Annotated in this window: 43 protein-coding genes and 1 tRNA gene (2 of these 44 running past the window's edge); 19 read left to right on the top strand and 25 right to left on the bottom strand. The window is 62.4% G+C overall.

Annotated features, from left to right (window positions below; translation table 11 throughout):
- The 4 genes from ACILSQ_RS23095 to ACILSQ_RS23080 form a co-directional block, all read left to right on the top strand.
- On the top strand, positions 1–49 hold the final stretch of the coding sequence (locus ACILSQ_RS23095) for a hypothetical protein (RefSeq protein ID WP_395746034.1). It extends 107 nt beyond the left edge of the window; the window shows 49 of its 156 coding nt (coding positions 108–156); the start codon falls outside the window, past its left edge; it ends in the stop codon at positions 47–49.
- Positions 46–1,572, top strand: a complete 1,527-nt coding sequence (locus tag ACILSQ_RS23090) for an arylsulfatase (protein WP_395746033.1) — start codon at positions 46–48, stop codon at positions 1,570–1,572. Before ACILSQ_RS23095 ends, ACILSQ_RS23090 begins: the two co-directional genes overlap by 4 nt.
- A 389-nt stretch (positions 1,573–1,961) precedes the next feature.
- Positions 1,962–11,756 carry an autotransporter-associated beta strand repeat-containing protein gene (locus ACILSQ_RS23085; protein WP_395746032.1) on the top strand — a complete coding sequence of 3,265 codons (9,795 nt, stop codon included), beginning with the start codon at positions 1,962–1,964 and terminating at the stop codon, positions 11,754–11,756.
- Between the two features lie 177 nt (positions 11,757–11,933).
- Positions 11,934–12,404, top strand: coding sequence for a CpXC domain-containing protein (locus ACILSQ_RS23080; RefSeq protein ID WP_395746031.1), 471 nt, complete (start codon positions 11,934–11,936; stop codon positions 12,402–12,404).
- Between the two features lie 30 nt (positions 12,405–12,434).
- Here the strand turns inward: ACILSQ_RS23080 and ACILSQ_RS23075 are convergent, their stop codons facing one another.
- From ACILSQ_RS23075 to ACILSQ_RS23065, 3 genes are all read right to left on the bottom strand, one after another.
- Positions 12,435–13,409 (bottom strand): magnesium transporter CorA family protein, encoded by a 975-nt coding sequence (locus ACILSQ_RS23075; protein ID WP_395746030.1) that lies wholly within the window; start codon positions 13,407–13,409, stop codon positions 12,435–12,437.
- Between the two features lie 79 nt (positions 13,410–13,488).
- Entirely contained in the window at positions 13,489–13,833 is a 345-nt protein-coding gene (locus ACILSQ_RS23070) for a rhodanese-like domain-containing protein (RefSeq protein ID WP_395746029.1), read from the bottom strand.
- A 29-nt stretch (positions 13,834–13,862) separates the two neighbouring features.
- Positions 13,863–14,477: a L,D-transpeptidase family protein gene (locus tag ACILSQ_RS23065; RefSeq protein ID WP_395746028.1), complete on the bottom strand. Its 615-nt coding sequence runs from the start codon at positions 14,475–14,477 to the stop codon at positions 13,863–13,865.
- Between the two features lie 192 nt (positions 14,478–14,669).
- Here ACILSQ_RS23065 and ACILSQ_RS23060 point away from each other — a divergent pair, with 192 nt between their 5' ends.
- Entirely contained in the window at positions 14,670–15,680 is a 1,011-nt protein-coding gene (locus tag ACILSQ_RS23060; RefSeq protein ID WP_395746027.1) for a hypothetical protein, read from the top strand.
- Positions 15,681–15,772: 92 nt separating this feature from the next.
- Here the strand turns inward: ACILSQ_RS23060 and ACILSQ_RS23055 are convergent, their stop codons facing one another.
- On the bottom strand, positions 15,773–16,543 hold the full coding sequence (locus ACILSQ_RS23055; RefSeq protein ID WP_395746026.1) for a hypothetical protein: 771 nt from the start codon (positions 16,541–16,543) through the stop codon (positions 15,773–15,775).
- Positions 16,544–16,662: 119 nt separating this feature from the next.
- Positions 16,663–17,595 carry a thioredoxin-disulfide reductase gene (trxB, locus tag ACILSQ_RS23050; protein ID WP_395746025.1) on the bottom strand — a complete coding sequence of 311 codons (933 nt, stop codon included), beginning with the start codon at positions 17,593–17,595 and terminating at the stop codon, positions 16,663–16,665.
- A 136-nt stretch (positions 17,596–17,731) separates the two neighbouring features.
- Between trxB and ACILSQ_RS23045 the strand changes: the two genes are divergently transcribed.
- On the top strand, positions 17,732–18,934 hold the full coding sequence (locus ACILSQ_RS23045) for an MFS transporter (RefSeq protein ID WP_395746024.1): 1,203 nt from the start codon (positions 17,732–17,734) through the stop codon (positions 18,932–18,934).
- Positions 18,935–19,064: 130 nt separating this feature from the next.
- Here the strand turns inward: ACILSQ_RS23045 and ACILSQ_RS23040 are convergent, their stop codons facing one another.
- The gene (locus ACILSQ_RS23040) at positions 19,065–20,222 is read right to left on the bottom strand and encodes a Gfo/Idh/MocA family protein (protein ID WP_395746023.1); all 1,158 of its coding nucleotides are present in this window, start codon (positions 20,220–20,222) and stop codon (positions 19,065–19,067) included.
- 159 nt (positions 20,223–20,381) lie between these two features.
- Between ACILSQ_RS23040 and ACILSQ_RS23035 the strand changes: the two genes are divergently transcribed.
- The gene (locus tag ACILSQ_RS23035; RefSeq protein ID WP_395746022.1) at positions 20,382–21,401 is read left to right on the top strand and encodes a Gfo/Idh/MocA family protein; all 1,020 of its coding nucleotides are present in this window, start codon (positions 20,382–20,384) and stop codon (positions 21,399–21,401) included.
- Positions 21,402–21,623: 222 nt separating this feature from the next.
- Here ACILSQ_RS23035 and ACILSQ_RS23030 read toward each other — a convergent pair whose 3' ends face one another.
- Together ACILSQ_RS23030 and ACILSQ_RS23025 are read right to left on the bottom strand one after the other, a co-directional pair.
- On the bottom strand, positions 21,624–21,791 hold the full coding sequence (locus ACILSQ_RS23030) for a hypothetical protein (RefSeq protein ID WP_395746042.1): 168 nt from the start codon (positions 21,789–21,791) through the stop codon (positions 21,624–21,626).
- Between the two features lie 132 nt (positions 21,792–21,923).
- The gene (locus ACILSQ_RS23025) at positions 21,924–22,802 is read right to left on the bottom strand and encodes a YicC/YloC family endoribonuclease (RefSeq protein ID WP_395746021.1); all 879 of its coding nucleotides are present in this window, start codon (positions 22,800–22,802) and stop codon (positions 21,924–21,926) included.
- A gap of 113 nt (positions 22,803–22,915) precedes the next feature.
- Here ACILSQ_RS23025 and ACILSQ_RS23020 point away from each other — a divergent pair, with 113 nt between their 5' ends.
- The 3 genes from ACILSQ_RS23020 to ACILSQ_RS23010 all read left to right on the top strand — a co-directional run bounded on the left by ACILSQ_RS23020 (position 22,916) and on the right by ACILSQ_RS23010 (position 26,082).
- Positions 22,916–23,827: a ParB/RepB/Spo0J family partition protein gene (locus ACILSQ_RS23020; protein WP_395746020.1), complete on the top strand. Its 912-nt coding sequence runs from the start codon at positions 22,916–22,918 to the stop codon at positions 23,825–23,827.
- Between the two features lie 216 nt (positions 23,828–24,043).
- Complete coding sequence (locus ACILSQ_RS23015; RefSeq protein WP_395746019.1) at positions 24,044–24,469, top strand: nuclear transport factor 2 family protein; 426 nt, start codon at positions 24,044–24,046, stop codon at positions 24,467–24,469.
- A 14-nt stretch (positions 24,470–24,483) separates the two neighbouring features.
- Entirely contained in the window at positions 24,484–26,082 is a 1,599-nt protein-coding gene (locus ACILSQ_RS23010; RefSeq protein ID WP_395746018.1) for a fused MFS/spermidine synthase, read from the top strand.
- A 41-nt stretch (positions 26,083–26,123) separates the two neighbouring features.
- Here ACILSQ_RS23010 and ACILSQ_RS23005 read toward each other — a convergent pair whose 3' ends face one another.
- The 4 genes from ACILSQ_RS23005 to ACILSQ_RS22990 all read right to left on the bottom strand — a co-directional run bounded on the left by ACILSQ_RS23005 (position 26,124) and on the right by ACILSQ_RS22990 (position 32,640).
- Positions 26,124–27,551 carry a S41 family peptidase gene (locus ACILSQ_RS23005; RefSeq protein WP_395746017.1) on the bottom strand — a complete coding sequence of 476 codons (1,428 nt, stop codon included), beginning with the start codon at positions 27,549–27,551 and terminating at the stop codon, positions 26,124–26,126.
- A gap of 402 nt (positions 27,552–27,953) precedes the next feature.
- Positions 27,954–29,405: a DUF1501 domain-containing protein gene (locus tag ACILSQ_RS23000; protein WP_395746016.1), complete on the bottom strand. Its 1,452-nt coding sequence runs from the start codon at positions 29,403–29,405 to the stop codon at positions 27,954–27,956.
- Entirely contained in the window at positions 29,402–32,005 is a 2,604-nt protein-coding gene (locus ACILSQ_RS22995) for a PSD1 and planctomycete cytochrome C domain-containing protein (RefSeq protein WP_395746015.1), read from the bottom strand. The genes ACILSQ_RS23000 and ACILSQ_RS22995 overlap by 4 nt, the downstream gene beginning before the upstream one ends.
- Positions 32,006–32,121: 116 nt before the next feature.
- Positions 32,122–32,640, bottom strand: a complete 519-nt coding sequence (locus ACILSQ_RS22990) for a methylated-DNA--[protein]-cysteine S-methyltransferase (protein WP_395746014.1) — start codon at positions 32,638–32,640, stop codon at positions 32,122–32,124.
- Between the two features lie 129 nt (positions 32,641–32,769).
- On the opposite strand from ACILSQ_RS22990, the gene ACILSQ_RS22985 reads away from it, so the two are divergent.
- Complete coding sequence (locus ACILSQ_RS22985; RefSeq protein ID WP_395746013.1) at positions 32,770–34,224, top strand: AlkA N-terminal domain-containing protein; 1,455 nt, start codon at positions 32,770–32,772, stop codon at positions 34,222–34,224.
- 225 nt (positions 34,225–34,449) lie between these two features.
- Here ACILSQ_RS22985 and ACILSQ_RS22980 read toward each other — a convergent pair whose 3' ends face one another.
- The 3 genes from ACILSQ_RS22980 to ACILSQ_RS22970 all read right to left on the bottom strand — a co-directional run bounded on the left by ACILSQ_RS22980 (position 34,450) and on the right by ACILSQ_RS22970 (position 36,260).
- A complete protein-coding gene (locus ACILSQ_RS22980; protein WP_395746012.1) occupies positions 34,450–35,403 on the bottom strand; it encodes a glycosyl hydrolase in 954 nt (317 codons plus the stop codon).
- Between the two features lie 55 nt (positions 35,404–35,458).
- The gene (locus tag ACILSQ_RS22975; RefSeq protein ID WP_395746011.1) at positions 35,459–36,145 is read right to left on the bottom strand and encodes a hypothetical protein; all 687 of its coding nucleotides are present in this window, start codon (positions 36,143–36,145) and stop codon (positions 35,459–35,461) included.
- 28 nt (positions 36,146–36,173) lie between these two features.
- Positions 36,174–36,260 (bottom strand) — tRNA-Ser (locus ACILSQ_RS22970).
- A gap of 120 nt (positions 36,261–36,380) precedes the next feature.
- Here ACILSQ_RS22970 and lpxA point away from each other — a divergent pair.
- Positions 36,381–37,172 carry an acyl-ACP--UDP-N-acetylglucosamine O-acyltransferase gene (gene lpxA / locus ACILSQ_RS22965; protein ID WP_395746010.1) on the top strand — a complete coding sequence of 264 codons (792 nt, stop codon included), beginning with the start codon at positions 36,381–36,383 and terminating at the stop codon, positions 37,170–37,172.
- 114 nt (positions 37,173–37,286) lie between these two features.
- Positions 37,287–39,788 (top strand): LPS assembly protein LptD, encoded by a 2,502-nt coding sequence (gene lptD / locus ACILSQ_RS22960; protein ID WP_395746009.1) that lies wholly within the window; start codon positions 37,287–37,289, stop codon positions 39,786–39,788.
- Positions 39,789–40,241: 453 nt separating this feature from the next.
- Here lptD and ACILSQ_RS22955 read toward each other — a convergent pair whose 3' ends face one another.
- Entirely contained in the window at positions 40,242–41,294 is a 1,053-nt protein-coding gene (locus ACILSQ_RS22955) for a hypothetical protein (RefSeq protein WP_395746008.1), read from the bottom strand.
- Positions 41,295–41,459: 165 nt separating this feature from the next.
- Between ACILSQ_RS22955 and ACILSQ_RS22950 the strand changes: the two genes are divergently transcribed.
- Complete coding sequence (locus ACILSQ_RS22950; protein ID WP_395746007.1) at positions 41,460–42,431, top strand: SDR family NAD(P)-dependent oxidoreductase; 972 nt, start codon at positions 41,460–41,462, stop codon at positions 42,429–42,431.
- 2 nt (positions 42,432–42,433) lie between these two features.
- On the opposite strand, the gene ACILSQ_RS22945 is transcribed toward ACILSQ_RS22950, so the two are convergent.
- From ACILSQ_RS22945 to ACILSQ_RS22920, 6 genes are all read right to left on the bottom strand, one after another.
- Positions 42,434–43,312, bottom strand: a complete 879-nt coding sequence (locus ACILSQ_RS22945; RefSeq protein ID WP_395746006.1) for an HAD family hydrolase — start codon at positions 43,310–43,312, stop codon at positions 42,434–42,436.
- Positions 43,313–43,386: 74 nt separating this feature from the next.
- Positions 43,387–44,283 carry a TIGR01777 family oxidoreductase gene (locus ACILSQ_RS22940; protein ID WP_395746005.1) on the bottom strand — a complete coding sequence of 299 codons (897 nt, stop codon included), beginning with the start codon at positions 44,281–44,283 and terminating at the stop codon, positions 43,387–43,389.
- 61 nt (positions 44,284–44,344) lie between these two features.
- Positions 44,345–44,803 carry an FHA domain-containing protein gene (locus ACILSQ_RS22935; RefSeq protein WP_395746004.1) on the bottom strand — a complete coding sequence of 153 codons (459 nt, stop codon included), beginning with the start codon at positions 44,801–44,803 and terminating at the stop codon, positions 44,345–44,347.
- Between the two features lie 25 nt (positions 44,804–44,828).
- Positions 44,829–45,467, bottom strand: coding sequence for an RNA polymerase sigma factor (locus ACILSQ_RS22930; RefSeq protein WP_395746003.1), 639 nt, complete (start codon positions 45,465–45,467; stop codon positions 44,829–44,831).
- Between the two features lie 181 nt (positions 45,468–45,648).
- Positions 45,649–46,254: a hypothetical protein gene (locus ACILSQ_RS22925; protein WP_395746002.1), complete on the bottom strand. Its 606-nt coding sequence runs from the start codon at positions 46,252–46,254 to the stop codon at positions 45,649–45,651.
- 195 nt (positions 46,255–46,449) lie between these two features.
- A complete protein-coding gene (locus ACILSQ_RS22920; RefSeq protein WP_395746001.1) occupies positions 46,450–47,094 on the bottom strand; it encodes a hypothetical protein in 645 nt (214 codons plus the stop codon).
- 307 nt (positions 47,095–47,401) lie between these two features.
- On the opposite strand from ACILSQ_RS22920, the gene ACILSQ_RS22915 reads away from it, so the two are divergent.
- The gene (locus ACILSQ_RS22915; RefSeq protein WP_395746000.1) at positions 47,402–48,112 is read left to right on the top strand and encodes a hypothetical protein; all 711 of its coding nucleotides are present in this window, start codon (positions 47,402–47,404) and stop codon (positions 48,110–48,112) included.
- A 96-nt stretch (positions 48,113–48,208) separates the two neighbouring features.
- Positions 48,209–51,130: a protein kinase domain-containing protein gene (locus ACILSQ_RS22910; RefSeq protein WP_395745999.1), complete on the top strand. Its 2,922-nt coding sequence runs from the start codon at positions 48,209–48,211 to the stop codon at positions 51,128–51,130.
- A 95-nt stretch (positions 51,131–51,225) separates the two neighbouring features.
- On the opposite strand, the gene ACILSQ_RS22905 is transcribed toward ACILSQ_RS22910, so the two are convergent.
- The gene (locus ACILSQ_RS22905; RefSeq protein WP_395745998.1) at positions 51,226–51,393 is read right to left on the bottom strand and encodes a hypothetical protein; all 168 of its coding nucleotides are present in this window, start codon (positions 51,391–51,393) and stop codon (positions 51,226–51,228) included.
- A 381-nt stretch (positions 51,394–51,774) separates the two neighbouring features.
- The gene (locus tag ACILSQ_RS22900; RefSeq protein WP_395745997.1) at positions 51,775–52,827 is read right to left on the bottom strand and encodes a class I SAM-dependent methyltransferase; all 1,053 of its coding nucleotides are present in this window, start codon (positions 52,825–52,827) and stop codon (positions 51,775–51,777) included.
- A 74-nt stretch (positions 52,828–52,901) separates the two neighbouring features.
- On the opposite strand from ACILSQ_RS22900, the gene ACILSQ_RS22895 reads away from it, so the two are divergent.
- Both ACILSQ_RS22895 and ACILSQ_RS22890 read left to right on the top strand, forming a co-directional pair.
- Complete coding sequence (locus ACILSQ_RS22895) at positions 52,902–55,418, top strand: transglycosylase domain-containing protein (RefSeq protein WP_395745996.1); 2,517 nt, start codon at positions 52,902–52,904, stop codon at positions 55,416–55,418.
- An 81-nt stretch (positions 55,419–55,499) separates the two neighbouring features.
- Positions 55,500–55,781, top strand: a complete 282-nt coding sequence (locus ACILSQ_RS22890; protein ID WP_395745995.1) for a hypothetical protein — start codon at positions 55,500–55,502, stop codon at positions 55,779–55,781.
- A gap of 410 nt (positions 55,782–56,191) precedes the next feature.
- Here ACILSQ_RS22890 and ACILSQ_RS22885 read toward each other — a convergent pair whose 3' ends face one another.
- Complete coding sequence (locus ACILSQ_RS22885; RefSeq protein WP_395745994.1) at positions 56,192–57,448, bottom strand: dicarboxylate/amino acid:cation symporter; 1,257 nt, start codon at positions 57,446–57,448, stop codon at positions 56,192–56,194.
- A 174-nt stretch (positions 57,449–57,622) separates the two neighbouring features.
- Here ACILSQ_RS22885 and leuC point away from each other — a divergent pair, with 174 nt between their 5' ends.
- Positions 57,623–57,671, top strand: the 5' end (the start) of a protein-coding gene (gene leuC / locus ACILSQ_RS22880; RefSeq protein ID WP_395745993.1) for a 3-isopropylmalate dehydratase large subunit. The gene runs 1,367 nt beyond the window's last position; only the first 49 of its 1,416 coding nucleotides appear in the window; its start codon is at positions 57,623–57,625; the stop codon falls past the right edge of the window.

Raw genomic sequence — 57,671 nt, 5'->3', positions numbered from 1 at the left:
GAAAGTGAAACAAGAAACGGCTCCTGCCGCCGTTTCACATGCACCATGAAGCCTGCTTTTCTTCTGCTCTTTCTTGCCCTGGCCGTGATGGTGCAGGCACGCCAGCCCAATATTGTTTTCATTCTCGCGGATGACCTGGGGCCGGGGGACCTGGGGTGCTACGGGCAGAAGATCATCAAGACGCCGAACATTGACCGCATGGCGGCGGAGGGGATGAGGTTTACGCAGCACTACAGCGGCAATGCGGTGTGCGCGCCTTCACGCTGCGTGCTGATGAGCGGGCTGCACCCGGGGCATGCCTTCATCCGCGACAACCGGCAGGCGGATGATGCGAAGGGAATGCCGAAGATGGGGAAGCCGGAGCATGAGGGGCAGTTTCCGATTCCGGCGGAGACGGTGCTGATTCCGCAGGTGCTGAAGCCGCTGGGGTATGCGACGGGTGGTTTTGGCAAGTGGGGCCTGGGCGGACCGGGCTCCACGGGAGAGCCGCTGAAGCATGGGTTTGAGCGCTGGTTTGGCTACAACTGCCAGGGGGTGGCGCATAATTTTTACCCGACGTATCTGTGGGACAACGACCACACGATCGAGCTGAAGAACCCGGCGTTTCCCGCCGCGGACAAGCTGAAGCCGGATGAGGACCCGACGAAGCCGGAGAGCTATGCGCGCTTCAAGGGGAGCGAGTATTCGGCGGATCTCATCGCGGAGCAGGCGCTGAAGTTTGCGCGGGAGAACAAGGACAAGCCCTTCTTTCTTTACTGGCCCACCACGGTGCCGCATGTGGCGCTGCAGGTGCCGGATGACTCGCTGCAGGAATACGCGGGCAAGTTTGATGATCCGCCGTATCCGGGTGGGAACGGGTATCTGCCGCATTTCAAACCGAAGGCGGCGTATGCGGCGATGATCACGCGGATGGACCGGGAGATCGGCCGGATGCAGGCGCTGATCACGGAGCTGGGACTGGATGAGGAGACGATCTTTGTCTTTGTAAGCGACAACGGCCCTCTTTCCGGAACGCATCAGGGGCTGGCGGGGACGGACTGCGCCTTCTTCAACTCCAACGAGGGGCGGCGCGATGGGAAGGGCACGTTGTATGACGGGGGCTTCCGCTCGCCGTGCCTTGTGCGGTGGAAGGGGAAGATCAAGGCGGGGAGCGCGAGCGACCGCATCACCGGATTTGAAGACTGGATGCCGACGCTGCTGGAGCTGGTGGGGGCGAAGGACAAGACGCCGAGGACGGACGGCATCAGCTTTGCGCCGACGCTGCTGGGGGAAAAGCAGCCGGCGCGGGAGTTTTTGTATCGTGAGTTCGGAGGCTACGGCGGGCAGCAGATGCTGCGCATGGGTGACTGGAAGCTGGTGCGACGGAATCTGACGGGCAAAGGGAATGCGAAGGCGAAGGCCAAAGGGCCGGGAATTGGGGAGGAGCTTTTCAATATTGCGGCTGATCCCGCGGAGACGAAGGACGTGGCGGCGGAGCACCCGGATCTTGTGGCCAAGATGAAGGCGATCATGGCGGGGCAGCATGCGCCGAGCACGGACTTTCCGATGGCGGTGCTGGATCAGCCTAAGTGAGCTAGGGCCAAGGCCATTATGAGATGGGGAGGGGGCGTTGTGCTCACAGCGGCGGAGGGCCGTTTTCACGGTGGATAAATCTTTACCCGGCGGAATTTATTCTTGCCTAGGAATAAATTTATATCTTATTTTGATATAATAATAATGTAAAAAGGCGCCCGACCTTACTGACTATGCAAAACGAATGCCGCACGAGTTTTCCTGGCTCTAGATTAAGCCAATTGCTATCAATCGTGCGGCGGATGTCGGGGCGCGGGGCAGCTAGACTGCTGGGGCGCTGAGGGGCAGGGCCTTCCCAAGAGAAGAGCCCACAGAGGTGCCTGCGTGGCAATTGGCTGCTGTCGAAAACCCGTTTCTTAAGATTTTCACTCTACTATTCCGACCCGATTATGATGACTCGTTCTGACAGCCTTCCGGCGCTGCCCAGCGGCGCTCAATCCTTCCTGGGCGCGTTGCGGAAAAGCGCCTGGTTATTTGCAATGGCGGGCCTTTTGCAGGCGGGGGCGGTGGCCGATGGGGCGACATTGACGTGGGACACCGTGGCTGGAGACGGGGGAGTGATCACCGGCGGGACCGGCACCTGGACGGATGGCCTGGGCAACTGGAACACAGGCAGCGGGGACGCGACGTGGAACAGCAGCACGCCGGATGCCGCGATCTTTGGCGGGACGGCGGGCTCGGTGACGCTGGGGAGCGCGGTGACGGTGGGGAACATGGTGTTTAATTCCGCCTACAATGTCTTTGGCGGTGGAAAGACACTCACGCTTTCGAACTCCACGATCACCGCCAACAGTTCGATTTCGATCAACGCCGCGATCAGCGGGAGCACCGGGCTGACCAAGGACGGCACAGGTTCGCTGATGCTCGGAGGCACGAACACCTACACAGGAACGACGACGATCAGCGCGGGCACTTTGAGCACGGGGCCGTCCGGCACCCTGGGGTCAGGAGACATCGTTAACAATGGCACACTGGTTCTGGGCGCCTCTACCGGACCTACCCTGTCACAGACCATCAGTGGCACCGGGAAAGTCACCATCACCGCTGGCTCTGTCACGTTCAGCGGTACGAATACTTACACCGGGGTGACCGCCGTGGGCGGGGGAAATCTTCTGGTGTCAAACATCGGCGACGGCGGCGTCGCGGGCAACCTGGGGGCGGCGAGCAATGCGGCCAGCAACATTGTTCTCACCGGCAACGCCGGGCTCAATTATGTAGGCACCGGAGCAGTGACCAACACGGATCGTTTGTTCAGTGTGGGAGTCACGGGCGGTGTTCTTGCGTCCCAAGGCACGGGAGCCATTAATTTTACCAACACAGGCGCGATGGGCTTCAACAGCTTCTCCGGCGCGCGCTCTCTCACTCTCACGGGGACCAACACGGGGAACAACTCGCTCGCGGCGGCCATCGGCGACAACGGCGGAGCGACCGCGCTGATTAAATCGGGTGCGGGCAAATGGCTGCTCACCGGGACCAACAGCTACAGCGGCACGACGACGATCAGCGCAGGTGTGCTGCAGATCGGGAACGGGGGCACCACGGGGACCCTGGGGACAGGCGGGGTGACGAACAATGCGAGCCTCGTGATCAACCGGTCGGATGCCGTGACGGTGGGCAATGTCATTTCGGGCACGGGTACTCTGACGCAGGCGGGGACCGGCACGACCATCCTCACGGGGGCGAACACGTACACGGGGGCGACCTTCATCACCGCGGGCGTTTTGCAGATCGGCGATGGCGGGACGACGGGCTCCCTCGGAACGGGCACGGTGAACGACAATGCGACTCTGAGCTTCAACCGCTCCGACAACATCACGGTGTCCAACAGCATCAATGGCAGCGGCGGTGTTTTGCAGATGGGCACGGGGACCACGACGCTGAGCACCGTCAACAGCTACCTGGGGGTGACCACGGTCACGGGAGGGACGCTCAGCATCAGTGTTTTCAACAGCGGCGGTACGAGCAGCAACATCGGGGCGGCGAGCAATGCGGCGACGAACATCGTTCTCAATGGCGGCACGCTGCGATACACGGGCGGGAGCATCAGCACGGACCGGCTCTTCAGCGTGGGGACCAGCGGCGGGGCGGTGGATGCCTCCGGCAGCGGCGTGCTGACCCTGAGCAATACGGGGAGCATGGGATTCAACAGCCAGAGCGGCGCGCGCACGCTGACGCTGACCGGTACCAACACCGGGAGCAACACGCTTGCGGCGGTGATCGGTGACAATGGCGGAGCGACAGGGCTGACGAAGTCAGGCAGCGGGAGCTGGACGCTGACAGGATCCAACAGCTACACCGGCGCCACGACGATCAACGGCGGCGTGCTCAATGTGACGTCCCTGGCGAACGGCGGCACGAACAGCAACATCGGGGCCTCCAGCAATGCGGCATCGAATCTGGTGCTCAACGGGGGGACGCTCAAATATTCACCCGGAGCGGCGGGGGCGGTGAGCACCGACCGGCTTTTCAGCGTGGGGACGGACGGCGGGACCATCGACGCCTCCGGCGGCTACAACATCATCTTCAGCAACACGGGGGCGATGGGATTTAACGGGCAGAGCGGCGCGCGAACGCTGACGCTCACCGGCAACAACACGAATGACAACACGATCGCGGCGGTGATCGGTGACAATGGAGGGGCGACTTCGGTGACCAAGACGGGAGGCGGCATCTGGGTGCTGACCGGAGCGAGCACCTACACCGGGGTGACGACGGTGAGCGGGACGGCCGTGCTGAAGATCAACTCGCTGGCGAACGGGGGAAGTGCGAGCAGCATCGGGGCAGCCAGCAGTGATGCGTCCAATCTCGTGCTCAATGGCGGGACGCTGACTTATACGGGCGGCACGGCGAGCACGGACCGCCTGTTCAGTCTGGGGACGTCGGGCATTATTTTGAACATGTTTGGCACGGGCGGAGTGACCTTCACCAACACGGGCGCGATGGGATTCAACGGACAGACGGGAGCGCGCACGCTGACGCTGGCGAATTCCATGGGCGGGACGAGCACGATCGCGGCGGTGATCGGCGACAACGGCGGGGCGACGGCGGTGATGAGGATCAACACGGGAACGTGGGCGCTGACGGGGGCCAACACGTACACGGGGGCGACGACGATCAACGGAGGCGTGCTGAGTGTGAACACGCTGGCTGACGGCGGCAGTGCGAGCAGCATCGGAGCGGCGACGAATGCGGCGAGCAATCTCGTTCTCAATGGAGGCACGCTGCAGTACACGGGGAGCGGATCGAGCACGGACCGTTTGTTCAGCGTGGGAACGAGCGGGGGGACACTGGATGCCTCGGGCACTGGCGCGGTGAATTTTACCAACACTGGAGCGATGGGTTTTAACAGTCAGACAGGCACGCGCACGCTGACCCTCACCGGTACGAACACCGGCACGAACACGCTGGCGGCGGCGATTGGTGACAACAGCGGAGCCACGTCAGTGACCAAAACCGGCGCGGGGACGTGGGCGCTCACCGGGACCAACACCTACACTGGAGCGACAACGATCAGCGCGGGGGTGCTGCAGGTGGGGAATGGAGGTGCGAGCGGCACCTTGGGCACCGGCAGCGTGACGGACAACGCAGGTCTCACGTTCAACCGCTCTGATTCGATCACTGTTTCGAACGCCATCAGCGGCACGGGCACGCTCACGCAGGCCGGCACAGGCACGACGATTCTCACTGGAAGCAACAGCTATAGCGGCACCACCACCATCAGCGGTGGGACGCTGCAGATCGGCAATGGCGGCACCACCGGGTCTCTTGGGAGCGGTTCCATCACCAACAACGGCACTCTCATCATCAACCGCTCGAATGCGATCACGATCTCCGGAGTCATGAGCGGAACCGGCGCATTGATTCAGAACGGGACGGGGACGACCACGCTGAGCGGACTCAGCAACTCCTGGGGAAGCGCCACGGTGAACGCGGGGATTCTCTCCGCCGGGGTGGCGAGCGGACTGGGGAATGCCTCCGCCATGATCGTGAACAGCGGCGGCACACTGGCCACCAACGGGAATCCGGTGGGGGCCGCAGTCGGCTCGCTTTCCGGGTCAGGGATCGTGCAAAACGGGAGCAACAACAATTCGGGCTTGATCATCAGCGGGAACATGAGCACCACCTTTAGCGGCGTGCTGCAAAATGGCGGCACGGGCACGCTGTTCCTGACCAAGATGGGAGCAGCCACAACGCTGACGCTGTCTGGGGGCAGCAGCACTTACACGGGCGTAACGACCATCACGGGCGGCACGCTGAGCGTCTCAACCCTGGCCGATGGTGGCAGCGCCAGCAGCATCGGGGCCTCGAGCAGTGCGGCGACGAGTCTTGTGCTCAACGGAGGCACGCTGAAATACTCGGTGGGGGCAGGCGCCGCGGTGAGCACAGACCGGCTTTTCAGCGTGGGCACGAGCGGAGGCACCATCGATGCCTCCGGCGGCTTCAACATCAATTTCACCAGCACGGGCAGCATGGGATTCAACAGCCAGAGCGGCGCGCGTACGCTGACGCTGACCGGCAGCAACGCCAATGACAACACGCTGGCGGCGGTGATCGGCGACAACGGCGGCGCAACTGCGGTGACCAAATCCGGCACGGGAGTCTGGGTGCTGAGCGGGGCGAACACCTACACAGGGGTCACCACCTTGAACGGCACGGGGGCGCTGAAAGTCAGCTCCCTGGCCAATGGAGGCAGCGCCAGCAGCATCGGGGCATCCAGCAATGCCGCGAGCAATCTGGTGCTCAACGGCGGCACGTTTGTTTACACGGGCGGGGCGGTGAGCACGGACCGCTTGTTCAGCGTGGGCACCTCCGGCGCGACGGTGAGCGTGGTCGGCAGCGGCGGAGTGACTTTCACCAACACGGGGAGCCTGGGGTTCAATGGACAATCCGGAGCGCGCACTCTCACGCTGGCCAATGCGAGCGCCGGCACCAGCACCCTCGCGGCAGTCATTGGGGATAATGGCGGGCCGACATCGCTGACGCGGATCAACGCCGGCATCTGGGCGCTGACCGGGGCGAATACGTACACGGGTGCAACGACGATCAACGGGAGCATCGGGACCATCCTCAATGTGACGAGTCTTGCCAATGGGGGAGCGGCCAGCAACATTGGCGCCGCGACCAATGCGGCGAGCAACCTGGTGCTCAACGGAGGCACGCTGCAGTACACGGGGGCCGGGTCGAGCACCGACCGGTTGTTCAGCCTGGGAACCAATGGCATCTCGCTGGACGCCTCCGGGACGGGAGATTTGAACTTCACGAACACGGGCAGCATTGGGTTCAACAATCAGACGGGTGCGCGCACACTGACACTGATTGGCTCATCTCTGGGCTTCAACACCATTGCGGCGCTGATTGGTGACAATGGAGGGGCGACTTCAGTGACTAAACTTGGCTCGGGCAAATGGGTGCTGACCGGGAACAACACGTATTCAGGCACCACGACCATCAGCGGAGGGGTGCTGCAGATCGGCCACAACACCGCCAGCGGAAGCGTGGGGACGGGCAACATTGTGGACAATGGGATCCTGGTGTTGTACCGCTCAGACGCCTTCACCTTGTCCAATGTCATCAGCGGCACGGGAACGGTCAGCAATGCCCAGGGCATGTCCACACTTTCGGGCCTGAACACCTACACGGGGTTCACCGACATTGCAGCCGGCACCTTGATTACAGACACTCTTGCCAACGGTGGGAGCGCCAGCAGCATCGGGGCATCCACTTCCGTGGCCGCCAACCTCAAGATCAACGGAGGGACGCTCAAGTACATCGGCGCAGGTGCCAGCACGGACCGCCTTTTCTTTGTGGGTGTGACAGCCAGCATTGACTCATCGGGAACGGGAGCGCTGAACTTTACCAATACCGGAGCCATGGGGCTGTTTTTTACCACGGCGCGCACGCTCACGCTGACCGGAACGAACACGGACAACAACACGCTGGCGGCCCTGATCAGTGAGAACGCGGGTGCCACGGCGCTGGTGAAGAGCGGCGCGGGAACGTGGGTGCTGTCCGGAGCGAACACCTACACAGGAAAAACCACTGTCACGGGCGGAGTGCTTTCGATTTCAAGCCTGGGCAACGGCGGGAGCGCCAGCAACATCGGGGCAGGCACCAGTGCCGCGACCAGCCTGGTGCTCAATGGTGGTGCGCTGCAATACACGGGAGCCGCAGCCAGTACGGACCGGCTTTTCAGCGTGGGAACAAGCGGCGGCACGCTGGATGCCTCCGGCACAGGGGCGCTCAATTTCACCAACACGGGCAGCATGGGCTTCAACAGCCAGAGCGGCGCACGGACGCTGACTCTCACGGGCGCGAACACCGGCAGCAACACGCTGGCGGCGGTGATTGGTGACAACGGTGGTGCGACTGCGCTGGCGAAATCCGGGGGCGGCACGTGGGTGCTCACCGGAGCCAACACCTACTCCGGCACCACGACCATCAACGGCGGCGTGCTACAGGTGGGCAATGGCAGCACCAGCGGCACGCTGGGCAGCGGCGGGGTGACGAACAACGCCAGCCTGGTGGTCAACCGCTCTGACGCGGTCACCCTTTCCAACACGATCAGCGGCAGCGGTTCATTCACCCAGGCGGGCGCGGGAACGACGACGCTCAGCGGCAGCAATTCATACACCGGGGCGACGACGATCACCTCCGGGGTGCTGAATGTGACCAGCCTGGCCAATGGCGGGAGCAGCAGCAACATCGGTGCTTCGAGCAATGCCGCGGCCAACCTGGTGCTCAACGGCGGCACGCTGCAATATACGGGCAGCACCAATGTGAGCACGGACCGGCTGTTCAGCGTGGGGATCGGCGGTGGGGTGATCGATGTGTCCGGCACGGGCACGGTGAATTTCACCAACACGGGAAGCATGGGGTTCAACGGGCAGAGCGGAGAGCGAACTCTGGTGCTCACCGGGACGAACACGACGGGGATCAACATCATCGCCGCGGCCATCGGCGACTTTGGGGGAGCCACATCGGTGACGATTGATGGCGACGCCAAGTGGCAATTGACAGGAGCCAACACCTACACGGGAGCCACAACACTGAGCTCCGGGGTTTTGAAAATGGGAGGGAGCAACCTGGCTTCGGCGATCATCGTGGGATCGCATGCCATTTTGGAGCTGAACGGGCTGGACACGAAAATCGGCTCGCTGGCCGGGTCGGGAACCGTGCAGAACAACTCCAGCACGGCGGCCACGCTCACCACCAGCGGCAACGACACCAGCACCCACTTCAGCGGCATCATTCAAGACGGCGGCGCGGGGGCCTTGTCCCTGGTGAAGCTGGGAACCGGAACGTTCACACTCAGCGGCGGCAACACTTACACGGGAACCACGACGATCAGCGCGGGAGAACTTCAAATTGGCTCCGGTGGCACGACGGGGACGCTGGGAACAGGGGCGGTGACGAACAACGCGAGCCTGACGATCAACCGCTCCGACGCCATCACGCTTGCCAACAACATCAGTGGCAGCGGCAATTTCACCCAGGCGGGCATGGGTACGACCACGCTGACGGGTGACAGCAGCTACAGCGGGAGCACGACAATCAACTCAGGGGTGCTGAGTGTGGCGGTGCTGGCAGACGGAGGTGTGAACAGCAACCTGGGTGCGTCCAGCAACGCGGCTGGCAACCTGGTGCTCAATGGCGGCGCCTTGCAATACACGGGCGGTGCCACCAGCACCGACAGGCTGTTCAGCATCGGCAGCAACGGAGGCACGCTGGATGCCTCAGGCACGGGTGCAGTGAAATTCGGCAACACAGGCAGCCTTGATTTTAACGGGCAGAGCGGCATCCGCACGCTGACGCTGACGGGCTCCAACACAGACGGCAATACTCTGGCCGCGGTGATCGGAGACAATGGCGGGGCGACAGCGCTGACAAAATCCGGCACGGGGAGCTGGGTGCTGACGGCGACGAACGGCTACACCGGAGCCACGACAATCAGCGGAGGGACGCTGCAGATCGGTGATGGCGGAACGACGGGTTCGCTGTCTGCCAGCAGCGTGCTCAACAACAACGGCACGCTGGCTTTCAACCGCTCGGATGCGCTGACGCAGGGGACGGATTTTGCCAGTGTCATCAGCGGCAGCGGCGGAGTGACGCAGGCCGGAAGCGGAACGCTGACGCTGAACGGGGACAACACGTACACAGGAGGGACGAACATCAAGAGCGGGACGCTGGAGGTGACCGGCAACAACGCGCTGGGTACCGCGGACGCAGGCACCACGGTGGGAAGCGGAGGGACGCTGCTGCTCAACAACGTGAGCTACAGCACCGCCGAAGCGCTCAAGCTCAACGGCAGCGGTGCAGCAGGTGGCGGGGCGCTGCGCAACAGCGGCACGAGCAGCTATGCGGGGCAGATCACCGCCGAGACGAATGCCAGCATCAATGCGGGCGGCGGTGTTTTGAACCTCAGCGGGGGGCTGGTGAAGGACGGCACCGTTCTCACAATCACTGGCGGCGGGGTGGTGAATGTGAGCGGCACGGGCATCAGCGGAGCCAGCGCCAATTCCGACCTGGTGGTGGATGGAACGACGATGGTGGTCAGCGCCGACAGCGATTACAACGGCCCCACGACGGTGCAGAACCAGGCCGCATTTGTTGCCAACGCCGCGGTGACCACGACGCGGTTTGACCTGAGCCGCGACAGCACGCTGTCCGGGACGGGTGGTATCACCACGGGGGTGGACCAGTCCATCTTCATCAATGGCACGCTGACCGCCGGCGATCCGGCGGTGGCGCCGACGGCCACGGTCTTCTCACTGACGACTTCGGGGACGGGGGCCGTGGTGATGGGGACGGACAGCATGATCCGGCTGGACTTGTTCAGCGGCGCCGGGCAGGGCAGCAATCTGAGCAATGCGGCGGCGGCGGATTCCGTGAATCTGCATGGGAAGATCGATGCCACGGCAGGCGGCACTGTGGTGGTGGGGAATCCCAATGGCATGACGGGCTTCCATGGGGGCGACCAGTGGCAGCTTTTCCAGCTCAACAGCGCCGACGCCAATGCGGGCGGCTTTATCGGGGATCTGGCGCTGAATGACAGCAGCCTGCATCTGGCGAGCGGATTCGCCGGTCATCTGGACCAGAGCACGGGGGTCTTCAGCATCATCGACACGAACGGGGGGCTGGAGCTTGCCGCGGTGGAGGGGCAGGCGCTGGTTTCTGGCGGCAACACGGTGACGTCCGACCTGAACGGGCACCTTTTCAATCTCCGGAGCGGCGGCGGGGAGGAAGGCTCGGGGTCCATTGCCGCGTCGCTGGATGAAGGTGTGATTGTGGGAGAGGGGGATGGTGATCCCAGCAAGAAGGACTCACCCATCGCCAAGCGGGTGCCACGGTCCCGGCAGTGGGAGGTGTTTGCGACGGTGAACTATGGGAATGTGAAGCTCAACCCGATGCGCACCCAGTCAGGCGTGCAGGTGGACTCCTGGGCGTCAGGCGCGGGGATCGAGCGTCACTTCACGAAGGGGCTCACGGTGGGCTTTGCCGCGTCATTCCTGCAAAGCACGCAGGGGTACACTGGGAACACGGGCAGTCTGTACCTCGAAGGCCCGGCGCTCTCCGCCTACGTCTCGTATGTGCGCGGCGGGTTCTGGAACAGCCTGCTGTACAGCTTTGGCACCTACCAGATGGACACGACACGCAATCCGGGGGCACCCTTCCCGACGGCCTATGGCTCGACCCGCACCTACACGCATTCGGTGCAGTACAACACGGGCTGGAACTTCCGCTTTCAGAACAACACACTGGTGACCGGGCCGTTTGTGGGTGTGGACTACCTGCACGGCTCGGTGGATGCGTACAGTGAAACCGGCGGCGGGCTGGCGGCGCTGCGCTACAGCGCGCAGAGCTATCAGTCCCTGGTGAGCCGGGTGGGGTGGTCCGCGTCCAAGCAGATCAAGACGCGCTTTGCGACGGTCACGCCGCAGGTGCGGCTGAGCTATGAGCGGCAGAACATCCGGAGCAATAACGGCACCAGTGTATCTCTGATCAACGTGCCGTTCACGTCCGTGGGCGGCGGGCAGACTCCGGGCCAGGACTACCTGGTGGCCGGGCTGGGGGTGAGCCTGGCATTTACGGACCGCTTCAGCCTCATGCTGTCCTACCAGGGCCAGTTCTTCCGGCATGATCTGCAGGCGCACTTTGGCAGCGTGCGGTTCAGCTATCAGTTTTAGGCGGTGGTCGAAACGTGGTGCGAGGATGGTGAGGCAGAGCGCCTGGGGAGCGCGGACTTTCCGATCGCGGTGCTGGACCGGTGAAGTTTGCTGCTGAAACGCAGCGAGCACTATCATCCATCTGACAGCAGATATTTAGCATTGCTTGAAAGCGGTTTTTCGTGGCACAAATCGCACATGTCTATGCTGCAAACGGTGGAGGTCACTTGTCCCGAATGTTCCGTCACTCAGAAGATGAGCGTGTGGACTTCCGTCAACGTCAAGGCTGACCCGCACCTCAGGGATGAAGTTTTGGAGCAAAGACTCAACGTTTTCTCCTGCGGCCAGCAAGGCTGTGACTACCGCTGCCCGTTGGACATCTCGGTGCTATATCATGACATGGACGGCAAATTCTGTGTCCAGTACGTCGCCAAGGAGGACATGAAGAACCCGAATTACTACAGGCATCTGAGCAAGCAAGGCGTCGTCATGGTCCCGCATCTGGCGGCACAAATGATGGAGAAAACGGGAGGGCATTACATCAGGCGCCCGCATCATGTTTTCTCCATGAAAGAGATGCTGTTGTACATTCTCTTTCGCCAGTTTTGCGAGGCGTATGGCCGGGACGCGGGCGATGAACCAAGTGACGATGGGGCGGAAGGCGGCTGATCAACCGACCTCACCAGATGGCGGGCGGCGCTACAGCAGGCGCTTGCGCTTGAAGTAAACGATGGGGAGGATCGCGGAGAGGACGATCAGGATCATGACGAGGAGGAAGGCCCAGCCGTTGGAGGCGGCGGGGAGGCCGACGTTCATGCCGTAGATGCTGGCGATGAGGGTGGGGGGCATGAAGAGCACGCTGGCGACGGTGAAGATCTTGATGATCTGATTCTGCTGGATGTTGATGAGGCCGAGGGTGGACTCGAGCAGGAAGGTCATCTCCTGGGTCTGCTGGTTGGTGTAGTCGTCCATGCTCTTGATGTCGCGCATGACGCTGCGGAACTGGGCGGCGAGGTCTCCGCGCATCCAGGTGGCGGCGTTGTTGAGGAAGTACTGCAGCATGCGGCTGATGCTGAGGAGGCTTTCGCGCACATTGGCGACGAGGGCGCTGCGGCGGCCGAGGAGCTTGACGACATCGCTGAGGTCTTTTTCCACGCCGGCGTGAGCTTTGTGGGGGTCGAGGCTGAAGACGTCGCGGCAGATTTTTTTCATGTCGGCCTCGACGCCCTGGAGGGCATCGGCGATGCGGGCGACGATGAGCTCCAGCAGAAGGAGGAAGACGGCGTCGCTGGTCAGAGGGGTGGTGCACTGGCGCCTGACTTGGTCTGCGAGAATGCGGAAGGAGAGAGGGTCTGCATAGCGCACGGTGGTGAGGCAGTCCGGGGCGATGACGAAGGAGATGGAGGTGTTGTCAGGATCGGGGGTGTCGAGTCCGACGGGCATCCACGCGGTCATGTAGAGGGTGCCTTTTTCGGTGTAGAGACGGCTGGATTCCTCGATCTCCTGCATTTCTTCCCGGGTGGGGAGCTGGTATTCGAGCCATTTTTCGGCTTCGAGCTCCTCGGCGCGGCCGGGGTTCAGCAGATCGAGAAAGACGAGGTTGTCCGGGAACGGATGTGTTTTTTCGTCATTCCAGTCGATGAGCTGTCCTTGCTGAGTGAGAAGTCGAACCATGCGTGCGTCAGGCGGGGGGTGGCGGGGAGGGTAGCCGTGCAGCCATCATGTGCCACAGCAAACTGTCCTGAGAAACGTATCAGTAGCGCGGCGTGGCCGGGTCAACCATGTCGGACCAGGCATCAATACCGCCGCGCATGCTCTGCGCGTGGGCAAAGCCGTGCTGGCGGAGGAACTGCGCGGCGCGGAGGCTGCGCATGCCGTGGTGGCAGTAGATGATGAGGTTCTCCCGGGTGTCTGTGAAGAGCTGCTGGGCGAGCTCGCCAAACTGGGAGAGCGGTACGAGCTGCGCATCCGGCAGGCGGCAGATCTGCCACTCGCTTTCCTCACGGCAGTCGATGAGGCGGAAGGTGCGCGGGCCGGGGCGCTCGAGGAGGTAGCTGACGTCCGTGGGGCCGATCTCGAGCGGTGTTTCCGGAGTCATGAGGTCAGCGGGGGGCAGGGCGAGGCACGTCAGGGGCGCACGGTCACGGGGGTGCCGGTGGTGACGTTGTTGTAAAAGATGGCAGCCATGTGGCCGGGCATACGCACGCAGCCGTGGGAGGCGGGGTAGCCGGGGAGGAAGCCCTCGTGCATGCCGATGCCGCCGACGAAACGCATGAAGTGGTGCATCTTGGAGCCTTCAAAGCGGGTGCCGGGAGGGGCTTTGTCCTTGGTGACGTCGATGTTGGCCATGACGACATTGCCGGCGCTGTCCACATAGTCGCCGTAGAGGTTGGATTTGTGCCACTGGTCTTTCTGGATGACTTTGAAATTGCCGGTCTTGGTGGCGTGGCGCTCATCGCCAGTGGAAAGGGCGGAGACGCCGGCGAGGGTGCCGCCTTTGTAGAAGTAGGCCTTCTGGTCGCTGAGATCGATGGTGACGCTGGGGGTGCCGGACATGCCATCGCCGTCCCAGTAGGAGTCCTGGTCGGCATTGTACATGGCGGAATGGGGAACGCTGCCGGTGGAAAAAGCTTCCAGGTACTGGGTCTGGCCACGGGTGCTCGGACTCTGGCAGGAGGCCAGGAGGGCGAGGGAGGAGAGAAGGGCTAGGCGGAGGACGTGGGGGATCACCAATTGACTCATGCGCGGGTTTACGTGTGTGCGGCGGAAAAAGCCACAATCATATGCCGTGACACGGGGCGTCTGTCCAGTGTTCAATGATTGGGGCTGGGAGGGGTGAGAAACGGGCGGGACAGCCCGAAATGCGGGCAGTTTTAGAAATGATTTGGATAGCCGTGCGAGATCTGGTTCTGGTTATTCCAACCAATCGCCGTCATGATTTTTGCTTTCGCATGTTTCCTTGGGCTCTTTTCACTGCCTGCATGGGCGTTTTGGATGCTGGCCGCAGGGGGCGGGCTTTGCCTCGTGCTGCTGACCAAGGCCCTGGCCGGCCGGATACGAGCCGCCCAGGCGGAGGCGGAAATGCGGGAGTTTGCGGAAAAGAGGCTGCCGAGGCCCTACACCGAGGAAGAGATTCAGGTGAGAAGAAGGTTCCCACTGGAAGAGCGGGCGGTGGTGTACCATGTGGAATTTATTTATGGGCGGTTCCTGACCGAGGAGGAGATGCGGGAGAACATCGCCGAGCACCGCGCGCTGGAGGCGAGGGCGGCAGATGATGGCGCGGCAGAGGAGCGAAAAAACGACGAGGAGAAACAAGCCGAGGACAAGCTGCGGAGGGAGATGGAACTGCCAGAGAACCGAGGGAATGCGGCCGCATGGAAGACAGGTTTTGACGATCCCGCGGCGCTCAGGAGAAGTGATGGCACGGTGCTGAGCCTGCCAGACGGGCTCCATGAACTTTCAATACGCTGTCAGTTCGAGGCGCGGCAGGAACCGGATTATTATCCCAAGATTCCGGCTGAGCTGAGGATAGCGGGCCTGCCGGAAATGCAGGGAGTGATCGACCTGGTGACCCTGCTGGATCTGTTCGAGGTGGGACAGGTGTTTTGGTGGCGGGATCAGGGCAGAGATTGGCAGAAGGGCTTTCAGTCCCATGTGGTGCTGGGAAACGTGGGCTGCGTGGAGGACACCAAAGGAGTGCTCCGATTCAAAGCGGGCGCGGAGGAGGTTTCGGTCTATTTCCGGCGCAGCTCCTATTTCGCGTCTCTCGCCGTGGTCGAGGAGCAATTGTGGGCACGGGTGCATGCGCTTCAGTACCTGCCGCTTGACGACGACGGTGCTGAGTTTCAAACCCTGGCTCCGTTCTGCTTCCCCATCAAAGCAGCCAGTCTGCCGGAAGCGTGGAATCAAGAAGAGAATATCGTGATTGACGTGGACGGGAAATAGAGGGCGGGGTGGGAGATGGCGACGCGAATGCGCGGCGGGACGCGTTGCAGACGCACGAACGGAGGATCAATGTACGCCGTGGTCGGAGTGGCTCACTTCACCACGATCTGCTTGTCCAAATTTTCGGGGTTTGAGCCGAAGAATCCTTCCCTGCTTTTGAATTTAAAGTACAGAGTTGCCTTTCGATCGTCCATCCACCCTTCCACAGTGAGTAAATCATCCGGTCCAGGGGTCCATCTGAGCGGCCATTTTTTGCCAGCGGGGTTCGCCTGGGTGCCCGTGCCATCCGCCTTAAATGTGAAATGACTCCCGCTGGTGGTGGTCCATTTTTTTCCAACAAACGATTTGGACTGTCGGGAAGCAGGGGCTTCATCCCGGGCGATGGCGGAATTTTTGCCAACCTTTTCAAGTTCGTTCTTTGCGGCGAGCGCGTCTTCGAGCTGTCCTGCCTTGGCATAGGACTCCTGAAGTTTCTGAAGTTCGCGGGCATAAACCGCATCACTGGGCTGAACAGCTTTGTCGCGTGATTGAAGCCATGCCTTCCGGAGTGTTTCGAGCTGTGCCGGTCTTTTGACAGGAGTGGCAGCATTTGAAGCCGCCACGCCCGCGTTCCCAGCGACGCTCTGAATTTCATTTTTGACTGCAAGAGCCTCCTCCAATTGATTGCTCCGGGTGAAGGTGTCGAGAAGCTTCTGCAAGTCGGCAAGGTAGCCGGCATCAAGCGGCTGTGCGGCACGGTCCCGTGCCTGCTCCCATGATTTTCTCAGGCTGGTCAATTGCACGGGTTCCGCGGCGCGTCCGGATGAGAGGCTTGCAATCATCAAGCCGATGAAGACCAGAGTGCTGATAATTCGAGTGCTCATGCGAGAGTGGTTTCGCGTGGTTTTATAGCAGGCTGAAATGAAGATGGAAGACATTTTAGCCTGCCCGCGGCCACGCGCCTGAACAGCAAAGAACCCAGCGCCCGTAAGGGCCCTCAGTCTTAATGCACGCCGTGGTCGGCGAGGTAGCGTTCGGCTTCGAGGGCGGCGGCGCAGCCCTGGCCGGCGGCGGTGATGGCCTGGCGATAGACGTGGTCGGCGACGTCGCCGGCGGCGAAGAGGCCTTCGGTTTTGGTGCGGGTGCCTTCGGTCTGGAGGATGTAGCCGTTTTCGTCGGTGTCCACGAGGTCGCCGAGGAACTGGGCGTTGGGGACGTGGCCGATGGCGACGAAGACGCACTTGAGCTCGAGCTCGCTCTTTTCACCGGTGACGAGGTTTTCGAGGGTGACGGCGCGCATCTCGCCTTTTTCGTCGGTGAGGTATTCGGCGACGGTGGAGTTCCAGACGGGCTTGATCTTGGGATTGGCGAGGGCGCGGTCCGCCATGATCTTGGAGGCGCGGAGGGTGTCGCGGCGGTGGATCAAATAGACGGTGCTGGCGAATTTGGTGAGGAAGCCGGCTTCCTCGCAGGCGCTGTCGCCGCCGCCGATGACGCAGACGGGGACGTTGCGGTAGAAGGCGCCGTCGCAGGTGGCGCAGCTGGTGAGGCCGCGGCCGATGAGGCCTTTTTCGTTCGGGAGGCCGAGGTGTTTTGGAGAGGCGCCGGTGGCGACGATGACGGTGCGGGTCTCATAGACGGTGCCGCCTTCGGTGTGGACCTCGAAATGGCCCGCAGGGGTCTTGATGATGTTGCTGACGAGGGTGTACTCGATGCGGGCGCCGAATTTTTCGGCCTGGGTCTGCATGTTCATCATCAGCTCCGGACCCATGATGCCATTGGGGAAGCCGGGGAAGTTTTCCACCTCGGTGGTGGTGGTGAGCTGGCCGCCGGGCATGTTGCCGGAGAGGATGAGGGGCTTCAAGTTCGCGCGGCCGGTGTAGATGGCTGCGGTGTAGCCGGCGCAGCCGGTGCCGATGATGATGACGTTTTCCATGAAAAGTGGGTTGGGGAGGGGAGGGAGGATGAAAGGTCGCGGAAGATGGAAAGGCGGGGCGGAGGCGCAACCAACGCTTTTTGCAGACTGGTTGTTGGAGTTTGGCGGGTCCCGGCTTATTTCAAAATAACCAACGATGTCCACCCCCCCCACGGATGCCAAAGCCAGCCCCCGAGCGCTGGCGACGCTGTTCTTCTGCACGGCGATGCCGATGGGGATGTGGAGCGTGCCGCTTTCCAATGTGTTCAAGGCGCACGAGCGGGGACATCTGGTGCCGTGGGTGTTTGCGACGACGGCGGTGGCGGCCTTCATCTCCCCGCTGTTTGTGGGAGCGATGGCGGACCAGAAGCACTCCCCGGTGCTGCTGCTGCGCTGGCTGACGGCGGCGACGAGCCTGGCGCTGCTGCTGACCAGCGCCTCCCTGGCCTGCGCGTGGAGTGACGCGGCGGTTTTGATCTGCGCGCAGGTGCTGGCGCTGGTGGCGCTGCCGGCCTGGAGCGTGACGAGCAGCATTGTGTTTTCGCAGCTTCATGATGCGAAGGCGCAGTTTGGCCCGCTGCGGGCCTGGGCCACGGGCGGGTGGATGGTGGGCTGCTGGGTGGTGAGCTTTGTGCTGCGGGCGGACGCCTCCCTGCTGGCGGCGGTGACGGCGGCGGGGCTGTGGCTGGTGGTGATGGCGCTGACGTGGAAGCTGCCGATGATCCCGCCCGGGGAGGTGGTGCAGCACCGGACGTGGAAGCAGATTCTGGGGCTGGATGCGCTGGGGCTGCTGACGCACCGGGATCATCGCGTGCTCTTCATCACCTCCGCGCTGTACTGTGTGCCGCTGGCGGCTTTTTATCCCTACACCTCGGCGCAGCTGAGGGATCTGGGGGTGAAAAACATTTCGGCTGTGATTTCGCTGGGGCAGACGACGGAGGTGATGGCCATGCTGCTGCTCTCCGGCATGCTGGCGCGTTTCCGGCTGAAGTGGGTGTTTCTATCCGGCATCGTCATCTGTGTGGTGCGGTTCTCGCTGAACACGTTCAACACGCTGCCGTGGGTGATGGCGGGGACCTTTCTGCACGGGTTTGGGTACACGCTCTACTTCATCACCACACAAATCTACCTGGAGGAGCGAATCGACCCAAAATGGCGCGTGCGTGCGCAGGCGCTGCTGGCCATGCTGATGAGCGGCGTGGGCAATCTCATCGGATACCTGGGCGGCGGCTGGTGGTATGCGGCCACGACGGTGAACAAGGTGACGGACTGGCGCGTGTTCTGGTGGGGAGAAGCTGCGATCACCGCGGTGGTGTGCGCGTTCTTTGCGCTGGCGTACCGGGGACGGGTGAGGAGCTGAAACGGCAAAACACGCCAGGGCATGCCACGCCGCCTTCGGTGCTTCAAACACCGTCCAATGATGGGACTGCAAAAACGCCGCGCGGTTTCCCGTGCGGCGTTTTGTTTTGAATGGGAGCTGTCCGAAGGGATTAACGGAAGCTTTTGGCGAAGTCGTCGGAGGTGGCTTTGGCGACGACCTTGGTTTTTTGGAAGGTGGATTTCTCGCCCTTCTCGATGAGGATGCGCTCGTAGTCGGCGGAGGACATGGGGAGCTCGATGGTCTTGTCCTGCCAGGTGGAGAGGAGGATGGCGTTGGCGAGCTCGACGCTGCGGATGCCTTCTTCGGCGGGGGAGAGGAGCTTCTCCCCTTTGAGGATGGCGTTGGTGAAGTTTTGCAGGATCTCGATGTGCTGGCCGCCGGTCTGGTCCACATGGATGTCCATGTGCCAGCTTTCGGGCATGGCGAAGGCGGCCTCGGCCTCCATGCAGAACTTGCTCATCTGCTGGCGGTTGCGCTGGAAGTGGATGCGGGTGCCGTCGGTGACGGTGAGGCGGCCCTGCTCGGCGGAGATTTCGAGCTTGTTGATGCCGGGGGCTTCGCCAGTGCTGGTGACGAAGGTGGCGGTGGTGCCGTTGTCATACTGAAGGATGGCGGTGACGTCGTCCTCGACTTCGATCTCATGGAAGCGGCCGAACTGGCAGAAGCCGCGGACTTTCTGGGGCATGCCGAAGAGCCACTGGAAGAGGTCGAGATTGTGGGGGCACTGGTTCATGAGGACGCCGCCGCCCTCACCCTTCCAGGTGCCGCGCCAGCCGCCGGTGGCGTAGTAATAGTTGGTGCGGAACCAGTTGGTGACCTCCCAGTGGACACGGCGGACGGCGCCGATCTCGCCGCTTTCGATGAGGTCCTTGACCTTCTTGAAGCAGGCGTTGGTGCGCATGTTGAACATGGCGGCGAAGATTTTGTTCTTGTCCGTGTGGGCGGCGATGAGGCGCTCGCAGTCGGCCTTGTGGACGGAGATGGGCTTTTCCACGAGGACGTGGAGGCCGGCCTGAAGGGCGGCGATGCCGATGGTGGTGTGGCTGAAGTGGGGGGTGCAGATGAGGATGGCGTCGATGTGGCCGCTGCGGATCATCAGATTGACGTCCGTGAAGGCTTTTTCACCCTCGATGAGGTTTGGCAGGGTGCCGACGCTTTCGCACAAGGCGGTGACGCGCAGGCCGGGGATCTTGCCCGCGCGAATGTTTGCAAGGTGTGCCTTGCCCATGTTTCCAAGCCCAACGATGCCGATTCTGACGGTTTCCATGGGACGAGCGTAGCGGGGCGAGCGGGACGGTCAAGCGACTCAACAGTTGCGCTTTGCACCCCCAGCCTGCATTTTACGGGCATGCGACCACCACGCCGTCTCCGAAACCTGCTCGTCCCGCTTCTGGGGTGGGGGGCGGCGCTGCTCAGCACACCTCTCATGGCAGACGACCTTCGCATTGGCATCATCGGGCTGGACACGTCGCACTCGGAGCAGTTCACGCTGCGGCTGAATGATCCGGCGAACCCGAACCACATTCCCGGGGCGCGGGTGGTGGTGGCGTTTCCGGCGGGGAGCCCGGACATCGAGGAAAGCAAGACGAGGATCGAGGGCTTTACGGCGGCGGTGCGGGACAAGTTTGGCGTGCGGATCGTGGGCAGTGTGGCGGAGGCGTGCAAGGATGTGGATGCGGTGCTGCTGCTGAGCCTGGAAGGACGGCCGCGGCTGGAGCAGATGAAGGAGATCATCGCAGCGGGGAAGCCGGTCTTCATGGACAAGCCGGTGGCGGCCTCTTTGAAGGATGCGGTGGAGATCTACAAGCTGGCGGGGGCGGCGCAGGTGCCGGTCTTCAGCGCTTCGGCGATGCGGTGGTACCCGGGCGTGCTGGAGGTGGCGAATGCGGAACAGACGCCGGCACGGAGCGCCATCTCCTACGGCCCGGCGCACGTGCTGCCGCACCATCCGGATCTATTTTTCTACGGGGTGCACCCGACGGAGGCGCTGTTTACCGTGATGGGAACGGGGTGCCTTTCCGTGATGCGTACGACGACGGCCTCCGCCTCTGTGGTGACGGGGCTGTGGGCGGAGGGGCGGATGGGGACGCTGGAGGCGATCCATGAGGGGGCGATGGGGTACAAGCTGATCCGGTTTGGGGACAAGCAGATCACGGAGCAGAAGTCTGACGGGGACTACACGCCGATGCTGCGGGAGATCGTGAAGTTTTTCCAGACGAAGCAGCCGCCGGTGTCGCCCAAGCAGACGCTGGAGATTTATGCCTTCATGGCGGCGGCGGAGGAGAGCAAGGAACGCGATGGCGCGCGGGTGACGCTGCGGGAAGTGATGGTGAAGGCGGGGGCGCCGGAAGCGTGGCTGCCGGAGGACGGCAAGGAGAAGGACAAGGCGAAGGTGGAGGCGCCGAAGTCCGTGGAGAAGGGGCTGCCGAAGCCGGGGGGGAGCTAGAAAGGGGAAGTTTGCGGTTGTTGGCGATTGTTTGCAGTGGTTGGCGGTTGTTGACGGAATCCCGAATGCCGAATGCCGAATGCCGAATGCCGAATGCCGAATGCCGAATGTGGGGCGGCGACTGAAGAAAGGACAAAAAGGACGGAAGGGACCGAAAGGACGTAGTTGTGCGCGGGGCGAACCTTTTTGGAGGTGGCTTTTCGTGGCCTTACCAAAGCAGCTTTACGCCATAAGGTGGGCAAAGTCTGCCAGAGGTGCATCGAAGTCGTCTGCCAGGACGATGCCAGGCACGGAACCATATCCTCGACGCACAACCGGCTTAGTTGCAGAAGCCGTTTCAGCGGTCTTGGATTTTAGCTGCTTCAAGTAATCCCATAGCTCGTGCAACACAGGCTCAGGCTGGTGCGCGACCTCCGAAATGATGAGCTGCTGGATCGTCATGGCTACGTGAACTTGAAACTCAAAGGCAAATGAAGATAGCCTCTGCCGTTATGTGTGCAAAAGCGGGCAGAACTCAGGTCATCACTCCGCGTTCTGCACCTGCTCGCGGATTTTTTCGAGTTCGGTTTTGGCGGTGACGACGTGGTGGGCGATTTCGGCGTTGTTGCACTTGGAGCCCATGGTGTTGAACTCGCGGAAGAATTCCTGGAGGAGGAAGTCGAGGCTGCGGCCGGAGGGGGTGGCGCCGTCGAGGTAGGCGCGAAACTGCTGCACGTGGCTGGCGGCTCGGGTGAGCTCTTCGGAGATGTCCGTGCGGTCGGCAAAGAGGGCGATCTCTTTGACGAGGCGTTCGTCGTCCAGGGGGAGAGGGAGGCCGGCTTCTTCGAGGCGCTGGCGCAGGACTTTGCGCTGGTGCTCGGGTACGGTGGCGGCTTTGGCGCGGATGGAGGCGAGGAGGGACTCGATGGTGGCGAGGCGGGCCTCGATGTCTCCACGGAGGCTGGCACCTTCGGTGGCGCGCATGCTGTTCAATTGCTTCAGGGCGGCGGTGAGGGCCTCCTGGATGGGGGGCCAGACTTCCTCGGTGGCCAGCTCGGCCTGGGCCTGGGTGATGACCCCGGGCATGCGGGTGATGTCTGTGAGGGAGATCTCGGGGGAGATGTCCAGCTTCAGCGCCAGGGAGTGCATGGCGTGGAAGTACTGCTGCGCGAGGACCTGATCCACACGGAGGGCCTCGGAGGAGGCGGCGGCGCCTGACTCCCGGCGGACGGCAACATTGACGCGGCCGCGGGAAACGGCGGTGGAAACCTCGGTGCGGACGGCGCTTTCGAGCTCGGAGAGCTCGCGGGGGAGATTGACGGCGACTTCGAGCTGCTTGCGGTTCACGGAACTGCACTCGACGCTCCATGTGACGCCGGAGCGCTGGGCTTCGCCGCGACCAAATCCTGTCATGCTTTTCATGAGCATTTGATGGAACGAGAATTGACTTTGGCAAAGTCTTTGAATGAGGGGCCGCAGATTCGCCGCGATTCTGGATTGCAAGGTCCCGAGTGCTCCCTAGTCTCGCCCTCCCTATGGCAAAAGCGGCACTCGGCAAAGGACTCGGCGCACTCATCTCGGCATCCCCTGCGGTGTCGGGGGTGTCGCGTCTGCCTGCGCTGGCGCAGCCGGCCCCGGGAGACGTGGTGAACCGTGTGACGCTGGACCAGATCGTCCCGAGCCCGCTGCAGCCGCGCAAAGAATTCCAGTCCGAGATGCTGACGGAGCTCATGGAGTCGATCCGGGAGCACGGGATCATCCAGCCGCTGATCGTGCGGCGGGTGAACGGGAAGCTGGAGCTGATCGCGGGTGAGCGGCGCTTCCGTGCCTCGCGTGAGCTGGGGCTGAAGGAGATCCCGGTCATCGTGCGGGAAGCCAGCGACAAGGACGTGCTGGAGATGGCGCTGATCGAAAACCTGCAGCGCGAGGGGCTGAACCCCATTGAAGAGGCGCAGGCGTACTCGCGCCTGGCCAAGGATTTCCAGATGCGGCAGGAAGACATCGCGCAGCGGGTGGGCAAGAACCGCGCGACGGTGGCAAACACGATGCGCCTGCTGGAACTGCCGGGCGGCATCCGCGACATGCTGGTGGCGGCGAAGATTTCCACGGGCCATGCGAAGGTGCTGCTGATGCTGAAGCAGCACGAGGAGCAGGAGCGGCTGGCGCAGCAGATCGTGGCGAAGAGCCTGACGGTGCGCGCCACGGAAAAGGCGGTGGATGCGATCCTGCACCCGCCGCCGCCACCGAAACCAAAGCCGACGGAGACGGACCTGATCCGCGCGATCCAGGCGGTGGAGCAGAAGCTGATCCAGCACCTGACGACGAACGTGAGCATTCACCACGGCGAGAAGAAGGGGCGTGTGGAGATCGACTACTATGGGGTGGAAGATTTGAACCGCATCCTGAGCGTGATCGGCGTGCCGGAAGAGACGTTTGTGGAAGAATGACGGGCGCTGCGCGCCAATGACGAAACCCGAATGAGGAATGACGAATGAAGTTCGAATGACGAAACTCTGAGGCTGCTCTTCATGACTCTGCGATTCTCACTTCGTTTTCTTTTGTCCCTTTCCGCCATTCGGCACTTCGTCATTCATTCGTCATTCGTCATTGATTCGCTACGCTCACCCCTGCGGGGCAGCCGTTGGCTGTCTGTCTCGCTTTGCTTGGCTCTGGTTTCGTCATTCCTCCCCGGCTGCAGCCCGCAGACTTCCGCCGCTCATTCCAACGACGCCGACGTCCGCGAATTCCTCACCCACTACTTCTCCACGTGGTCTGCGAAGGACATGGACGGGTACGGGGCGTGCTTTCATGAGAGTGCGCGCATTGTTTTTGTGCACCAGGGCGTGCCGCAGAGCCAGGGGGTGACGGATTTTCTGCATGGGCAGAAGCTGAGCCATGCGACCACGAGCACGCCGATGACGGAGGTGCCGACGGACATGAAGATCCTGCGGGATGAGCGCACCGCGCAGGCGAGCGTGCGGTGGAAGCTGACGAAGGGGGCCGAAGTCACGCTGGGCACCGATTGCTTTACACTCATCAAAACCGCCACCGGGTGGAAGATCATGAGCCTGGTGTTTTACAACGACTGATTCCGCGAAAAAGTATGTCCCGCACTCCTGCCAAATCTCCTGCGCCTGCACCCCAGGCGGCAGAGCCTGCCACCAATGCCAATGCGGCCTCCCCGCGCGGCACGCGCTTCTTTCTGGGGTTGTCCTGCTTCCTGGCGGGAGCGGCGATGATGGTGATCGAAATCTGCGCGTACCGGCTGCTGGCGCCGTTTTTTGGCAACAGCGTCTATACCTGGACGGCGCTGATCGGGGTGATCCTGATCGCATTTAGCGCGGGCGGTTTCCTGGGCGGGCATCTGGCGGACCGGAAGATGGCGCTGGACCTGCTGGGCTGGCTGCTGGCGGGCTCCGCGGTGCTGACGTTTTTCATTCCGGCGCTGCACACGGCCTTTGCGCTGAGCCTGAGCGCACACGGGCTCATTGCAGGGCCGGTGATGATCTCGCTGCTGCTGTTTGCGATTCCGGGGATCTTGCTGGGCGCCGTTTCGCCCGCGGCGGTGAGGTTTTACAGCCTGACGCTGAAGGACACGCATGTGGGCGCGGCGGCGGGGACCATCAGCATGCTGGGCTCGCTGGGGAGCTTTGTGGGCACGTTTCTCTCGGGCTTCTTTCTGCTGTCCACCTTTGGAGTGAGGAGCATCTTTTTTGGCACGGCGGCGCTGCTGCTGGTGCTGGCGGTGGCGGCGTTTCTGCTGGCGAAGAACACGCTGAAGCAGCAGGCGCCGGTGATCCTGAGCGGCATCTTTGCCTTTGGCATGAGCTGGCTGACGGCGCCGACGCCGAAGCCGGGGGTGCTCTTTGAGCACGAGTCGTTTTATCACCACATCGAGGTGAGCGAACGGCAGGTGGACGGCATCATGCGCCGGGTGCTGCAACTGGACTCGACGGCGGAGGGCGGCATGGATGCGAAGACGGGGGATCTGATCATGCCGTACCAGCAGTACTGGAAGCTGGCGCTGCTGCGGAATCCGGCGAAGGTGAGCAGTGCGCTCTTCATCGGAGCGGGGGCTTTTGGCATGCCGGAGAATGTGTCGCGTGATTTTCCGGAGGCGGCGGTGGATGTGGTGGAGATCGACCCGCAGGTGATCGAGGTGGGGCGGAAGTATTTCAAACTGGACGAGCACCCGCGGGTGAAGGCGCATGCGGGAGATGCGCGGCGCTACCTGCTGGAAAACGGGGGGAAAAAGTGGGACCTGATTTTTGGGGATGCGTACAACGGCGTGCGGCAGATACCGCCGCACCTGGTGACGCAGGAGTTTTACCAGCAGATCGCGGATCATCTGGAGCCGAAGGGGGTCTTCATCATGAACCTGATCGCGGCCGTGGCCGGGCCGAGGTCTGAGCTCACCTCCGGCATGCTGGCCACCCTGAGGAAGGTGTTTCCGCATGTGGAAATTTTCGATGTGGAGGCGCTGGGTCATTATCCACCGGACCGGGTGCGCAATGTCATTCTGATGTGCTCGCGCGAGGATTTGAAGCCGCTGATCAAAGACCGCTATGCGGCCGACGGGTCGTGGGAGAAACGCCTCATAGACACCCATATTCCCGCAGGCACGGTGCCGCGCTCGGCCTATGTTTTCACCGATGATCACAACCCGGTGGATGCGATCATTGCGCGGGGGCTGCTGGAGTAGGCTGGATGCTGGATGCTGGATGCTAGATCCCGGGAGTGGACTTAGCGAGGTTCCAGGGGCCTGGCGGCGGGGGCGAGGGCGGGGGCGACGAAGGCGTCGAAGACGAGGACGCCTTTGAGGGAATCGACGGCGCGTTCGAGCTGTTTGTCGCCGAGGGAGGCGAGTTCGAGGGCGGCGGCTTCGCCGGTGCCGTGGGAGGCGCGCCATTTGGCGATGCGAAGCTCCTCGTCTGAGGTGAGGGCGGAGATGATGTTGGGCTCGACACCGTTCTCGTGGATGGTGCGGTGGCTGGGGGTGTAGTACTTCGCGGTGGTGAGGCGCATGGCGGCGCCGTTTTTCATGGGGAGGATGGTCTGCACGCTGCCTTTGCCGAAGCTGGTGGTGCCGACGATGATGGCGCGCTTGAGGTCCTGCAGGGCGCCGGCGGTGAGCTCGGAGGCGCTGGCGCTGCCCTGGTTGATGAGGATGGCGATGGGGTATTTGCGGGGCTCACGGCCATTGCGCGAGGGAGTGCGGAAGGGGGGGGGATTTTGCGAGGCGACGCGGCCCTCGGTGGTGACGACGACGGTGCCCTCGGGAAGGAACTCGCCGCAGACGGCCACGGCGCTGTCCACGAGGCCGCCGGGGTTGTTGCGGAGATCGAGGACGAAGGCCTTCATGCCCTGCTTTTCGAGATCATCGAGCGCCTTGCTGAGCTCGCGTGGAGTGGGCTGGTTGTACTGCGAGATGCGGGCGTAGCCGATTTTATAATCTCCCGCCATTTTTGAGGAGAGGAGCATGGGATCGTGCACGGAGGTCTCGGCGAGGGTCTCGTGCTTCACCTTGAACTCGAGGAACTGCTTGGTGCCGGGGCGGCGGACGGTGAGGCGGACTTCATCGCCGGCCTTGCCTTTGAGAAGCTGCATGGCCTCGGCGATGCCGACGGAGTCGGTGAGGACGTCATTGATGCGGACGAGCTGATCTCCGGAGAGGATGCCGGCGGCATTGGCGGGGCCGTCTTCGCGGACGGTGATGATGGTGAGGATGCCCTGGCGGAGAGCGATGGTGATGCCGATGCCTTCGGAGGTGTCGCTCTGCTCGCGCTGCATGTCTTCAAAGAGGGACCTGCCCATGTACTCGCAGTGGGGGTCCAGCTTGTGGAGCATGCCCTCGAGCGCGCCTTCGACGAGCTCGGCGTAGGTGATCTTGGACTCGTCCACGTAATTTTGGCGCACCATCTCCATGGCGCGGGTGAGCATTTCGATCTGAGTGTAGGCGTCCTCAGGCGGGGGCTTGACGGGAGGGGAGGCGGGAGACTTGGGCTCGGACTTGGGGGCCGGCTTTGGCTCAGCAGGTTTGACGGCGGGCTTGGACGCGGGTGCCGGTGCTGGAGTGGCTGCGGGAGGTGTGGCGGGCGCAGGAGCAGGGGGAGCCGCGTGAAGGCTCAGGCTGAGGGCCGGGAAGGAGAGGAGTGCGAGGGCGCGACGCATGGGGGCATCCTGCATGATTTCGGGCAGTGTGACAGGGGAAAGTGTGGGAGCAGGGCGGGTGTGCAGATGCTGAGCACCGGAACTCAAGGTGGCTGGAGTGTGGAACGGAGATTAAGTCTCGTGTCATTCGTTCCAGAAGAGTGCTGAAAGCGGGTGGCGTGCGGGGGGGGCTCGGAGTTCCGATCCCGAGGCGGGGCGGTCGCGGTATCAGAATACCGCGCTACATCCCCGCGCGATTGCTGGATCAACCGTCCATTCCTCCGCATCAAGCTAGTCAGAAGATCTGAGGGGAGGCAAGCACTGATCGAACACTAATAAAGAACCAATGGTCCGGAGGGATGAGGGGACAGGGGGGGCAAATGGGTGCGTTTATATTTCGAAAATAACGGCTGAACCTGCAGTTTACGCGAGAATGCTGCTGACGACGTTTCCGGTGGCGCTGCCGAGGATGGTTTCGGCGCGGCCGTTGCGCTTGTAGGAGAGCTTGGTGGCGTCGAGGCCGAAGAGGTGCATCACGGTGGCGAGGTAGTCGTGGTGATACATGACGTTTTCATTGGCAAAGAGGCCCCATTCATCGGTGGAGCCGTGGACGTGGCCCTGCTTGACGCCGCCGCCGGCCATCCAGATGCTGAAGCCGTCGGTGTTGTGATCGCGGCCGGGTTTGCCGGCTTTGCCGCGGGTTTGAATGACCGGGAGGCGGCCCATCTCGCCGCCCCAGAAGACGAGGGTGCTGTCGAGGAGGCCGCGTGATTTGAGATCTTTGACCAATGCGGCGCTGGGCTGGTCTGTGGCGGCGCAGCGGGTGACGAGGGCCTCATTGATGTTTTCGTGCATGTCCCAGGCGTAGTTCCAGATCTGCACGAAGCGGACGCCGCGCTCGACGAGGCGGCGTGCGATGATGCAGGCCTCGGCCATGGCCTTGGTGGCGTCGTTGTCAGCACCGTAGAGCTTGCGGGTGGCCTCTGTTTCTTTTTTGATGTCGAGGGCGTCGGTGGCGGCGGTCTGCATGCGGGCGGCGAGCTGATAGCTGGCGATGCGGGCCTGGAGATCGAGCTCGCCGGGATGCTGGGCGAGGTGGCGGCCATTGACGCGTTCCAAGAAGGCAAGCTGGCGATCCTGGGCGCTGCCTTTGAGGTAGTCGGGCGGATCGAGATTCATGATGCGCGGCTCCTGCTCACGCACATGGGTGCCTTGATAAATGGAGGGCAGCAGACCGCTGCTCCAGTAAGGGGAGCCGGGGGGATTTTTGCGGATGATGAGGGCGACGAAGGCGGGGAGGTCGCGGGACTCACTGCCGAGGCCGTAGGTGATCCAACTGCCGAGGGCGGGCTTGCCATTGAGGCCGGTGCCAGTGTCCATGGCCTTCATGCCGGCGACGTGGTTGCGGATGCCCTTGAGGTTCATGCTGCGGATGAGCGTCATCTCATCCGCGACGCTGCCGATGTGCGGGATGAGCTCGGACATCTCAATGCCGCTCTGGCCGTGCTTGGAAAACTTGAAGGGGCTGCCCATGACGGTGCGGGTGGCGCCGCCGGTGTTGTCGAATTTGATCTCGCCGCCGGGGAAGAGCTTGCCGTCCCATTTGTTGAGGAGGGGCTTGGGATCAAACATGTCCATGTGGCTGGGGCCGCCGCCCATGAAGAGGGAGATCATGGCCTTGGCCTTCGGCTGGAAGTGCGGCTGCTTGGGCAGCGTGTCGTAGATGATGGGCGCGAGCGGCGGCTTCTCGGGGCCGGCGGCTGCGGCGGCGAGGAGACCGTCCTCTGCCAGCAGTGTGGCCAGGCCCATGGCGCCAAGATTGAACGCATTGCTGCCGAGGAAGTGACGGCGAGACTGGCAGAAGTCGGGGCTCATTCGATGTAGAGGAAAGGGTTTGAACCGAGCAGGGCCTGGCAGAGGCTGGCGAGAGCTTTTTCGGAGGCATCGCTGCCGGCGGGCAGGGCCTTGGTTTGGGCGGTGAGGTAGGCGATGGCGTCCTGATGATCTTGTGAGGAAGGGGCGCGACCGAAGGCGAGGGTCCAGGCGTGGGTGGCTTGTTTGGAGGTGTCATCGCCGGCTTCTTTGATGACGCGTTTGGCGAAGGCCTGGGACTGCTCCACGACGAAGCTGCTGTTCATGAGCAGGAGGGACTGCGGGGCGACGGTGCTGATGTTTCGCGCTTCGCAGTTGGGCTCCATCTGCGGGGAGTCGAAGACGGCGAGCTGATAAGGCAGGGCGCTGCGGCGCTGCTGGACGTAGATGCTGCGGCGGAATTCGCGGCCGTCCGCGGCGGGCTCTTTCTCGCCGATGACGACCTGGGCATTGGCATCTTCCATGACGCCGACGGGTTCGCCAAAGTGCCGGGGATTGAGGCGGCCGGTGACGGCGAGCGTGGCATCGCGAATGGTTTCGGCCTCGAGGCGGCGGACGTTCATGCGCCAGAGGAGGACGTTGGCAGAGTCGAGTTGCTCGGCCTCGGGGCGGCGCTGGGACGACTGCCTGTAAGTGGAGGAAAGCAGCACGAGGCGGTGGAGGTGCTTGAGGCTCCAGCCGTTGCTCATGAAGTCGCTGGCGAGCCAGTCGAGGAGTTCGGGATGGGAGGGCTTTTCTCCTTGTGCGCCGAAGTCGCCGGCGCTGTTGACGATGCCGCGGCCGAAGTGGTGCATCCAGAAACGGTTCACCAAAACGCGGGCGAGAAGGGGATGATGGCCGCTGGTGAGATGCTTTGCGAAAGCCAAGCGGCGGCCGCTGGTGGGGAGGGTTTTGTCTTTGGGAGCGATGTCCACGGGGAGCACATCTCCGAGCACGGTGAGATCGCCGGGGCCGACCTCCGCACCGGGGGATTCGTGATTGCCGCGGAGGAAGACTTTCGTGACTGGCAGGGGGCGCTTGGGCACTTCACTGAGAGCGCGGACGGTGCCGATCTTGGGCATGCGTGCGTTCACGGCGGCGATGTCGGCCTTGTGTTTCGCGACGTCGGCCTCGAACTCCTTCACCTTCTCATCGTGGCGCTGCACGAAGAGGTTTAACTGCTGCTCGGTGGCGGCGACTTTGAGGAAGGGGTAATCGGAGAGGAATTGTTTTTCTTCGGGCGTGAGGCTCTTCTCGCGGTCCTTGCGCCATTTCAATGCGGCGGCTTTGCCGTAGGCACGATCCTTTTCGGTGATGGCTTCCAGCTCAGCATTGAGGGTCCATTCTTGATAAGCATCGAGCTTCTTCTGGTAGTCGGCTTCGATCTGTTTGATCTCGGCGGAGAGGGCGGTCTCCTTGGTTTTGTCGGCTGCGGTGCGGAGGGAGACTTCGCGCAGTTTGGGCTCGTACCATCCGGCGTAGTTGAGGCCGGGCTCGAGAATGGCACGGAGGCGGTAGAAGTCTTTTTGCAGGATGGGATCGAAGCGGTGATCGTGGCATTCGGCGCAGCCGACGGTCATGCCGAGGAGCGAGCTGGAGACGATCTTGACGGTCTCGGTGATGACGGCGTTTTTTGCGACAGCATCCTTGGTGCTGGCGGTGCCATCGGGGGCCATGCGGAGGAAGCCGGTGGCGGTGAGCTTGTCGATTTCGTCGGGTTTGAGTTCGCCGTCTTTGGGGTAGCCGATGAGTTCATCGCCGGCGAGCTGCTCGGTGATGAAGCGATCGAAAGGCATGTCTGCATTGAAGGCTCGGATGACGTAGTCGCGGTAGCGCCAGGCGGAGGAGCGTTCGGCATCGGCGTCGTCGTAGCCTTCGCTGTCGGCATAACCGACGACGTCCAGCCAGTGGCGGCCCCAGCGCTCGCCGTATTCAGGGCGGGCGAGCAGGCGCTCGATGAGGCGCTCGTAGGCGGTGGTCGAGTCGCGGGATTCTTGAATGAAGGCGGTGACTTCCGCGGCGGTGGGAGGCAGGCCGATGAGATCGAAGTAAACGCGGCGGATGAGGGTTGCGGGGTCGGCTTCCTTTGAGGGCGTGAGTTTGGACGCGGCCAGTTTTTGGCGGATGAAGGCGTCGAGGGGGGAGGAGTTTAAAGTTGTCGCTGCGCTCTCATGGGAAGGAGTGCTGGAGGAGCTTGGAACCTTGGGGTTTTGGATGGGGCGGAAGGCCCACCACTGGCGCTCTTCTTCGGTGATGAAGTGGCCTTCGATTTTTTCGGGCTCGGGGCGCAGGGTCTTGGCGCCGGTGGCGATCCATTGCTCGATTTTTGAGACTTCCTCGGGCTTCAGTTTTTTGTCGCCTTTGGGCATCTTGCCTTTTTTGAGGAGGTCGATGAGGAGGCTTTCGTGGGGCTTGCCGGCGACGATGGCGGGGCCGGATTCGCCGCCTTTTTCGAGGAAGCGTTTCAGGCGCACGTCGAGGTCGCCTTTGACTTCGCCCTCCTCGCCGTGGCACTGGAAGCAGTGGGCTTTGAGGATGGGGCGGACATCGCGCTCAAAGGAGAGCTCCGCCGCATGCAAAGGGAAGGCGGCAGAGAGAGCGATGGCGGCGGTGGCGAGCTTCATGAGGGACGCGAGATAACGTCCCTATGAAGGCGGGGCTTTCGAGGGAAGGGGGGAGACGGAGCGGTGGAGAAAAGGTGGAAAGACGAGGAGTGGAGAGATTTTAGATTCTCCAGGTCTCACTGCCGCAGGTCCAGCTCCCGCGCCTCCAGCTTCAGCAAAAAGGCCTTCGCCTCCATGCCTCCCGCAAAGCCCGTCAGCTTGCCGTTTGAGCCGATCACCCGGTGACAGGGCGCGATGATCGAGATCGGGTTCCTGCCGTTTGCCGCACCCACCGCGCGCACTGCCGCGGGGTTCCCGATCTGCTCCGCCACCTGCGCATAGCTGCGCGTCTCCCCAAAGGGGATCGTCAGCAGCGCCGCCCACACCTGCTTCTGAAACTCCGTGCCGGTGAAGTCCAGCTTCAGCGAAAACTTCTCCAGCCGGCCCTCGAAGTAATCCCGCAACTGCCGCTCCGTCTCCACCAGCACCGGGTGGGTTTTGTTTTCTTGAAGGTCACCGAGGCGCACCCGCTTCGGATCGTCATCCTCCCACAGCACCGCGGCCAGCCCGCGGTCATTCGCCACCAGCGTGAGCCTCCCCACCGGTGAGGGCATGGTTTTGTAATAGCAGCGGGGAGAGGCCGGATTCTTTTTCATGGGGCGATGATGACCTGCCTTCGCAGTGTCCGCTGGCCGTTTTCGGACATGAAGATAAAATAACTGCATGTCCGAAAACGGCCAGTCAACGTAGTCCTGTGACCCTAGCATACGCCATCCCCAGCCGCCATGAACCTCATTGATGACGATGCCGCCTACAGCGCCCTGAAGTCCCACGACCCGCGTTTTGACGGCGTGTTCTACGTCGGAGTCACCTCCACCGGCATCTATTGCAGGCCCGTCTGCCCCGCCCGCGTGCCCAGGCGTGAAAACTGCCGCTTCTTCGCCAGCGCCAGCGCGGCGGAGAAGGCCTCGTTCCGCCCCTGCCTGCGCTGCCGCCCGGAGCTTGCCCCCGGCCATGCGCCGATGGATCAGGCGCACCGCCTCGCAGACCGGATCGTTCAACGCATGGATGAAGGCCTCGCCGATGAAGGCGCGGGGTTGGAGGAAATCGCCGCGCAGTTCGGCCTCAGCTCACGCCAGCTCCGCCGCATCGTGCAGCAGGAGCTGGGCGTTTCCCCCATCGAGCTCATCCAGACGCGCCGGCTTCTGCTCGCCAAACAACTCCTCACCGAAACCAGGCTTCCCGTCATCGACATCGCCTTTGCGAGCGGCTTCTCCAGCCTGCGGCGTTTCAATGACGCCTTCAGCACGCACTACCGAATGCCGCCCACAAGCCTGCGCAGGGAAGCCGCCGCGCATCCGGCGAAACTCCACGCCGCCGACACCTCCACGCTACAGCTCGGCTACCGCCCGCCTTACGACTGGGAGTCCATGCTTCACTTCCTCGCCGGGCGCGCCATTCGGGAGGTGGAGCTCGTCTCTGACACCTCCTACTTCCGCACCGTCCGCCTCGGCAGCCATACCGGCTGGATCAAAGTCTCCCACGCCGCAGCCAGGAATGCCCTTCAGGTGGAGTTCAGCCACTCGCTGACCCCGGTTCTCCCCGCACTGCTCGGCCGCCTGCGCCATGTGTTCGATCTCACCGCCCGACCCGATGTCATCTCCGCCCACCTCATGCAGGACGCCACGCTCAAAAAAGCGGTCATGCAAAAGCCCGGTCTGCGCGTCCCCGGTGCCTTCGATGGCTTCGAGATGGCCGTGCGCGCCATCCTCGGCCAGCAGATCACCGTGCAGGCCGCCACCAAGATCGCCTGCCGCTACGCCGAGGCCTTTGGCGAAAAAATTGAAACGCCATTTCCCGAGCTCAGCCGCCTTTCACCACTGGCCACCCAGGTCACCCGCTCCACCGTCGATGAGATCGCCAGCCTCGGCATCATCCGCACTCGCGCTGCCTGCATCCTCGCCATGGCAGAGGCCACCCGCTCAGGTTCCCTCCACCTGGAGCCGGGAGCCGATCCGGAGGCGACCATCGCCAAGTTGGTGGCTCTCCCCGGCATCGGTCCCTGGACCGCCCACTACATCGCCATGCGCGCCCTCCGCTGGCCCGATGCCTTCCCCAAGGAAGACATCGCCGTCCGCAACAAGCTCGGCGGCGTCACCGCGAAGCAGGCCGAGGAGATGTCCCAAGCCTGGCGCCCCTGGCGCAGCTACGCGGTGCTGCATGTGTGGAACAGCCTGTGATGCCACGCACAACTGAAAACGGGTGCAGAGGTCCCGGCGCGAAGCGCCGAACCAGTACGATGGGCACTCTTGCCTGTCGATCAGCGCTCCCGAACGCATCAGCGTTTCCGAGTTTTCACACCGCAGTCCATCGGTGTAAAGCCCCGCCGAAGCGCTTTGGGTCGAACCGCAACCACTCTGCGATGCCTGCGAAGCGTCCCGGAACGACTGGAGTTCAGTCTGTGACTACGGTGCCTTCCCAAACGCCGCCTTGAACGCCTGCGTCGTCGCCGGCCACTCCTTCTCCCGCTGGTTCAGCTCTCCCGGATAACCCGAATTCGAATTCCAGTACGTGTGCGACCTTGCCCCGTTCGTTTTCAAAAAAGCCGCCATCGCCTCCACAAAAGGTGCTGCATCCGGGCCCCACACGCCCCATTCATCGATCTGAAACGGCTTCCCATGCGCCTTCGCAAAGGCCAGCATGCCGGCCACGTGCCACTCGTTGTAGCCGTACTGGCTCACGCGTTTGTCCCAGGCCTCTTTGGGGTCGTTGGTTTCCCAGCCTTCGCCGCCCATCGCCTTGGGCTTCCAGTACACATCCTGCGCCACGATGTCCACATACGCATCGCCCGGCCACATCGGCCGCGGGTCGCTGGCCCCTTCGGTGGTTGAAAAGCTGAAGCGAAACCGCTCTCCACCCGGCACGCCGCGAAACACCCCGTGAAACCGCTGCCATGACGCGATGAAGTCCGGAATCTGCGCCTGCTTCGCCCCGCCCACACCCCACGCGAACCACTCGCCGTTCATCTCATGACTTGGCCGGATCACGATTTCATATTCGCCCGGATTGTTTTCCAGAATCGATGCCGCCAGGCACTTCCAATGCTCGTCATAGGCTCCCGTCTTCGCCTCGGCATAGCTGGCCCCGTTGATGATGATCGGCACGTCATACACCAGCCGCCGGTCGCCGCGCTCGCCATACACCGTCTGGCTCAGCCAGTTCGCATAGCGGTAGTTCTCCCACTTCTGAAAATCCACCGTGCACAGGATCACATCCACCCGGCGGCCCAGCCACTTCTCAAAATCCAGCACCCGCTGCATGGAGTTTTCTCCAAACACGCCCATCAGCGGTTCTGAGGCGGGGGTGGAGAGTGGAAGGAGCAGGGCCAGAGCGGCGATGAGAGCGGAGCGGGGAATCATGGAGCTTTTTGTTTCGGCTGAAGATTCGTGTGGATAAAGAAGCCTTGCTGAAACTTCAAGGGGCGGTTTTGCCATTGAGAATGGCAGAAAGTTTTTCATCCACGAACATTCCATGCTTGAGCACCTTCAGGAGCTGATGCTCGGGGTCTTTTGATTTGTCCATTGGAGTCACGGTGATTTCCTCTCGTCTGACCAGCTGGGTGGAGTATTTTTGCCGGCCTGTGGGTCCATTGAGCTGAGGAGTCTTCACGATCTCATCATCCATGTTTTGTCGGGAGGTCACCGTCACCCATAAGCCTCCTCGTCCCAAGAGATCGGCATGCTTGTCTTTGAGTTTCCGCTTCAAAGCCGCATGCGCATCCCTGAGCTGCTGGCCGCGCACTTTCATGTCTTGCTCATACAAACGCAGTTCCCGATGGCTTGCCAGCTTGTACTCAACATCAAGCTGGAAGCTCCGGTCCAGGACATGTTCCTCCCTGTGGTGAACATATAAGTCCGAAGGCGGCTGGCCGTTCAAGGGCAGGCGGCCAAATAAACCCGGGGGACTGGCCCTGGGAACTTCCTTCGGCGGAAGCAGCGCGTAAAATTGCCGGCGCGTCATGCCGGGCTGAATCATGGCCACCAGCTTTTCGTAGCTCCTTTGGCGCATCGCCACGGGGTCTTTGGTTGAAACACAACTGCTGGTGGTGGTCACCACCCAAATCATTGCAGCAGTAAAAACGCGGAAACGGCTGTCTCTCATGGCTGCGGCGTGGGTGGCGGATCCAGCGCGGAGAGGGTGGGATTCGAACCCACGGTGGGGATAAACCCACGCCAGTTTTCAAGACTGGAGCCATAAACCACTCGACCACCTCTCCTGGTGCTGCGTTGCGGAACACTCACAGTAGGCAACCCGGAGCGGCCTGCCAAGGGGAAGTTTTGCACCGGGCACAAGTCACGATTGATCCCCGCCGGGGCGGCGTCCATGGTCGCCGCGCATGATTCACCCGACCGCCCTCATTGACTCCAGCGCTCAAATCGACCCCTCCGTTGAGATCGGCCCCTATGTGGTGATTGAAGGCCCGGCCGAGATCGCGGCGGGATGCAAAATCGAGGCTCACGCGCAGCTCGTCGGCCACGTCGTGGTGGGGGAGGGGACCAGGATCGGCCGCGGCGCCGTCATCGGCGGGGAGCCGCAGGATCTCAGCTTTGACCCCGCCACGCAGAGCAGCGTCATTTTGGGCAAAAAGAACGTGATCCGCGAGCATGTGACGATCCATCGCGGCAGCAAGCCGGGCTCCGTGACCCGGATCGGGGAGAGCAATTTCCTCATGGTGGGCAGCCACCTGGCCCATGACGTGGTTCTGGGAGACCGCAACATCCTGGCCAATGGGGTGCTGCTGGCCGGGCACATCCATGTGGGGAACAACACCTTCATGGGCGGAGGCGCCGTGTTTCACCAGTTCCTGCGCATTGGCGACTTCTGCGTCATCCAGGGGAATGGCAGCTTCAGCAAGGACATCCCGCACTTCTGCGCGGCCCAGCGCGTCAATCGCATCACGGGGCTGAATGTCATCGGCCTGCGGCGGCAGGGTTTTACCACGGAGGAGCGGGGCGCCATCAAGGAGCTTTTCCAGCTTCTGTTTTGCGGGGGGCTGAACCTGACCCAGGCGGTGGAGCAGGCAGCGGGCCGGGAATGGCCGGAAAAAGCACTGCGGCTGCTGGAGTTTGTGCAGGCACCGAGCAAGAAAGGGGTGTGCCCGGTGCGTCCGGGACGGGAGGACGAGTGAGTAGAAAAAAGTCCGGCTTTTTCTTGTCACCGGGACGCCGCTAGCCTATTTAGGGCGCTTCATCCCCCCTCTTTGAGGGATGTTTCTCGTGTTATGATTTTTTCAAGACTTTGCGTGACGGTTGTTGTTTGCGCCCTGGCAGCGGCCGGGGCGGCGAGCGGGCAATCCCTTCTCGACAGCCTCACGAGCGACCTGAACATCCGTGGCATCACCACGACGATGGATCCTGAAACCGGCGTGGCCACGGTGACGGGCGATGTTCACATTCAGTACGGCAACATCGAGATGCGCTGCGGCAGCGCCCAGTACAACCAGACCACCGGCGAAGTGATCGCGAAGGACGGGGTGACGGTCTGGCGGGACGGCACCCTCTACCACGGAGACTCGATCACCTACAACTCCATCACCGGCGAGATGTCAGGAAAGAACGTGATCTCGGGGATCGGGGCGGGCTCGCCGGGCATCCCGGGCACAGGCATCACCTCCACGGGCGGCTCCACAGGCGGCGGTTTCAGGAGGACGGCGGGCATGTTTTTCTTCAGGGCGGAGGATTTCCATTCCGGGAGCAAGCTGGAGAACCGGATCGATGCCTCCGGCATTTCCTTCACCTCCCATGATCTGCAGGTCCCGAACTACCATATCGGCGCCAAGGAACTGACCGTTTACCCGGAGGACAAGGCCATTCTCAAGGACGTGAAGATGTATGCCGGGAGGACGCCCTTTCTCTACCTGCCGAAGCTCACCAAATCGCTGGAGGAAGACAGCAGCCTGCGCCTCGGCCCCGGCTTTCAAAGCCGGTGGGGTGCGTTTTTGCTGACCCAGCTCGCGGTTGTCCATGGCGACCATACTTACGCGAAGTACAAATTTGACCTGCGCAGCAAGCGCGGCGTGGGCGCCGGCGTGGATTTCATCTCCCTGCGTCATAACGCCAACCGCCAGAACTTCGGAACCTTGAAGCTTTACGGGGTCAATGACACCGCTCCGAACACCAATGCCACCACCGCCACCCGCTACCCGGTGCCCACCAACAGGTATCGGGTGAATTTTCAGCACCGCATCTACCTTCCCGGCCCGGATGTGAGCACCTGGTATCTTGACTTCGACATCAACAAGATCAGTGACATCCACTTTTACGAAGACTTCTTCTTCAGCGACTACCGCACCAATCGCGAGCCCGACAATCTGATTTCGCTCATTCACACGAATGATGCCTACGTGGCCACTCTCCTGGCGAAGTTCAAGCTGAACAACTTCTACCGGACCACCACCCGTCTGCCGGAGCTTTCCGTGGATTTCACCCGCAGGCCCCTTTGGAACACCGGCATCTTCCATCAGGGCTCCATCTCCGCGGGCATCATTGGTGAAGTGCTTGGAAATCAGGAAAGGGCTGAGCTGGTCCGTCTTCAGACGCTCGGCGGCGGCGGTCTGCCCGGTGTGCTCGCTGACCCCCTGGGAACCGCCCCGGCCTCCTACCTCAGCCTCATCGGGGCTCCGCGAACGGCCACGCTGACTGCGGTGGATGTGGCCCAGGGTCTCGGAGCTATTTCCAGCCGGCTGGCGCAGCCTGGGTATGCCCGCTTTCACACCTACCACGAGCTGCTGTACCCCAAGACGTACATGGGCTGGCTGAATGTGACTCCCAGGATCGGCGCCGGCATGACGAGCTACGGCGGCATCGTGGGCAGCGTCACCGGGCTGAAAAACTTCACCCGCGGCATCTTCAGCGCGGGGCTGGATGTGTCCTTCAAGGTTTCCAAAAGCTGGAGTGATGTGCAGGTCCCGGTCCTCGGGCTTAATGGCATCCGGCACGTTTTCCAGCCCTACTTGAACTACTCCTACCTGGACGCCGCTCAAAATGCGGGTGTGCCCGCCATTGACAGGCTTTCCCCCACCACCCGGCCGCGCTCCATCGATGTTCCCTTGTTCACCGCTGTGGACAGCCTCCGCTCCTGGAACGTGGCGCGTATCGGCTTCCGCAACCTGTTCCAAACCAAACGTGATTACCTGGGCAGCAATGGATACGGCAATTTCTGGGAGACTCCGGAAGGCGGAGACAACCAGACCTACACCTGGGCCGGCATCAACACCTACGTGAACGTGTTTGGCAAGGACCCCGAGTACGGCCGCAGCCTCTCCAACGTGTACAACGAAATGTTCTGGGTCCCGGTGCCCTGGGCAACCCTGCGTTCGGACGTGCAGCTTCCCCTCGGGACAGGAGTCGGCAGTTTCACTGAGGCGAACAACAGCGTCACCTGGCTGCTCAATAAAAACGTCTCCCTCGAAATGGGGCATCAGTACATTTATGACCACCCGTTTTTCCGCAACAGCAGCCTGCTTTACACCCGCTTCTACGCCCGCCTGAACGAGGATTTCGGCTTCAACACCTACCACATTTACGAGGCGGCCAGCGGCATCCTGCAGTTCCAGAGCTACAGCTTTTCCAAGGACCTCAGCAGCTGGATCGCCTCCTTTGGCCTGATGTCGCGCAACAACGGCGCCGGCGTTTCAGATTTCGGCCTCCTGCTTTCCTTTACACTGAAGGACTTCCCCAAATTCAACTTCGACCTGGACATGGATCCGAACCCAGGCGGCCGTGGCAGCAACAGCAACAGGTAATGCTGCGGTGCTGAGACCGGTATGATGGGGCAATGGCTCGCGCGGCAAACTGCCTGCGAAGCTCTCTCGGTCTATCACTGAGCTTCGGGGCACCCTCAGCCTCCCCCGAACTTTGATTCAAATCAATCGGGCGCCTGTTTGGCCGGAGCCCAGCCGGGTGCATGACCGCATGCGATCACGCACGCCCCGTTCTGGGACCCGCGACTGCCCACGTGAACGTGAACCGAAATACCGGCGGGCCGGCGGGCACCACACAGTGAACAAGTTCTCCCGCCGACAAGGAGGGAGGGTGACCGGCACGAAGGCCGGAACTCACAACATCACATTCCGCCGCCGCCGCTTCTGGCGAGGAAATTGAGGGCCAGGGTGGCAACGGCGAGGATGAAAACTAACCAGGCAAGAGGCATAGGAGGAAAAGCGGTGAAAGTGATTCGATTCGCGCAGTCGATGGCTTCAAGGAATCGGTTTCAGGGTGCCTTTGAACTTTTCGTTGCTCCAGACACCCGTCACTGAATTGCGGGTTTCCCACTCCTGCTGGCCTTTTTCAGGCACCATGATGGGGGATTCAGCGCCACGATCGGCGGTCTTGACCGCATCCGCGCCGAACATCTGAACGACCATCAGAACGGCCGAAAGCACAAAGCAGATCACCGACAGCGGCACCAGGCCGGCTTCGGGGTCCTTCTCTTCATAAAACTGCTCCGCGTCAGCCGCGGCGCTGCGTTTCACAGGGGCGCTGGGAGGAGCGGAGATGGAGGGGCGCTGCATCGCCTGCGTGGGCTGCAGCTTCACCGTTGCTTTCGGAAGGGGGGCTGCAGGGCCGCTGCCACCGCCGGCCATGGGGCCGGTGCCTGCACCTGGGGCCGAGGGGGGGCGGGGGCCCGCCATTGGCTTTTGCAGGGGCACCGTCGGCGCGCCAGTCTCAGTGCGTGGCGGAGGAGCGGCGGGATTTTGGGCCAGCGGTCGGGTCGCTGCGGGCAGACCTGCCACCGGAGGGGCGGCGGGACGCGGAGCCATCGGCGCGGAGGGGGCCGCCGGAGCCACGGGTGCTCCCGGGGGCTTGGGCGCCGCGGGCGGGGCCAGCGGGCGGGCCACAGGCGGCGGCATCGCGCCAGAAGGGGCGGGTGCCGCCGGGGGCGGAGACGAGGCCACGGGCACGGCGGCGGTGGTCTTCCGCGAAGGAGGAGACATGGGCGGCGCCGGCAGTTTCACGGGCGCAGTGCTGGACTTGGGCGCGGGTGGCGGCAGCGGAGCCGAGGGAAGCTGAATGGGAGCCGTGGACTTTTTCGAGACCATGGGCACCACGGAGGTGGTGTTGAACGAGGCCGGAATCCCCCCAGTGGCAGGCGAAATGGGAGCGGTGGACTCACGCGGCTGGGTGACGCCCGCGCCCGGACGGCCACGCAGGGTGATGCGCACCGTTTCTTTCTTCAACGGCACGGCGGCAGTCTTCGGCGTCGAGCCTGACGGTGGTGCTGGCGGTGGCGTGTTTTCGGGTTCGCTCATGGTTTAGGGACGGAAAAAAAGATGATTCAGGGAATTCCCTCCTATTTAGCGAATTTCGCCCCCTTGCGTCAATCCCTTTCTCCTGACGCCTTGCAAATGTCCGGCCGCTGCCCGTAAGTTGTGCACCTGGCGGTCGCCAATCAAGACTTCCGGGCCCTTTCCAGCATGAAAATTCTTGTCACAGGCGGAGCCGGTTTCATCGGCTCCCACACCGTTGAACGCCTCATTCGTGAAAACGTGGGCCAGGTCACGATCATCGACAGCTTTAATGATTACTACAATCCGACGATCAAACGTGAAAATGTGCGCGCCCTCGGCCCTCAGGTGACTGTTTGTGAGGGAGACATTTCGAATCCCCAGTTCGTCGCCGAGACCTTTGACAAGGGTCGTTTTGACGCAGTCATCCACCTCGCCGCCCGGGCTGGAGTCCGCCCCTCCATCGAGCAGCCCGAGCTCTACATCGACACCAACATCAAGGGCACCTTTCATCTTCTGGAGGCGGCCCGCCGCACCCAGGTCCCTCACTTCGTCTTCGCCAGCAGCTCCTCCGTCTATGGCGTGAACAAGAAAGTGCCCTTTGCTGAAACCGATCCCATTTTGCAGACCATCAGCCCCTATGCCATGACCAAGATGGCAGGCGAGCAGATGTGCTCCAATTACAGCCACCTCTACGGCATGAAAACGGTCGCGCTGCGCTTCTTCACCGTCTATGGGCCCCGCCAGCGCCCCGACCTGGCCATCTCCAAATTCACCCGTCTCATCGAAGACGGCAAACCGATCGATAAATTCGGGACTGGTGGCACCGCGCGCGACTACACCTTCATCCACGACATCGTCGATGGCATCATCGGTGCGCTCAACTACCGCAGCGGCCCCATTTGTGACATCTTCAATCTCGGCGGTTCCCAGACGGTGACGCTCAATGACCTCATCGCCACCATCGAGCAGGCCGTCGGCAAAAAAGCGGTGATCAACCAGCTCCCCGAGCAGCCGGGGGACGTGCCGCTGACCTCGGCCGATGTGAGCAAGGCGAAGGCCCTGATTGGTTTCAAGCCCGGCACCACCATCGCCCAGGGCGTGCCCACTTACGTGGAATGGTTCCGTGACATGCGCGCCCGCGGCATTGCCGTGAACTAGCCTCAAAAATGCGGCGCTGACACCGTGCCCTCTTCGATTTCCTGGCGGCGTTTGCGCACGATGCCGTCGGCGATGTCCGCGATCATCTCCTCCAGCAGCAGCCGCAGGTGGCTGCCGGGGCGGTAGTCTGCCGGGGCGATGTGTTTCACCCGGTCCGCCAGCCCCGTGAGCTGGTAGCATTTGCGGAAGCTGCTGCGGCTGGCCTCATCCGGGTTGTAAACGGCCACCGCATGTCCGCCGTAGCGCTTCATCAGTGTGAAGCAGGGCACATCCGTGGGTCCGTCTCCCACATAGATCATGTGCTGGAACGGGATGGGGCGCAGATCATGCGCCATGTGGTCGTTCACATCCTCATGCGGCTCCAGCATGCCCTTGTTGATGCGGAAGATGTACTGCGTCTTCGTCGTGTGGCTGATCACCCGCTTGGGGAAGGTGATGCGGCCGTTTTTATCCTCGCCAAATTCGCAGCCAAAAATACGCCGCACAAACGGCGCCAGCGCGGAGCCGTCCAGCAGCGCCTTCAGCCCGCTGGAGATGATGTAATGCTCGATCTTCACCCCCAGCAGCCGGTGCTGTTCATTCAGCACCTGGTTCAGCTCGTTGAAGAGTTCCGGCACGCCTTTGAAAAAGTTCAGCTTGGCGCCCAGCTGCCGCAGTTCCTCGTTGGTCGGCCGGTCCATGTCCAGGTAGTCCAGCATGCACTTCAGGTAGGCCAGCTCGCCATCGTAGCCTTCCTGATTGACCAGCTCACGGCTGCGCTTCCAGAACTGCTCGGGGTTGATGCCGAAATGCGGAAAGAGCGTCTCGTCCTGCATGTACGTGGGGCTGAGCGTCTGGTCGTAGTCGTAAATGATGCCGATGGTGGTCTGCTGGGAAGCCATGCTGGAGTTTACAGTGGTTTACGGTTGCTGACAGTGGTTGACGATTGTTTTCCGATCCACCGTAAACTTGTCGCTCAGACAAGCCTCGTAAGCGCGCTGGAGAGGTCCGGGTGCTCAAACTCATGCCCCATTTCCATGGCCGCACGGGGAATCGCCCGCTGGCCGCCCAGCAGCATTTCGTCCGCCATGCCGCGCAGCAGCAGGCGCAGGGCAAAGGCTGGCGCATGGAAGAACGCCGGCCGTTTCAGCGCCGCCGCCAGCTTTTGCGTGAACTCCGCATTCGTCACCGCTTCTGGCGCACAGAGATTCACCGGCCCGCTCACGCTTTCGGTGGTGATGGCTTTCAGGATGATCCGCACCGCATCGTGAAGGTGAATCCAGGACATCCACTGCTGCCCTGAGCCGAGCCTGCCCCCCAGGCCCCAGCCAAAGACCCGCCGCAGCAGCGGAAACGCTCCGCCGTCCCGCCCCAGCACCATGCTCGTGCGCAGGGTGATCACACGCATGCCCAGGGCCTCCGCACGGTGCGCCGCCTTCTCCCAGCCTGCGCAGACGTCTGCCAGAAAGCCCTCGCCCCGCGGCGAACTTTCATCCACGGGAGCGGCCCCGCTGTTGCCATAAAATCCGGCGCCGGAGGCGCACACCAGCACCTTCGGCCGGTTCTTTTCCTCCCATGTCCCCAGGTGTGCCACCAGCGCCTCGGTGAAGTCCACCCGGCTTTTCCAGATGCGGTCCCGTTTCTCCGCTGTCCACAGGCCCATCAGCGACTCGCCCGCCAGATGCACGAGTGCGTCCAGCCTGGTCTGCGGCAGGGCATGCGGCGCCTGCTTCGGCTGCATCTGCTGCTCGTCCGCCACCGGCGGCGCTTTTTTGCCGCGGGAGTAGGCGACGATTTGATGCCCCTGCCCATGCGCCAGCAGCGCCAGATGACTGCCGATGAACCCCGTGGCTCCTGTGAGGCCGATGCGCATGAAACTGATAACGTCTCAGACCCGGGATGGTTTCTCTCAAAGTTCAGTGGGCAGCCACCGCTCAGTTTGCTGGATCAACGAAGAGGAACAGCAGATCTCCGGCGAAGATGATGTCTCCATCCCGAAGCACACGCCGGGAGATGCGGCCTTCCACGCCGTCCACAAACGTGCCATTGCGCGAGCTGGCGTCCTCCAGCAGCCAGAATCCCGACTCCTGCCGCACGCTGAAATGCCGGCGGCTGAGATCAAGGCACTCGGGGATCGGAATGGATTCATGCCTTCCCCGCCCCACGGTAATTCCGTCTCCAATCGGAACAGCTTCCACAGGCAAATCGTTTCCACGTGAAAAGACCAGCGACGCCGCGACTGGCTGCGCGGGAAGGCTGCTCAGCAATCTGGATGCAGCAGCCAGCCGGGTGTGCAGAGGGCTGGTGTCAGGGCGGATGATTGAAACGGTTTTGCCCACGGCGGCCACCTCAGAGTCGGTGGGCGCGAAAGGGCTGGGGGCAATGGAGTTCATGATGATGGGCTGAGTTGATGAGGGTTCATTCGTCAGAACCGGGCGGCGGAGCGGCTGCGCCGGTTTCCATCGCGTTGATGATTTCCTTGAGCCGTGTCATCAGGCGGTTCTTGATCTGATAAACGGCGTTCTCTTTCAATCCGAATTGCACCGCGACATCCGCCGTCGCCCGGCCTTCGAGGGCGCAGGCGCGGAAAATTTCCACGGTTTCCGGTTTCGTGCGCGGATCGGTCAGGATGCGTTGGAGAGCTGCTTCGATCAGGCTTTGCCGCCACGCCTCTTCGACGTTCATGCTGGCATCAGGACCGGTGGCCGCGAGGCTGTCGTGCAGCGATTCCGCAGAATCGCCGGAGGGTTCATCCATCGAGAGCATCTTGTCCAGGTGCGAGCGGCGTCTGGCCTCGCGCACCTTGTGGGTCACAATGGTCAGCAGCCAGTTGCGGAAGCGCCCCCGTTGCGTGTCGTAATCGAAGGTTGGGAGCTTGCGCATCACCACCATCATCGCCTCCTGGAGCACATCCTCCGCGGTGTGGTCATCCGCTCCCTGCTTGCGTGCGAAGCTGAGAATCACGGCATGGTACTGGATGTAAAACTGCCGCCAGTCCGAGTCGCCGGACGTTTCTTTGAGGCGGTGGAGAAGGCTGAGGCGGGTGGCGAGATCCATGGGGAGAGGTTGCTGGGAAAGGGCCGGGCCGGTTGCGCGAGAGATACCATGGCCGTGTGCGTGAGCGAAAGCTTTTCCAGGCTGTGGGGCAAAACAGGGTGCTCGACGGGGCTCCCATAAGAAAGCGGATACCGGCACCGCGATGGCAGGGCCGGCGTCTGGCAGTTCCGGGAGCAGCCCCTTAGCGCCTCCAGACAGCGCCGCCGTTGAAGCCCTGGGACCAAGTCAAGGTGCGTCCGTCAGGGCTGATCGAGGCGGTCTCCTCCCAGTAGGTGGCTTTGATCGTGGAGCCATTGAGGAACACCCCGCCGGACTGGGCACCGCCACCGTTGCCGAAGTCGAAATACAGATTGCTGCCATTCTGTGTGACCATGCAAATGAGGCCGTTGGCGCACCGCCACGCGCCTGCAAGGTTAACGAGGTTGACCGGGGCATTGGCGCGCTTCCAGCCACCGATGGACCTGCCCTCATACGCAAACTGAATCTCGTTCGCGCTCACGATGACGCCCGCAAATCTTGTGCCGGGCCTCCAGTTTGTCAGCACGTAGTTGAGGTTGCCGGCGGCGTCGATGATGCCGCTGCCGCTGATGCCCCGCGAATCAACCGCAAACATTTGCGCGCCATTCTGCGTTACGGTGATGGGATGGCCCTGATTGTCCACCCAGGTGCCGTTGAGGTCGATCTGGGCGGAGGCAGTGTGGAGTCCGGCGACTGCAAAGCAGAGCGTGAGCACGGCGCGGCTGCGGAGAAGCATGCGGGTGAGGGCGGAGATGAGTTTTGTTTTCATGGCGTTGATTTGGTTTTGAATTTGAGTGTTTGGTTTGCGGGCTTTTCTCGGAGCGATGCGGCAGCGTGTGCCGCAGTTGCCCGGTATTGCGGCGTGCGGCGGGGTTCTTACGCGACGGTGGAAAAATCTTTTTTTGGGGGGGCGGCTGTCGTTTGGGGGAGGAAACCGCCCCCATTGCCGATGCTTTGTTCCGGCTTAGCGAGCGCGGCGGAGAGTGTGATCATACTCGGTGCCGCCTCCGTTGGGATGGAGTTCGATGCGGTCGCCATTGTCCTCAATGGTGCCCTTGTACCTGCCGCCGAGATTGTTGGTGACGTTGATCTCGTTTCCACTCACGGTTCCGCTCCAGGAGCCATTTTTGTAGGTGCCAAAGATCTGATTGCCCCGCATCTGCACGGTGGTGATGTCGCCATTTTCGACATAGTTGCCGCCGACATTGAAAGCCGGAGGCGCTTGATTGGCAGGCTTCTTGAGGAGTTCAGCGATAGCACGCTGTTCGGCTTCACAAGCGGCCGTGTCATTGTTTTCAGTGTTGATGACCAGAATGTTGGCAAGGACCTGGCTGGAAGCGCTGTCGCGGGCGCCGATGATGGTCGCATAGCAGCCGCCACGATAGCCACCGCGGGTGTCCCCGCCCTTGAGCCAGACGGTGTAGCCTTTGGCGACGAGCGCAGCCTCGGCGCGCTGGATGACTTCGTCAAAGTCGGCGGCAATGGGCACCTGGCCTTTGGAGGCGCAGGAGGCCTCGGTGGTGGAGACCAGCGCCCCGAAGAAAAGGGAGAGAGCGAGGGTGACGCGGATAATGCAGGTCGGAAGCGCAGCGGTGGTGTTGATTTTCATGATGCGGGTGTTTGGATTTCTGTCGTGAGGTGCTCCTTTCGGGGCGGTGGGCGGCAGGTGCCGCGGATGCCCGGTATTGCGGCGGGAAAGGGGCCTCTTACGCGGAGGTGAAAATTTTCTGCAGCGGTTACTTTTCCGCGAAATGCTTGCTGGTGCGAGATGCCTGACCTAAATAGGAACGGCCTCCATCCCGATGAACGGCACCACACTCCAAGCACGATCATCTGCTGCGCAGGCGAGGGCCACCGTGCAGGATGCACCCGCTTTCAAACACGTCCTCTGCATTTTCCTCGCCTTCTTTCTTGCCATGTCTGCTTCGCTCCGGGCGGCGGAGGAACCCCATGGGCCATTCACCACCTTCACTGTCACTCCCGGCTCTGGATGGGTTCACACCGGCTACATCATCCGTGCGGGCTCCATTTATGTGTTCGAGGGCAAGGGGGAGCTGACTTTGACCGATGCCGGAAAGGCCGCTGGCAGGAGAGGCGCGGGTGGCGCCATCCAAAGGCCCGACGGAGTGCAATGGTTCCTCTGGCACGGGGAGCGCGACGGCGGCTATGTGGATCCGTCCGGCGATTCGGCGTCGAAGGACTACGAGCTCGTCCTGGGAGTCGTGGAGAAGGACGAGAAGGACACGCCCAAGCCCGAAGACGCCAGATACTACACGGGCACGCTGGAGCTGAAGATCGCCTACGCCGGGACATTCGACAAGAAAGGCGCGGGCAGTCCGGGCAGCGCTGGCGGTTCCGTGAGCCGGTCGCCTGACTTCGATTCCATGTGGAAGAAATACGGGTCTCCGGCCGTCGCCGGAGTTCTGGGCATCGCCCTTTTGTTTGGAGTCCTCCGCTACATGGTGCGCACAGGCCGGAAAGCGATGGCGGAGGAGGCCAGAGCAGCACAGGCAAAGCAGGTGATTGCGTGTCCGCACTGTTCCCAGAACATGCGTGTCCCCTCGGGTGCGGGGAAGATTCGGGTCACGTGCCCGGCGTGCAAGGAGGTCTTTGTGCACGAGAGCTGAACCGCGGCAGGCACGCGGCCGACGGCGCCCCGGAAATATTTTTCTGCCGGTTGCCCTTCTCCGGGTTTGTGGGACGAATACCCGCCTCGTGCGGCCATGACCTCGCGCTCTTCCGCCCCCGTCTCCACCGGCAGCCACGCCGCTGCCAGACCGTATGTCTTCGGCGATGAGATCGCCCGCGGGGGCATGGGCAGCATCTTGGAGGCGGACGACTGCAAGTTCGGGCGCAAAGTCGCGGTGAAGGTCATGCTCGATGGGATGAGTCTGGATGGCCAGCAACAGCAGCGCTTCGTCCATGAGGCCACTGTCCTTGCCCGTCTGGCACATCCCAACATTGTGCCGGTGCATGACCTCGGCAGCGACGAAAAGGGCCGTCCTTACTACACGATGAAGCTGGTGAAGGGCCGCACCTTGCAGTCAATCCTCAACGGGCTGCGCGAGGGAGAAAGAGAGACGCTGAGCCATTACACGCTGGACCGTCTGCTGACGGTCTTCCGCAAAGTTTGTGATGCCCTGGCCTTTGCGCACAGCAGGGGCATCATCCATCGCGATTTAAAGCCGGAGAACATCATGGTCGGGGAGTTTGGCGAAGTGCTGGTGATGGACTGGGGGCTGGCGAAGGATCTGAACGAAGCGCCACGCAGCGTGAGGCTGACTGACGCGCCGTGGTCCCTGCACGCGCCGGATTCCGACATCACGGAAACGCTGCCCAGCCATGCCTCGGACACCTCACGGAAGATGGCTCTGAAAATGGCCGGCGATGACTCGGGACCGGGCATGACGCTGGAAGGGGATGTGATGGGCACGCCGCAATACATGAGCCCGGAGCAGGCCGCAGGGCGCATCACGGAGATGGATGCGCGCAGTGATGTCTTCTCGCTGGGAGGAATCCTGTATGCGATCCTCACCCTGCGTCCACCCGTGGAGGGTGCGACGCTTGAGGAGGTGCTGCAAAAAGTCACAAGCTGCAGCATTATGCCGCCCGCGTCGTTTGGCACGAGGACGAGGAAGGCCGGGACGGCAACCGGAGGCGAAGCACCCGCGGTGGAACGGAACACGCCTCTGCCCCATGGTCCCGCCAGCCGCGTACCTTCGGCGCTGTCCGCTGTCGTCATGCAGGCGTTGAAACTGCGGCGCGAGGACCGCTACCAGACGGTGGCTGCCTTGAGCGCGGATGTGGAGGCTTATCAAAACGGCTTCGCCACCAGCGCGGAAAAGGCGGGCCTGTGGAAGCTCCTGGCTCTCTTCCTCAAACGCCACAAGGCCGCATCCATCGGCGTGGTGGCGGTGCTAGTGGTCGGCTCCACCCTGGGGGCGAAGGCGCTCCTGGAAGGGGAACGGGCCGCACGGACGCTCAGCGAGCTGCGCGAAACGGCGCCGACCTTTGAGGCGCAGTCGCGTGCGATGATGATGGAGGGGAGGCTGGAGGAGGCTCTGGAAAAGATCGGCTATGCCGTGAAGCTGGCGCCGGAGAACGCGGACTACGGGCTCGCCCGGGCCAACCTTTTCCAGTCCACGCAGAAGATTGCCGAAGCCGAGGCGGAATACCGCCGCGTGCTCGCGCTGCGCCCGCGTGATGCGGCGGCGAAGATGAATCTCGACATCTGCAGGATGCTGCTCGCGGAGAAGGGGGCTGCGGCGGAACTGCCCCTGCAGGCGCAGGGCCGGCTGCTGGACGCACTCATTGCGCAGCGCCGCGATCTGGAAGTGACACCCCTTGCCGCGCTTCTGCACCGCAGCACGGAGACCATGGTGGCCACCGTTCGCGCGCGGCTGGCCTCTTACCACACACAGAAAAGATGGGGTGAATATACGGTGACCAAAAACAGCAAAGGTGGGATTGTGCTGGACCTGGGCACTTTTCAGATTGGCGACCTGAATGTCCTGCGTGGACTGCCCATCGTGGCACTGAACCTCGGCGCCACTTCGGTCAGCGATCTTCGTCCCATCGCGGAACTGCCGCTGGAGGAACTCATCATCGGACAGACCCGCGTGACCGACCTCTCGCCACTGCGGGGCATGAAACTCCGCAAGCTGAGCCTCGGAGCTTTGGAGTTGACCGATCTCTCACCTTTGGCCGGGATGCCGCTGAAGGAGCTGGTTCTCGGTCCGAATTTCTCTTTGAGAGACCTCAAGCCGCTGGCCGGCATGCGGCTGGAATACCTTGACGCGAGCAATATTCCGTATGTGACGGATGTGAGTGTGTTGCGAGACATGCCACTGCGCGAAGTGAATCTCTTCGCCTCGGGTGCCGCCGATCTTTCTCCGCTCGCCCATTCACCAACTCTGGAGAAGATCTGGCTGCCTGAGGGTGTTTATGATTTGAGTTTCCTCACCACCCTGCCGAAGCTCAAGCAGGTGGATGTTCACCGGGCTGGCCAGCCTGAAAAATGGTGGTCGCCCGGCGATGTACTGGTGAGGTATGGGCCGGAGGTGCCGGAGATCAAAGCGGTACGCGCGGCGCTGGCCGCCGCCGGGCTGAAGAACCTGCCCATCTGGCGCGTCTTCTGCGATGAAGACCACAGCCTTCACCTGGATCTGCATGATCATTTCCTTTCCGACCTCGCTCCGCTGCGCGGCCTGCCGGTGAAGGAACTCCTCTTGAATGGAAAAGCCAAAGTGGGGCGGCTGGACCCGCTGCACGGCATGCCTCTGGAGAAGCTGCGGATTGACGAGTGTGGGATCACGGATCTGGAGCCCCTGCGCGGAATGCCGCTCAGGCATTTGAATCTGTCTGGGAACCCCGTCCGAGATCTCGGGCCGCTCCGCGGGCTTCCGCTGGTCCAGCTATCTATGGCGCGCCTGCCTGTGGCCGATGTGGCTGTCCTCGCCGAGTGTCGTGACCTCGAAGAACTCCACATCCCTGACAACCCGGAGCTGCGAAACGTCGAACTCCTGCGCACCCTGCCCAGGCTGCGCCGCATCTCCGCGCGCTGGGACTTTCAGAACAACCGCCCCGCTCAGACAGCGGAGGAGTTCTGGAAGGAATTCGACGCGAAGAAGGCCGGCGGAAAATGAGAGCCCGGAACACTTCCCGGAATGCGGAACAGCTCCGGGATTCCGGAGCTGTTCATTTTTGCAACCGCCGCTGCTCTCTGAAACGTGGAGGTGAATCAATTGCCGCAAGGTGCCATCGGCGCGGAGCGGGTGCATGCGTTCTGCAGCATCTGCTGCATGGGAGCAGACTGCACAAGCATGCCGGCCAGTTCCAGCCATGGGGCTTTTTCCTCTTCAATGCGCTGGTTCACGTCACTCAGCCGGGCTTGGGCGGTGTACATCATGGGGTCATATTGCGGCACTCCGCTGTAGGGATCATAAGTCACCCCGCTATGAGTTTGAAGGAAGTTCTCCGCATTGGCTCTTTCCTAAAGCAGGCCCTGGCTCACGCAGGAGGAGAGCATGAGGGTGGAAAGGGCGGCGGCGAGGGTGAAGGCTTGGCGCAGGATGTGGGCGGTCGTTTTCATAGTCTGGATTGGCTTTGTGTTTGCGGTGTGGGTGAAACTTCACCGCCCCTTCCGGAGCGGCCCGCAGCTTCAGCTGCGGTTGTGCGGTATTGCGCCTCCGCCCGCAGTTCTTATGCGACCGCAAAAAATTCTTGTGCCTCCTTGTCGGGACCGTGTTTCAGCCAGCTTTTGTCACAGGGCCGGAAGCCCGGCAGCGGATCATTTTCGCAGCACAAGGCAGCGGAATGATCTTCCCATCAGCGCCGGGTGGGTCAGTGACTGGAACTGGCGCATGGTGCCGGCATCCGGCGGGTTGCCTTCCAGGCTTTGAATCCAGCTCATCGCCATGCGGCCCAGCACCCGGCCCTGCAGGCCATATTCCCGCTGGGCGAGCCCGTGTCGCGCAGCCTCATCAATGAGGCGTGTGAAGTTGATGTGCGTGGTCAGATCACAGCCGCCGAGGTTTTCCAGCACATGCCCGTCCATCTGATGCTGGTGGTAGCGGCGGATGGTCCCGCTGGCCCGGGTGTCGGCGTAAAACTCCTCAGCGTCCAGGCCATAGTCTGCGATGAAAATCAGCCCGCGAAACGCCGCCTGGGCCAGATCGCGGATCCACGCCAGCATGGCCAGATTGACCTCGAGGACGTGACCACTTTCGAGATCACGCGGCAGGTGCTGCACTTCCGCTTCCAGCTCCTCGCAGGAGAGATCCCCTGGAATGAACCGCAAGTCCTCCGTGCCATCCGCCTCCACATGCAGCTCCTCCCAGCGCTCGCCATTCCAGCGCACCAGATGCACCGGAAAGGCGTCCGGCAGCTCGTTGCAGAGGAAAAAGCCGTGGCCGGGGCCGGTCTTTAGCTCGGCCAGGCTTTCCACCCACCGGACGCGGTCCCCCAGCCGCTGCGCCTGCGCCGCCCGGTATCTGGGATTGGGCTCCACGATCAGGTAGCGGATGGGCCGGTCGCCGATCTCGCTCAGCACATCCTCGGCGAGCTGCCCGTCGTGCGCCCCTTGTTCAATGAGGGTGAAATCCTCGGGCTCGCCCAGCGTCTGCCATTCCTGCAGAGCCTGCATGGCCAGCAGCCTCCCAAACAGCGGGCCGACGCTCACGCTGGTAAAAAAATCTCCCTGGCGGCCGAGTTTGCGCGGGCCGGCTCCATAATAGCCATGATCAGGATGATAGAGCGCCAGTTCCATGACCTGCGCAAAGGGCAGCCTGCCGGAGGGGGTGGCGGCCAGTTTTTGACGCAGGATCTGGGAGAGGGAAGACATTCAGGAACAAGGGAAAGAACTGGCGCGGATTGTGAAGGGCGGGTAGTTTCACCGCCCTACTTTCCTACCAAGTCATGTTCCGTGATGATCCCGATCCCCAGCCTGTGCGCAACTGGCGTGGCGAAGCCGGCCTGAAACTGCCGTTTTACCGCCGTGGCTGGTTCAGTGCGCTGATGGCCTTCGCCCTGCTCTGCGTTGTGTCCGCGTTTGGCGTTTACAGCGTCATCGTCGCGCCTCTGCGGCGCGACGCGGAAAAATACGACCTGGAGGAGCTCAAGAAGCTCGAGTCCGCCAGCATCATTTTTGACCGCGACGGTGATGAGATGGCCCGCCTCTACGTGCTGAACCGCACCCCCGTGCCGGTCACCGAAGTGCCGCAGCATTTCATCGATGCCCTGGTGGCGCAGGAAGACTCACGCTTCTTCAAGCATGACGGCGTGGACTACATCGGCCTCCTCCGCGCGGTGAAGGAAAACATCGTGGCCCGTGAGGTCACGCAGGGCGCCAGCACCATCACCCAGCAGCTCGCCCGCCAGACCTTCAAGCTCCTGGAGCGCAGCTACAAGCGCAAGATTCTGGAGGCCTTCATCGCCCAGCGCATCGAAAAGCATTTCTCCAAGGCGGAGATCCTCGAGCTCTACCTGAACCGCATCTTCTTCGGCGTGAATTTCTACGGCGTCCAGGCCGCCGCACGCGGCTACTTTGGCAAGGACGTCAAGGAGCTGACCATCGAGGAATCCGCGACCATCGTGGGTCTCATCAAGAGCCCGAACAACATCCAGCCCATCAAGCATCCCCAGCGCGCCATGAAGGAGCGCAACTACGTGCTCGAGCGCATGGCCGTCGAAGGCACGCTGACGCGGGAGGAGGCGGAGAAACTCAAACGCAAACCCCTCGTCACCGCGCCCCAGAGCACGGACCCGCGCCTGAGCTACGTCTTTGACGCCGTGCGGCGTGAGGTGGTGGACCTGGTGGGCGAGGAACGCGCATCCATCGGCGGCTTCAAAATCTACACCAGCATCGACCAGGACCTGCAGAAGGCCACGGAAGAAGCAGTCAGCAGGCGTCTCGCCGAGGTGGAAAAGCGTCAGGGCTACGAGCACCAGACCTTCGCGCAGTTCCGTGCGATCATGGCCGACTACCGCGCGCGTCTGAAACGCGGTGAGATTGATCCCGCCACCCCCAAGCCCCTGCCGGAGTATCTGCAGGCCGCCGCCATGATGATCGACAACAAGGACGGCAGCATTCTGGCGATGGTCGGCGGGCGTGATTTCGGCGACAGCCAGTTCAACCGCGCCACAGACGGCCTGCGGCCCGCCGGCACCGCCTTCACCCCGCTGGTGTACGCCGCCGCATTCAGCAGCCCGGGCCTCTACCCTGGCACCAAGGTGGACGACGCCCCGCTGGACAACCGCCGCGTGATGATCGGCGGCCTGACTGGCATTCTGGGCGAGTGGGGCGCCGAGGTGGACAACCCGAAATGGACGCAGGCGCCCATGAGTGCGCGTGAGGCCCTCGTGCAAGGCCGCAACTCTGCCACCGTCCGCCTGGGCGAGCGCGTGGGCGTCCCCACCGTCAAGCAGGTGGCGCAAAAGGCCGGCATCACCTCCGAAATGCGCGACTACCCCTCCACCTTCCTCGGTGCCAGCGAAGTGCGCCTGAGCGACATGTGCCTGGCCTATTCCAATTTCCCCACCCTGGGCAGCCGCCCGCAGAAGCTGAACCTCATCCAGCGCATCACGGACAACAACGACAAGGCCGTGTTTCAAATCTCCGAGGCCGCCCTGCGCAGCGTGCAGAGCATGGACCCCATCGCCGCCTATCAGACGCACACCTGCCTCGTGGACGCGCTGCACCGCGGCACCGGCAGTCCGGCGGTGAGCGAGTACAAGCTCGGCGAATTCGTCGCCGGCGGCAAAACCGGCACCCACTATGAGTTCAAGGACCTCTGGTTCCTGGGCTACACCTCCGGTGTCACCTGTGGGGTGTGGGCGGGCTTTGACAAGCAGAAGACCATCTATCCCGGGGCCTTTTCCAACCGCATCGTGCTTCCCGTGTGGGTGGACATGATCAATGCCAGCATCACCCGCAACGTGCCGCAGGACATCGAGCCGCCGCAGACCGCGGAGCGCGTGGAGATGTGCCAGCGCAGCGGCATGCGCGCCACGGACTACTGCTACGAGAAGATCAAGGGGCCTGACGGACGTGAAAAATCCGTGCGCTCCACCTACTTTGAGTACCTGCGCCCCGGCACCCCGCTGGAGGGCTTCTGCAACATCCACACCGGCGAAGGCCTGCCAGTGGAAATCAAGCAGTTCGGCTACCAAACCCCGGCCAGCGGCTTCGACTCCGCTCCGCTCGTCGCGACGACCTCCCGCTGGATGCACATTGACCCCGTCCGCATGAAGGCGCTGACCGTCATCGGCGAGGATCCCTACAATTCCGAGCAGGCCGTCCCGCGTGCCGCCCCCGTGAACGACGATGGCACCCCCATCCGCAAGGCCATTCCCGTGGATGGCGTGGAGCCTTCGGAGGAGGACAGCCCCAAGCTCAAACTCGCGCCGCCGCCGCCGATGAAGATCGAGCTGTGAGTGTTTTGCGGCGGCGGCTTCCAATCTTTGCCGTCCAGATTCTGCCCTTGCCTGATTCTGGGCTGAATGGCAGATTAAATCATGAAAATCACGGTTGATGAACTTCATCAATACACGGCCAAATACGTGCACCTGGCCTCTCATGCCTCCATTGAGGTCGAGGACTCGGGCCGGTTGCTGGCGATTCTTCAGCCTCCGGTGCAGGCGAGCAGTCCCACAGGCAGCGGAATATTCTTGGAACGTGAGGCGCGCATCTGCCAGATGCCCCTTATCAATATCGATTCTACAGAAGTCATCTCCGCCCTCCGCGATGCCGATGATCGCCTTTGGCTGAATCACCTTTCGCCCGCGCCCCAGCCCTGAAAGGGCGAAGTATAGCGTTTTCCAAACCGGATTTCCGGTCAGCGGCGCTTCGGGACGTTCGGCGGAGGTTGGAGGACCCGCCCCCACCTCGCTCCAGGCATGCGAGTGCCCAGCGCAGGTAGGGCTGGCCGTCCTCAGCCAGCCGCCGCCGAAGCCCATGATCCCCGATCAAGGACAGCCCGCTAAACGGAAATGAGTTTTGCGAACCGCTATAACCCATTACCCATGCGCCGCCATGACCCCGGAGGGGTCACAGCCGGTAGCCAGGGGTCAGCTCGCGTAGCGAGCGCCACCCCTGGAAAGCACGCGCCCCATCCGGAGAGCAAATCCAGCGCTCCCTCCATCACACCGCGTTCACCAGCAGCGTCCTCACCGCCCCACCGCCGCAGCCTTGCCTCCCAGCGTCTTCTTCACCTCAGCAGCATTTTCCCTTTCTCCGCATCAAACTCATTCTCCCACTTCGCCACCACCAGCATCGCCACGGTGTTGCCGATGAGATTGGTGATGGCCCGGGCCTCGGATAGAAAACGGTCGATGCCCATGATCAGCGCAAGACCCGCCACCGGGATGGTGTGCGTGGCCCCCAGTGTTGCCGCTAAGGTGATGAACCCGCCCCCTGTCACCGCCGCCGCTCCTTTCGAGGTCAGCAGCAGAATGCCAAGAATGCTCAGCTCCTGCATGAGGGTCAGGGGAATGTCGGTGGCCTGCGCCACAAACAGAGCCGCCATCGTCAGGTAGATGCTGGTTCCGTCGAGATTGAAGGAATAACCCGCCGGCAGCACAATGCCCACCACACCATCCGAGCAGCCGCTCTTCTCCATCTTGCGCATCAGCCCCGGCAGCGCCGCTTCTGACGATGACGTTCCCAGCGTCAGCAGCAGCTCCTCTTTGATATGCTTCAGGATTTTCCACAGGCTGAACCCGTTCCACCACGCGATGGCGCCCAGCACAACGAAGACAAACAGCACGCAGGTCAGATAGACGCACCCCATCAGCATGATGAGGTTCCCCAGCGCTCCAAAACCGAACTTGCCAATGACAAAAGCCATCGCTCCAAAGGCCGCTATGGGAGCCGCCTTCGTCACGATGCCCACAATGCCAAAAAACATCTGCGCGACCGCATCCAGCAGATGCGTGATCGGCCGGGCGCGCTCCCCCATTCTGGCGAGCGCGACTCCCGCCAGGATGGCCACGAGCAGCACCTGAAGAATTTCCCCTTCAGCAAACGCACTGACAAAGGTCTTGGGGATGATCTGCATCAGATGCCCGGTCACCGTCAGCTTCTCCCCCGCCTTCGTGTAGCTGTCGAAATCCTTCTGGTCTTCGGCGCTCAGCACGATGTCCGCCGGATTGACATGCATGCCGGCCCCCGGCTGAATCCCCTTCGCCACCATCAGCCCGATGATCAGCGCCACCGTGGTGACCACCTCAAAATAGAGCAGCGCCTTCCACCCCACGCTTCCCAGCTTCTTCAGATCTCCCATTCCTGCGATGCCATGCACGATCGTGCAGAAAATGATCGGCGCGATCAGCATCTTCACGGCGTTCACAAAGGCCACGCCCAGGGTCTTCATCGGGATCGACTCGGCCGGCCAGAAGATTCCCATGAGGATGCCCAGCACGATTCCGACCAGCACCTGCACGTAGAGATTTTTCAGCCATTTCATGGGCGCGGATGCTGGCAGGTACCCTCGCAAATGCCAAGAGGCATTCTTGCGCTCTTTTGGAGAGGGCGCTCGTAGCGTATTTGAGGTATCTGGCGGGGTCTCTCTCCCCATCCTTGCACCCTCCGCCGGGCGTGCTACGCTGCATGCCCTCCAAACCTCCAATCAGCACGCATCATGGGCAAAACTCTCTTCGCAAAAGTCTGGGACTCACACGTCGTCGGCA

The sequence above is a fragment of the Prosthecobacter sp. genome (genome assembly GCF_044227185.1).
In the GTDB taxonomy this organism is placed as follows: Bacteria; Verrucomicrobiota; Verrucomicrobiia; order Verrucomicrobiales; family Verrucomicrobiaceae; genus Prosthecobacter.
This window is presented reverse-complemented; position numbering and strand designations above follow the sequence as displayed.

Excerpts from the sequence above, each read along its gene's own strand:
- ACILSQ_RS23090 (WP_395746033.1), top strand. The coding sequence starts at position 46 with ATGAAGCCTGCTTTTCTTCTGCTCTTTCTTGCCCTGGCCGTGATGGTG.
- ACILSQ_RS23085 (WP_395746032.1), top strand. The coding sequence starts at position 1,962 with ATGATGACTCGTTCTGACAGCCTTCCGGCGCTGCCCAGCGGCGCTCAA.
- ACILSQ_RS23080 (WP_395746031.1), top strand. The coding sequence starts at position 11,934 with ATGTCTATGCTGCAAACGGTGGAGGTCACTTGTCCCGAATGTTCCGTC.
- ACILSQ_RS23075 (WP_395746030.1), bottom strand. The coding sequence starts at position 13,409 with ATGGTTCGACTTCTCACTCAGCAAGGACAGCTCATCGACTGGAATGAC.
- ACILSQ_RS23070 (WP_395746029.1), bottom strand. The coding sequence starts at position 13,833 with ATGACTCCGGAAACACCGCTCGAGATCGGCCCCACGGACGTCAGCTAC.
- ACILSQ_RS23065 (WP_395746028.1), bottom strand. The coding sequence starts at position 14,477 with ATGAGTCAATTGGTGATCCCCCACGTCCTCCGCCTAGCCCTTCTCTCC.
- ACILSQ_RS23060 (WP_395746027.1), top strand. The coding sequence starts at position 14,670 with ATGATTTTTGCTTTCGCATGTTTCCTTGGGCTCTTTTCACTGCCTGCA.
- ACILSQ_RS23055 (WP_395746026.1), bottom strand. The coding sequence starts at position 16,543 with ATGAGCACTCGAATTATCAGCACTCTGGTCTTCATCGGCTTGATGATT.
- trxB (WP_395746025.1), bottom strand. The coding sequence starts at position 17,595 with ATGGAAAACGTCATCATCATCGGCACCGGCTGCGCCGGCTACACCGCA.
- ACILSQ_RS23045 (WP_395746024.1), top strand. The coding sequence starts at position 17,732 with ATGTCCACCCCCCCCACGGATGCCAAAGCCAGCCCCCGAGCGCTGGCG.
- ACILSQ_RS23040 (WP_395746023.1), bottom strand. The coding sequence starts at position 20,222 with ATGGAAACCGTCAGAATCGGCATCGTTGGGCTTGGAAACATGGGCAAG.
- ACILSQ_RS23035 (WP_395746022.1), top strand. The coding sequence starts at position 20,382 with ATGGCAGACGACCTTCGCATTGGCATCATCGGGCTGGACACGTCGCAC.
- ACILSQ_RS23025 (WP_395746021.1), bottom strand. The coding sequence starts at position 22,802 with ATGAAAAGCATGACAGGATTTGGTCGCGGCGAAGCCCAGCGCTCCGGC.
- ACILSQ_RS23020 (WP_395746020.1), top strand. The coding sequence starts at position 22,916 with ATGGCAAAAGCGGCACTCGGCAAAGGACTCGGCGCACTCATCTCGGCA.
- ACILSQ_RS23010 (WP_395746018.1), top strand. The coding sequence starts at position 24,484 with ATGTCCCGCACTCCTGCCAAATCTCCTGCGCCTGCACCCCAGGCGGCA.
- ACILSQ_RS23005 (WP_395746017.1), bottom strand. The coding sequence starts at position 27,551 with ATGCGTCGCGCCCTCGCACTCCTCTCCTTCCCGGCCCTCAGCCTGAGC.
- ACILSQ_RS23000 (WP_395746016.1), bottom strand. The coding sequence starts at position 29,405 with ATGAGCCCCGACTTCTGCCAGTCTCGCCGTCACTTCCTCGGCAGCAAT.
- ACILSQ_RS22995 (WP_395746015.1), bottom strand. The coding sequence starts at position 32,005 with ATGAAGCTCGCCACCGCCGCCATCGCTCTCTCTGCCGCCTTCCCTTTG.
- ACILSQ_RS22990 (WP_395746014.1), bottom strand. The coding sequence starts at position 32,640 with ATGAAAAAGAATCCGGCCTCTCCCCGCTGCTATTACAAAACCATGCCC.
- ACILSQ_RS22985 (WP_395746013.1), top strand. The coding sequence starts at position 32,770 with ATGAACCTCATTGATGACGATGCCGCCTACAGCGCCCTGAAGTCCCAC.
- ACILSQ_RS22980 (WP_395746012.1), bottom strand. The coding sequence starts at position 35,403 with ATGATTCCCCGCTCCGCTCTCATCGCCGCTCTGGCCCTGCTCCTTCCA.
- ACILSQ_RS22975 (WP_395746011.1), bottom strand. The coding sequence starts at position 36,145 with ATGAGAGACAGCCGTTTCCGCGTTTTTACTGCTGCAATGATTTGGGTG.
- lpxA (WP_395746010.1), top strand. The coding sequence starts at position 36,381 with ATGATTCACCCGACCGCCCTCATTGACTCCAGCGCTCAAATCGACCCC.
- ACILSQ_RS22955 (WP_395746008.1), bottom strand. The coding sequence starts at position 41,294 with ATGAGCGAACCCGAAAACACGCCACCGCCAGCACCACCGTCAGGCTCG.
- ACILSQ_RS22950 (WP_395746007.1), top strand. The coding sequence starts at position 41,460 with ATGAAAATTCTTGTCACAGGCGGAGCCGGTTTCATCGGCTCCCACACC.
- ACILSQ_RS22945 (WP_395746006.1), bottom strand. The coding sequence starts at position 43,312 with ATGGCTTCCCAGCAGACCACCATCGGCATCATTTACGACTACGACCAG.
- ACILSQ_RS22940 (WP_395746005.1), bottom strand. The coding sequence starts at position 44,283 with ATGCGCATCGGCCTCACAGGAGCCACGGGGTTCATCGGCAGTCATCTG.
- ACILSQ_RS22935 (WP_395746004.1), bottom strand. The coding sequence starts at position 44,803 with ATGAACTCCATTGCCCCCAGCCCTTTCGCGCCCACCGACTCTGAGGTG.
- ACILSQ_RS22930 (WP_395746003.1), bottom strand. The coding sequence starts at position 45,467 with ATGGATCTCGCCACCCGCCTCAGCCTTCTCCACCGCCTCAAAGAAACG.
- ACILSQ_RS22925 (WP_395746002.1), bottom strand. The coding sequence starts at position 46,254 with ATGAAAACAAAACTCATCTCCGCCCTCACCCGCATGCTTCTCCGCAGC.
- ACILSQ_RS22920 (WP_395746001.1), bottom strand. The coding sequence starts at position 47,094 with ATGAAAATCAACACCACCGCTGCGCTTCCGACCTGCATTATCCGCGTC.
- ACILSQ_RS22915 (WP_395746000.1), top strand. The coding sequence starts at position 47,402 with ATGTCTGCTTCGCTCCGGGCGGCGGAGGAACCCCATGGGCCATTCACC.
- ACILSQ_RS22910 (WP_395745999.1), top strand. The coding sequence starts at position 48,209 with ATGACCTCGCGCTCTTCCGCCCCCGTCTCCACCGGCAGCCACGCCGCT.
- ACILSQ_RS22905 (WP_395745998.1), bottom strand. The coding sequence starts at position 51,393 with ATGATGTACACCGCCCAAGCCCGGCTGAGTGACGTGAACCAGCGCATT.
- ACILSQ_RS22900 (WP_395745997.1), bottom strand. The coding sequence starts at position 52,827 with ATGTCTTCCCTCTCCCAGATCCTGCGTCAAAAACTGGCCGCCACCCCC.
- ACILSQ_RS22895 (WP_395745996.1), top strand. The coding sequence starts at position 52,902 with ATGTTCCGTGATGATCCCGATCCCCAGCCTGTGCGCAACTGGCGTGGC.
- ACILSQ_RS22890 (WP_395745995.1), top strand. The coding sequence starts at position 55,500 with ATGAAAATCACGGTTGATGAACTTCATCAATACACGGCCAAATACGTG.
- ACILSQ_RS22885 (WP_395745994.1), bottom strand. The coding sequence starts at position 57,448 with ATGAAATGGCTGAAAAATCTCTACGTGCAGGTGCTGGTCGGAATCGTG.